The 57,671-nt window shown below is 36.4% G+C and carries 48 protein-coding genes, 6 tRNA genes and 1 riboswitch (2 of these 55 cut by a window edge); of the genes, 48 read left to right on the top strand and 6 right to left on the bottom strand.

The window, feature by feature from the left end; translation table 11 throughout:
- The 15 genes from QE109_RS12495 to purD form a co-directional block, all read left to right on the top strand.
- A protein-coding gene (locus tag QE109_RS12495; protein ID WP_281094868.1) for a phosphoribosylformylglycinamidine synthase crosses the window boundary here: on the top strand, window positions 1-2,174 show its 3' portion. It extends 1,570 nt beyond the left edge of the window; the window shows 2,174 of its 3,744 coding nt (coding positions 1,571-3,744); the start codon falls outside the window, past its left edge; the stop codon is at window positions 2,172-2,174.
- Window positions 2,175-2,271: 97 nt separating this feature from the next.
- Window positions 2,272-3,072, top strand: a complete 801-nt coding sequence (locus QE109_RS12490; protein WP_281094867.1) for a cell wall hydrolase — start codon at window positions 2,272-2,274, stop codon at window positions 3,070-3,072.
- A gap of 152 nt (window positions 3,073-3,224) precedes the next feature.
- Window positions 3,225-4,508, top strand: coding sequence for a putative DNA modification/repair radical SAM protein (locus QE109_RS12485; RefSeq protein WP_281094866.1), 1,284 nt, complete (start codon window positions 3,225-3,227; stop codon window positions 4,506-4,508).
- Window positions 4,492-5,238, top strand: a complete 747-nt coding sequence (locus tag QE109_RS12480) for a TIGR03915 family putative DNA repair protein (protein ID WP_281094865.1) — start codon at window positions 4,492-4,494, stop codon at window positions 5,236-5,238. Before QE109_RS12485 ends, QE109_RS12480 begins: the two co-directional genes overlap by 17 nt.
- 137 nt (window positions 5,239-5,375) lie before the next feature.
- A complete protein-coding gene (gene galE, locus QE109_RS12475; protein WP_281094864.1) occupies window positions 5,376-6,365 on the top strand; it encodes a UDP-glucose 4-epimerase GalE in 990 nt (329 codons plus the stop codon).
- Between the two features lie 11 nt (window positions 6,366-6,376).
- The gene (locus QE109_RS12470) at window positions 6,377-7,552 is read left to right on the top strand and encodes a galactokinase (RefSeq protein WP_281094863.1); all 1,176 of its coding nucleotides are present in this window, start codon (window positions 6,377-6,379) and stop codon (window positions 7,550-7,552) included.
- Window positions 7,542-9,110 (top strand): UDP-glucose--hexose-1-phosphate uridylyltransferase, encoded by a 1,569-nt coding sequence (locus tag QE109_RS12465; RefSeq protein ID WP_281094862.1) that lies wholly within the window; start codon window positions 7,542-7,544, stop codon window positions 9,108-9,110. Before QE109_RS12470 ends, QE109_RS12465 begins: the two co-directional genes overlap by 11 nt.
- Window positions 9,100-10,095, top strand: coding sequence for an aldose epimerase family protein (locus QE109_RS12460; protein ID WP_281094861.1), 996 nt, complete (start codon window positions 9,100-9,102; stop codon window positions 10,093-10,095). Before QE109_RS12465 ends, QE109_RS12460 begins: the two co-directional genes overlap by 11 nt.
- Before the next feature lie 212 nt (window positions 10,096-10,307).
- A complete protein-coding gene (gene purE / locus QE109_RS12455) occupies window positions 10,308-10,793 on the top strand; it encodes a 5-(carboxyamino)imidazole ribonucleotide mutase (protein WP_281094860.1) in 486 nt (161 codons plus the stop codon).
- Window positions 10,794-10,803: 10 nt separating this feature from the next.
- On the top strand, window positions 10,804-11,508 hold the full coding sequence (gene purC, locus QE109_RS12450) for a phosphoribosylaminoimidazolesuccinocarboxamide synthase (RefSeq protein ID WP_281094859.1): 705 nt from the start codon (window positions 10,804-10,806) through the stop codon (window positions 11,506-11,508).
- A 16-nt stretch (window positions 11,509-11,524) separates the two neighbouring features.
- Entirely contained in the window at window positions 11,525-12,934 is a 1,410-nt protein-coding gene (gene purF, locus QE109_RS12445) for an amidophosphoribosyltransferase (RefSeq protein WP_281094858.1), read from the top strand.
- A gap of 59 nt (window positions 12,935-12,993) precedes the next feature.
- Window positions 12,994-14,034 carry a phosphoribosylformylglycinamidine cyclo-ligase gene (gene purM, locus QE109_RS12440; RefSeq protein WP_281094857.1) on the top strand — a complete coding sequence of 347 codons (1,041 nt, stop codon included), beginning with the start codon at window positions 12,994-12,996 and terminating at the stop codon, window positions 14,032-14,034.
- A complete protein-coding gene (gene purN / locus QE109_RS12435; RefSeq protein WP_281094856.1) occupies window positions 14,022-14,657 on the top strand; it encodes a phosphoribosylglycinamide formyltransferase in 636 nt (211 codons plus the stop codon). The genes purM and purN overlap by 13 nt, the downstream gene beginning before the upstream one ends.
- Before the next feature lie 19 nt (window positions 14,658-14,676).
- Window positions 14,677-16,221 (top strand): bifunctional phosphoribosylaminoimidazolecarboxamide formyltransferase/IMP cyclohydrolase, encoded by a 1,545-nt coding sequence (purH, locus tag QE109_RS12430; RefSeq protein WP_281094855.1) that lies wholly within the window; start codon window positions 14,677-14,679, stop codon window positions 16,219-16,221.
- Between the two features lie 22 nt (window positions 16,222-16,243).
- A complete protein-coding gene (purD, locus tag QE109_RS12425) occupies window positions 16,244-17,500 on the top strand; it encodes a phosphoribosylamine--glycine ligase (RefSeq protein ID WP_281094854.1) in 1,257 nt (418 codons plus the stop codon).
- A 175-nt stretch (window positions 17,501-17,675) separates the two neighbouring features.
- On the opposite strand, the gene QE109_RS12420 is transcribed toward purD, so the two are convergent.
- Window positions 17,676-18,023 carry a cupin domain-containing protein gene (locus tag QE109_RS12420; protein ID WP_281094853.1) on the bottom strand — a complete coding sequence of 116 codons (348 nt, stop codon included), beginning with the start codon at window positions 18,021-18,023 and terminating at the stop codon, window positions 17,676-17,678.
- Between the two features lie 152 nt (window positions 18,024-18,175).
- Here QE109_RS12420 and QE109_RS12415 point away from each other — a divergent pair, with 152 nt between their 5' ends.
- The 3 genes from QE109_RS12415 (at window position 18,176) to QE109_RS12405 (ending at window position 21,983) form a co-directional block, all read left to right on the top strand.
- Window positions 18,176-19,561: an MATE family efflux transporter gene (locus QE109_RS12415; protein ID WP_281094852.1), complete on the top strand. Its 1,386-nt coding sequence runs from the start codon at window positions 18,176-18,178 to the stop codon at window positions 19,559-19,561.
- Window positions 19,562-19,602: 41 nt separating this feature from the next.
- Window positions 19,603-19,717, top strand: a riboswitch (FMN riboswitch).
- A gap of 134 nt (window positions 19,718-19,851) precedes the next feature.
- The gene (locus tag QE109_RS12410; protein ID WP_281094851.1) at window positions 19,852-20,448 is read left to right on the top strand and encodes an ECF transporter S component; all 597 of its coding nucleotides are present in this window, start codon (window positions 19,852-19,854) and stop codon (window positions 20,446-20,448) included.
- Between the two features lie 173 nt (window positions 20,449-20,621).
- Entirely contained in the window at window positions 20,622-21,983 is a 1,362-nt protein-coding gene (locus QE109_RS12405) for an MATE family efflux transporter (protein WP_281094850.1), read from the top strand.
- An 83-nt stretch (window positions 21,984-22,066) separates the two neighbouring features.
- Here QE109_RS12405 and QE109_RS12400 read toward each other — a convergent pair whose 3' ends face one another.
- Complete coding sequence (locus QE109_RS12400; RefSeq protein WP_281094849.1) at window positions 22,067-23,881, bottom strand: heme NO-binding domain-containing protein; 1,815 nt, start codon at window positions 23,879-23,881, stop codon at window positions 22,067-22,069.
- Window positions 23,882-24,038: 157 nt separating this feature from the next.
- On the opposite strand from QE109_RS12400, the gene QE109_RS12395 reads away from it, so the two are divergent.
- Entirely contained in the window at window positions 24,039-25,616 is a 1,578-nt protein-coding gene (locus QE109_RS12395) for an ATP-binding protein (protein WP_281094848.1), read from the top strand.
- A 53-nt stretch (window positions 25,617-25,669) separates the two neighbouring features.
- On the opposite strand, the gene QE109_RS12390 is transcribed toward QE109_RS12395, so the two are convergent.
- The gene (locus QE109_RS12390; protein WP_281094847.1) at window positions 25,670-26,806 is read right to left on the bottom strand and encodes a BREX system ATP-binding domain-containing protein; all 1,137 of its coding nucleotides are present in this window, start codon (window positions 26,804-26,806) and stop codon (window positions 25,670-25,672) included.
- A 106-nt stretch (window positions 26,807-26,912) separates the two neighbouring features.
- Between QE109_RS12390 and QE109_RS12385 the strand changes: the two genes are divergently transcribed.
- The 18 genes from QE109_RS12385 to QE109_RS12300 all read left to right on the top strand — a co-directional run bounded on the left by QE109_RS12385 (window position 26,913) and on the right by QE109_RS12300 (window position 42,210).
- A complete protein-coding gene (locus QE109_RS12385; protein WP_281094846.1) occupies window positions 26,913-28,151 on the top strand; it encodes a BaiN/RdsA family NAD(P)/FAD-dependent oxidoreductase in 1,239 nt (412 codons plus the stop codon).
- Between the two features lie 10 nt (window positions 28,152-28,161).
- Window positions 28,162-29,091, top strand: a complete 930-nt coding sequence (locus QE109_RS12380) for a DMT family transporter (RefSeq protein ID WP_281094845.1) — start codon at window positions 28,162-28,164, stop codon at window positions 29,089-29,091.
- 28 nt (window positions 29,092-29,119) lie between these two features.
- Complete coding sequence (locus QE109_RS12375; RefSeq protein WP_281094844.1) at window positions 29,120-31,288, top strand: hypothetical protein; 2,169 nt, start codon at window positions 29,120-29,122, stop codon at window positions 31,286-31,288.
- Entirely contained in the window at window positions 31,285-31,560 is a 276-nt protein-coding gene (locus tag QE109_RS12370) for a hypothetical protein (protein WP_281094843.1), read from the top strand. The genes QE109_RS12375 and QE109_RS12370 overlap by 4 nt, the downstream gene beginning before the upstream one ends.
- Window positions 31,561-31,660: 100 nt before the next feature.
- The gene (locus QE109_RS12365; RefSeq protein ID WP_281094842.1) at window positions 31,661-32,110 is read left to right on the top strand and encodes a YaaR family protein; all 450 of its coding nucleotides are present in this window, start codon (window positions 31,661-31,663) and stop codon (window positions 32,108-32,110) included.
- Window positions 32,111-32,140: 30 nt separating this feature from the next.
- Entirely contained in the window at window positions 32,141-34,357 is a 2,217-nt protein-coding gene (locus QE109_RS12360; RefSeq protein ID WP_281094841.1) for an ATP-dependent helicase, read from the top strand.
- A 4-nt stretch (window positions 34,358-34,361) separates the two neighbouring features.
- Entirely contained in the window at window positions 34,362-36,362 is a 2,001-nt protein-coding gene (gene ligA, locus QE109_RS12355) for an NAD-dependent DNA ligase LigA (protein ID WP_281094840.1), read from the top strand.
- Window positions 36,363-36,387: 25 nt separating this feature from the next.
- On the top strand, window positions 36,388-37,392 hold the full coding sequence (locus QE109_RS12350; protein WP_281094839.1) for an AIR synthase family protein: 1,005 nt from the start codon (window positions 36,388-36,390) through the stop codon (window positions 37,390-37,392).
- A 101-nt stretch (window positions 37,393-37,493) separates the two neighbouring features.
- Complete coding sequence (locus QE109_RS12345) at window positions 37,494-39,608, top strand: N-acetylmuramoyl-L-alanine amidase (RefSeq protein ID WP_281094837.1); 2,115 nt, start codon at window positions 37,494-37,496, stop codon at window positions 39,606-39,608.
- An 83-nt stretch (window positions 39,609-39,691) separates the two neighbouring features.
- A complete protein-coding gene (rph, locus tag QE109_RS12340) occupies window positions 39,692-40,405 on the top strand; it encodes a ribonuclease PH (protein WP_281094836.1) in 714 nt (237 codons plus the stop codon).
- 12 nt (window positions 40,406-40,417) lie between these two features.
- On the top strand, window positions 40,418-41,032 hold the full coding sequence (locus QE109_RS12335) for an XTP/dITP diphosphatase (protein WP_342637143.1): 615 nt from the start codon (window positions 40,418-40,420) through the stop codon (window positions 41,030-41,032).
- On the top strand, window positions 41,010-41,507 hold the full coding sequence (locus QE109_RS12330) for a metallophosphoesterase family protein (protein ID WP_281094834.1): 498 nt from the start codon (window positions 41,010-41,012) through the stop codon (window positions 41,505-41,507). Before QE109_RS12335 ends, QE109_RS12330 begins: the two co-directional genes overlap by 23 nt.
- A 114-nt stretch (window positions 41,508-41,621) precedes the next feature.
- Window positions 41,622-41,698 (top strand) — tRNA-Pro (locus QE109_RS12325).
- Between the two features lie 4 nt (window positions 41,699-41,702).
- Window positions 41,703-41,779, top strand: a tRNA-Arg gene (locus QE109_RS12320).
- Between the two features lie 33 nt (window positions 41,780-41,812).
- A tRNA-His gene (locus QE109_RS12315) sits at window positions 41,813-41,888 on the top strand.
- Window positions 41,889-41,895: 7 nt separating this feature from the next.
- Window positions 41,896-41,970: transfer RNA gene (locus QE109_RS12310), tRNA-Gln, on the top strand.
- 4 nt (window positions 41,971-41,974) lie between these two features.
- Window positions 41,975-42,050 (top strand) — tRNA-Lys (locus QE109_RS12305).
- An 83-nt stretch (window positions 42,051-42,133) separates the two neighbouring features.
- Window positions 42,134-42,210 (top strand) — tRNA-Arg (locus tag QE109_RS12300).
- A gap of 98 nt (window positions 42,211-42,308) precedes the next feature.
- Here QE109_RS12300 and QE109_RS12295 read toward each other — a convergent pair.
- Entirely contained in the window at window positions 42,309-43,427 is a 1,119-nt protein-coding gene (locus QE109_RS12295) for a M20/M25/M40 family metallo-hydrolase (protein WP_281094833.1), read from the bottom strand.
- Window positions 43,428-43,483: 56 nt separating this feature from the next.
- Window positions 43,484-44,224: a SagB/ThcOx family dehydrogenase gene (locus tag QE109_RS12290; protein WP_281094831.1), complete on the bottom strand. Its 741-nt coding sequence runs from the start codon at window positions 44,222-44,224 to the stop codon at window positions 43,484-43,486.
- A gap of 146 nt (window positions 44,225-44,370) precedes the next feature.
- Here QE109_RS12290 and QE109_RS12285 point away from each other — a divergent pair, with 146 nt between their 5' ends.
- The 7 genes from QE109_RS12285 (at window position 44,371) to QE109_RS12255 (ending at window position 52,338) form a co-directional block, all read left to right on the top strand.
- Window positions 44,371-46,281 carry an HD domain-containing phosphohydrolase gene (locus tag QE109_RS12285; protein WP_281094830.1) on the top strand — a complete coding sequence of 637 codons (1,911 nt, stop codon included), beginning with the start codon at window positions 44,371-44,373 and terminating at the stop codon, window positions 46,279-46,281.
- A gap of 227 nt (window positions 46,282-46,508) precedes the next feature.
- Window positions 46,509-48,728: a methyl-accepting chemotaxis protein gene (locus QE109_RS12280; RefSeq protein ID WP_281094829.1), complete on the top strand. Its 2,220-nt coding sequence runs from the start codon at window positions 46,509-46,511 to the stop codon at window positions 48,726-48,728.
- 167 nt (window positions 48,729-48,895) lie between these two features.
- Window positions 48,896-49,864 (top strand): nucleoid-associated protein, encoded by a 969-nt coding sequence (locus tag QE109_RS12275; RefSeq protein WP_281094828.1) that lies wholly within the window; start codon window positions 48,896-48,898, stop codon window positions 49,862-49,864.
- Entirely contained in the window at window positions 49,861-50,574 is a 714-nt protein-coding gene (locus tag QE109_RS12270) for a pseudouridine synthase (RefSeq protein WP_281094827.1), read from the top strand. Before QE109_RS12275 ends, QE109_RS12270 begins: the two co-directional genes overlap by 4 nt.
- A gap of 97 nt (window positions 50,575-50,671) precedes the next feature.
- Entirely contained in the window at window positions 50,672-51,043 is a 372-nt protein-coding gene (locus QE109_RS12265; protein ID WP_281094826.1) for a hypothetical protein, read from the top strand.
- A 12-nt stretch (window positions 51,044-51,055) separates the two neighbouring features.
- Complete coding sequence (locus tag QE109_RS12260; RefSeq protein ID WP_281094825.1) at window positions 51,056-51,805, top strand: hypothetical protein; 750 nt, start codon at window positions 51,056-51,058, stop codon at window positions 51,803-51,805.
- 14 nt (window positions 51,806-51,819) lie between these two features.
- Window positions 51,820-52,338 (top strand): regulatory protein RecX, encoded by a 519-nt coding sequence (locus QE109_RS12255; RefSeq protein ID WP_281094824.1) that lies wholly within the window; start codon window positions 51,820-51,822, stop codon window positions 52,336-52,338.
- Here QE109_RS12255 and QE109_RS12250 read toward each other — a convergent pair.
- On the bottom strand, window positions 52,249-54,159 hold the full coding sequence (locus tag QE109_RS12250) for an ATP-dependent helicase (RefSeq protein WP_281094823.1): 1,911 nt from the start codon (window positions 54,157-54,159) through the stop codon (window positions 52,249-52,251). The genes QE109_RS12255 and QE109_RS12250 overlap by 90 nt on opposite strands.
- Window positions 54,160-54,400: 241 nt before the next feature.
- Here QE109_RS12250 and tig point away from each other — a divergent pair, with 241 nt between their 5' ends.
- The 4 genes in view from tig to lon are tightly spaced (at most 57 nt apart) and all read left to right on the top strand, a layout consistent with a single transcriptional unit that may run on beyond the window.
- On the top strand, window positions 54,401-55,687 hold the full coding sequence (gene tig / locus QE109_RS12245) for a trigger factor (RefSeq protein ID WP_281094822.1): 1,287 nt from the start codon (window positions 54,401-54,403) through the stop codon (window positions 55,685-55,687).
- Between the two features lie 22 nt (window positions 55,688-55,709).
- Entirely contained in the window at window positions 55,710-56,294 is a 585-nt protein-coding gene (clpP, locus tag QE109_RS12240; RefSeq protein WP_281094821.1) for an ATP-dependent Clp endopeptidase proteolytic subunit ClpP, read from the top strand.
- 26 nt (window positions 56,295-56,320) lie between these two features.
- Window positions 56,321-57,607 carry an ATP-dependent Clp protease ATP-binding subunit ClpX gene (gene clpX, locus QE109_RS12235; RefSeq protein WP_281094820.1) on the top strand — a complete coding sequence of 429 codons (1,287 nt, stop codon included), beginning with the start codon at window positions 56,321-56,323 and terminating at the stop codon, window positions 57,605-57,607.
- A 57-nt stretch (window positions 57,608-57,664) separates the two neighbouring features.
- Window positions 57,665-57,671, top strand: the 5' portion of a protein-coding gene (gene lon / locus QE109_RS12230; RefSeq protein WP_281094819.1) for an endopeptidase La. The gene runs 2,321 nt beyond the window's last position; 7 of the gene's 2,328 nt are visible here — the first part of the coding sequence; its start codon is at window positions 57,665-57,667; its stop codon lies off the right edge, out of view.

Genomic DNA, 57,671 nt, shown 5'->3' with positions numbered 1-57,671 from the left:
CGATAGATTTAGATAAAATTCCGAAAAAATACGAGGGACTTGACGGGACTGAGCTTGCAATTTCAGAATCTCAAGAACGTATGGCTATCGTAATTAATCCTAGTGATTTAGAGTTCGTTACACAGGCATGTGGTGTGGAAAACTTAGAAGCAACTGTAGTGGCTAAAGTATCTGATGATGGTAGATTGGTAATGACATGGCATGGGAAAAACATCCTCGACCTCTCCAGAGCTTTCTTAGATACTAATGGCGTAAGGGCAAAAAACAAAGTTGTGATTCAAGCACCATCTGATAAGGCATCTTTTTTTAAAGTTGAAGAGATCAAAGCATATGATGACTACCTTTTGAGGCAATTATCAAGTCTCAATGTTTGTTCGCAAAAGGGATTGGTGGAACGTTTTGACAATACCATAGGTGCTGGAACGGTGGTTATGCCTTTTGGAGGGCAATATCTTCATACACCGTCACAGGCGATGGTAGCTAAATTACCTGTTATAGGTGGCGAAACCAACACTGTATCATTGATGAGCTATGGCTACCATCCTATGGTTGGTAATTGGTCGCCATTCCACGGTGGTGTATATGCGATTGTTGAATCTTTAGCAAAATTAGTGGCAAGTGGTGGTGATTATAAAAAGGCAAGACTATCACTGCAAGAGTATTTTGAAAAGTTAGGTAGCCATCCTGAAAAGTGGGGAAAACCACTCGCTGCACTTTTGGGTGCGAGTCTTGCACAATCAGCATTTGGTACGGCTGCAATAGGCGGTAAAGATTCAATGTCTGGTACTTTTAAAGACTTAGACGTACCACCAACCCTTATCTCATTTGCAGTGACTTATGGGAAACATCAAGAAATTATTACGCCAGAACTTAAGAAAACAGATTCATATATAGTGCTCTTTGATGCAAAGAGAGATGAGCATGAAATGCCCGATTTTGAAACGCTAAAAACGGCATATGATTCAATTTTAGAGGGGATCAAACGGGGAGAGATTATTTCTGCATATGCAGTTGGAGAAGGTGGTGTTGCCACTGCACTTTCTAAGATGGCCTTTGGTAACAAAATTGGATTTAGCATAGACTCTGATTTAGGTGCAAAGATGTTTGAAGCTAATTTAGGAAGCTTAGTATTAGAAGTTACAGGTTCAAGTGATCAGATAAATTCTCTAAGCGCATCGCAATTTAACTGGATTGGCCGTACAACTACTCAGTTTGAGTTCATCCTTCATGGCTCTAAAGTGGACGGAGATAAAGCACTTGTGAGCTTTATTTCACCAATGGAAAGTGTGTTTCCAACAGTTCACGGAGGTAAAGGAAAAGTAGAAAAAGTAAGTTGTCATGAAAGAATAACGCATAAACCTAAGATTACCACTTTAAAACCGAGGGTATTTATCCCAGTCTTCCCAGGTACAAATTGTGAATATGATACTGCAAGAGCGTTTGAAAAGGCAGGAGCAGAAGTAGACACACTTGTGTTTAGAAATCTCACACCAAAAGATGTAAACGAATCCGTAAAAGCGTTCGCTGAGTCTATCAAAAAAGCACAAATTATTGCACTACCTGGAGGTTTTAGTGCGGGAGATGAACCAGAGGGGTCTGGTAAATTTATAGCTTCAGTCCTTCGTAATCCTGAAATTGCTGAAGCGGTTATGACGCTTCTCAAACAGAGAGATGGTTTGATGCTTGGGATCTGCAATGGCTTTCAAGCGCTTGTAAAACTTGGTTTATTACCTTATGGTGAAATTCGATCACTTCAAGAAGACGCACCAACCCTTACCTTTAACAAAATTGGTAGACATGTTGCGCGAATGGCAAACGTAAGAGTTTCATCAGTTCATTCACCTTGGATGGCAGATGCAAATGTAGGAGAGGTCTATCAAACGGCATTTTCTCATGGAGAAGGTAGATTTTTTGCAAGTGATGAATTGGTACGACAACTCATTAAAAAAGGTCAAATAGCGACACAATATGTAGATGATGAGGGTAATCCAACTTATGATGGACATTTTAACCTCAATGGATCGGTAGAGGCGATAGAAGGAATCTTCTCAGAAGATGGAAGAATATTTGGAAAAATGGGTCATGTTGAGAGAATGGGTAACGGACTTTATAAGAATATCTATGGAGAAAAGGAATTTGATATCTTTAAATCAGGCGTAAAGTACTTTAAGTAAACGTTGAAATTCCAACGACAAAAGACATATTGGTAAAATATGTCTTTTGTTTTTGCTTTTTTTGTGTTAAAATCGAAAAATAGTCAAGGGAGGTATTATGAGAATAAAGGTATTGATTTTGATGCTTTTTTCATGCTTAATGATTTCTGGACTCGGATTTGCCAGTGATGCACTGGTAACCATAAACGACCAATTAATTGTTGATGAAGGTTTGGTTGTCGTGGAAAATGGTATTCCTTATGGTCTTGTTTCCGATTTCGCACAGAGAATGAACATCGAGGTTGAGTGGCTGCAAAATGCAAAATTAGCAGTATTAACTATTGATGGCGATTACCTAAGTTTTAAGATGGACTCGAATTTACTCATCATAAATAACAAAAGTTATGAAATGAAACACAATAGCTTTGCTGATAATGGCAGAATCTATATTCCCTTTGAGGTACTTGCTGAAAAGCTTGGTATCACATATCAGTGGGATGCTACATTATTACACATGACGATTCAAAATAGTGAACTAGAAGTATTGCCATCTGAAGTGAAAGAGCTAAACTATACTGACGATGATCTTTTGTGGTTATCTAGGATTATAGAAGCAGAAACCAGAGGCGGTTCACTAGATAAGAAAACTGCAGTAGCAAATGTTGTACTTAACAGGGTGAACAGCACACAATTTCCAAACAGTATCTACGAAGTAATCTTTCAAAGAAATCAGTTTCCACCAGCATATAAAAGTGGATTTATGACTAAGGTTCCATCTGATTTAAGTGTTGCAGCTGCTAAAAGAGCACTAATGGGTGTTGAAGTAGCAAAGGATTGTCTTTATTTTAATTACATTCCATTTGCAACAAAAACAGATAGTTTTTACAAGTTAATTGAAGGCGATTACTTCTATTACTAACAGAGTTTGCATCAAAATATTTAAAGCATGAAGCGATGCTGAAATTGGTATATAAACCAAATTCAGCATCTTTTTTTTTGTCATAATGTTTACACATCTATCAAAAAGGCATATAATAAAAACAGAACATACGTTCTAGCAAAGGAGTACTTATGGATGCTTTAGAAAAACTTCAAATCTTGGCAGATGCGGCCAAATATGACGTGTCATGCTCATCGAGTGGTAGTGATAGAAAAGCTGTTAAAGGCGCGCTGGGAAATGCTGCATTGCCTGGAATTTGCCATAGTTTCTCAGAAGATGGTAGATGCATCTCGCTACTTAAAATACTTTTTACAAATAAATGTATCTATGATTGTGCGTATTGTATCAATCGCAGCTCAAATTCAGCCATGTCTCGTGCAGAATTTACCCCGGATGAAGTTGTGGACTTAACCATTAGCTTTTATAGAAGAAACTATATAGAAGGGCTTTTCCTGAGTTCTGGCGTGGTTAGAAATCCTAATCATACGATGGAACTTCTTATTGCCGTTGTAAAGCGCTTGAGAGAGGTGGAACATTTCAATGGATACATTCACCTCAAGGGAATTCCTGGTGCGGATCAGCACCTTATAGAAACTGCTGGCCTTTATGTTGATCGTATGAGTATCAACATTGAACTTCCAACAACAAAAAGTTTAAGGCTACTTGCACCTGAAAAGAGTAGGTCGGATATGATTGCACCAATGGGGATGATTAAAGATAAAATAGAACAGAGTAAAGCTATGGCTAGCAGGTACAAAAGTGTCCCCTCTTTTGTACCTGCTGGTCAAAGCACGCAATTGATTGTAGGGGCCACAGATGAAGTAGATTTGAAAATCATTAAAATCTCTGAAGCACTATACAACAGAATGAAGCTTAAACGGGTTTATTACTCAGCATACGTACCGGTTGGAAAATCGGCAATAGTTCCTATGAATCAAGTACATTCACTACGGCGAGAACACCGGATTTACCAAGCTGATTGGTTACTCAGATTTTATGGGTTCACAGCAGATGAAATTCTTACAAGAGAAGATCCCAATCTGGATATGGAAGTTGATCCAAAATGCCAATGGGCGATTCGGAACCCACAACTTTTTCCTATGGAGATCAATAAAGTGACATTTATGGAGTTGCTTAGAATTCCAGGAATCGGAAATGTAACTGCAAGGAGAATTATTGCTGCGAGAAGGTTTGGTAACATAACTTTTGAAGGACTTGCTAAAATCGGAGTGGTCATGAAGCGTGCCAAATATTTTGTCACATGTAATGGAAAATACTATGGTGCAATTGATTTGGAGCCATGGAAGTTAAAGCAGATCCTTATTGATGCGCCTGGAAAAAAAGCAAATCAACTGACGATGGTTGAGCTCTTTCCACAAACATTTGGAGGTGATTTAGGTGGTCTATCTGTATGACGGTAGTTTTGAAGGTGCTTTATCAGCAATTTTTCAGATGTTTTACGATAAAGGTCCAGTAAAGGAAAATCAACTTAAGATAAGGGAGCTTTATCAATATCAGATATTTGATGAAGTTGTTGAAACATATACAGTTCCTGATCAGGCATCGAAAGTAGTTGCATCGGTCATAGAAACCTTTGGAGAAGAAGCTTTTAGAAGAATTGGTTACGCCTATCTATCTGAAGATCCTGATTTTGGTACAAAACTATACAGGTGCCTAAAGCGCGCTTATAAACTGGGTGGGCTTGGCATGGAGAACTACTCTGATGAAGCAATCATGGATCTATATAAATGTTACAACGCTGTAGCAAGAGAATCTCATATTATGCTAGGCTTAATTCGGTTTGCTGAACTAGATAAAGGGATTTTTTACGCTAGATTTGAGCCAACGTATGATCTTATTGGTTTAATGGTACCTCATTTTCAAGAAAGACTGAGTGATCAACTTTGGGTAATTCACGATACTAAGAGAAGAAAAGCTGCTTTCTACAATAAAGAAACGGTTCATTTTAGTGATCTTGACCCTATAGAAGACTTATATTATTCAAGCAAAGAAGAAAAGTATCAGAAAATGTGGAAGGCTTATTTTGATCATATCGCCATAGACGAGCGCAAGAATCCCAAACTACATCGGCAGATGATGCCAAAAAAATACTGGAACTTTTTAACTGAGAAAATGACTAAGTAAAATTTTACTAAAATAATTGATTTTATTAACTAATATGATATGATAAAGATAATTAAATTTTATGCATGTTAATTACTAGTGTTTGGAAGTTAAGCACGTGGTAAAATTAATATTATTTCAATTATAAGGAGAGTCATATGATATTGGTACTAGGTGGTGCGGGGTATATCGGTAGCCATGCAGTTAAGATGTTGATCGATGCCGGTGAATCGGTTGTAGTAGTCGACAATCTTGAAACTGGGCATATTGAAGCTGTAAACAAAGCTGCAAAATTTTATCAAATAGACATTAGAGATGAGCAAGCTTTTGATAAAGTATTTAAAGAGAACAAGATTGAAGCTGTCCTTCATTTCTGTGCAAATTCTCTCGTTGGTGAGTCAGTTGGACTTCCAATTAAGTATTTTGAAAATAATGTAGGTGGAACGATCAATGTTCTTAAGCTTATGGAGAAATACGATGTAAAAAAAATCGTGTTTTCATCAACGGCTGCTGTGTATGGAGAACCAAAAGTGGTACCTATCACTGAAGAAAACGAAACACTTCCAACTAATCCATATGGTGAATCAAAATTGATGATGGAAAAGATGTTCAAGTGGGCGGATAGAGCACATGATATTCGTTTTGTTTCGTTGCGTTATTTCAACGTAGCAGGCGCTGATCCGTCTGGAAGTATTGGTGAAGCACATGGTGTGGAAACACATCTTATTCCTTTGATTTTACAAGTTCCGCTTGGTCAAAGAGATTTCATAACTGTTTTTGGTGATGATTATCCAACAAAAGATGGTACATGCATACGAGACTATATCCACGTTGTAGACTTAATTGATGCACATTTAAAAGCACTAGCTTATCTAAGGGCTGATGGCTTAAGTCAAATTTTCAATTTAGGAAGCGGAGATGGATTTTCGGTTAGAGAGATTATCGAAGTAGCACGTCAAATAACAGGTCATCCGATCCCCGAAAAAGCAGCAGCTCGAAGAGCGGGTGATCCATCGACGTTGATTGCATCCTCTGAGAAAGCAACCGCTATCTTAGGGTGGAAGCCAAAACACACGCAAGTTGAGACGATAATAAGAGATGCTTGGGCGTTTCATAAGAGCCATCCAAATGGCTATAAGCCAGTTTAGGAGGGGTAAAAATGAAGATTCAAGCTTTAAAAGACAAATTTGAAGAGATATATGGTGAACCAAGTGAAAGTGTATTTTTTTCACCTGGAAGAGTTAATCTGATAGGAGAACATATTGACTATAATGGTGGTATGGTTTTACCTGTAGCGATAAATTTAGGGACATATGCAGTTTTAAGAAAAAGAGATGACCAAAAAGTAAATGTTATTTCACTCAATTTTGAATCACTTGGCGTAATGTCATTTGAACTGGACAAAATAAAGTATGATGCTGACTTAGATTGGGTAAACTATCCAATGGGGGTCTTGTATATATTGCAGCAAGAGGGATTTAAAACACCTTTTGGTTTTGATATGTTGTTTTTCGGTGATCTACCAAATGGTGCTGGACTTTCATCTTCAGCTTCAATTGAAGTACTTATGGCAACTATTGCAAATGAGTACTATGGATTAGGTTTAGAGGGTGTTGCAATTGCAAAACTTTGCCAAAAATCAGAAAATCAATTTAACGGTGTCAATTGTGGTATTATGGATCAATTTTCCATTGCTATGGGAAAAAAAGATCATGCAGTTCTTTTGAATTGTGATACGCTTGAATATGAGAATGTGCCTGCAACACTGGGTGATTATCGCATTGTAATTGTAAATACAAACAAAAAACGTGGTCTAGTAGACTCTGAATATAACCTTAGACGCACGGAGTGTGATACCGCATTTACAAAACTTCAATCTGCTTTTGATCTAAGAAAAATCACTTCTCTTTGTGATTTGACACCTACCGAGTTCTTATCTGTTTCTGAAGTGTTGACATCGGATTCTGTTTATAAAAGAGCTTATCACGCAATTGTTGAAAACCATAGAACCATCAAAAGTAAAGAAGCTTTAAATGCTGGGAATCTAGTGGTTTTTGGTGAGTGGATGTATAGCTCGCATGAATCCTTAAGCAATTATTTTGAAGTAAGTTGCAAAGAACTAGATCTTGTCGTGAAGCTCAGTCGTGGTCTCAGAGGCGTCTTAGGCGCACGTATGACTGGTGCGGGATTTGGTGGTTGTGCAATCGCGCTGGTTCATAAGGACCATTGTGCGTCATATCAAAAAACAATTGCTGATAAATATAAAGCCGAAACAGGTTTAGAAGCTGCATTTTATATAGCTCAAATTTCAGGAGGGACTGCACGTGTCGAATAAAAAATTCGAGTATGTTGAACAACTAATTGGATATGGAATTGAAAATGGTATGTTAAGTGAACTAGATGTTGAGATGGTGCGCAATGCACTGTGGAAGAGACTTCATATCGAAGAAAGTATCGACCTAGTGATTAGGCATCGCAAACAAACAGAAGATATCTACAGTCTGTTAAATCAGTTGACTATAGAAATGAAAGAAAGCGGTGAACCTTTAGATTACTCGTATCAAGAGGAGATGTTTCAATCTGAAATTATGGGACTTTTGATGCCAAGGAATTCAGAGGTTAATCACATATTTTGGTCACTTCATAGGGCGAAAACACACTTTGCTACAGAATATTTTTACAATCTTTCCAACGCTTCAACATATATCCGCATGGACAGAGTGGCTAAGAATGTGTCATGGAGGTGTCCTTCAGATTTTGGCGAGTTAGATATTACCATTAATCTATCCAAACCTGAGAAAGATCCTAAAGAAATAGCACTTGCCAAAACATTGGGATCTTCAGTTTATCCAAAGTGTCTTTTGTGTGTGGATAATGTTGGTTATCCAGGAAATATCAGTCATCCTGCTAGAAGTAACCATAGAATTATCGAGATGACGCTCGACAATGAACCATGGTATATGCAGTATTCACCATATGTATACTATACAGAGCATGCGATCGTACTATGTCGTGACCATAGAGATATGAAAATTACTCGAAATACTTTTATTAGGCTTTGCGATTTTGTCGACTTAGTACCTCATTATTTTATAGGCTCAAATGCAGACTTGCATACAGTTGGTGGATCGATACTGACCCATGATCATTATCAAGCTGGTAACTACGAGATGCCTATGATGCGTGCCAATATTGTTGATGTGATCAAACCTTCAACTGATGACGACTTGCGCATGGAAGTACTTGAATGGCCCTTATCCGTTGTAAGATTAGTAAGTGATGACCGTGAAAAAATCATTAACTGGTCAGCTTATCTACTAAAATCATGGATCAACTATTCTGATGAACAGTATGATTTGATAGCGCATACCAATGAACGTCATAACACAATTACACCAATTTTAAGAAAAGTAGGGAATACCTATGAGATGTATCTCGCGCTTCGTAATAATCGAAAAAATGAGATGCACCCAGATGGCATATTCCATCCACATACTGAACATCACCACATAAAAAAAGAGAATATTGGATTGATTGAGGTGATGGGGCTTGCAGTGTTGCCTGCGCGTTTAGATGCAGAAATTAAAGCCTGTATTGAAGAAATAATGAAACAAAAACAAGAGGTAGGTTTTGATGCTCATAAATTAGAGGCACAGCCGCAATTGCTTAAACATGTACCATGGTTAGTTGATCTGACGCCAGAAATCGAGGTGCTTTTGTTCCAAAAAGAAGCAACTGACGCCACTGTAAAAGTTGAACTCGAAGCGTTTTTTAAGAGGGAAGTTGGCAGGAAATTCGAATTTGCACTTAAAGATGCAGGTATTTTTAAAACAAGTTATGAAGGAATAAGTCAATTTCTCAGATTTAGTGAGGAGGGATATCATGCGTGTTGAAATAAACAAGCATGAAGAATTAAGTGTGTTGCTTGAGAAGAGAGTTGATTGCATCTCTTTATTTAACAATCAAGGGATGTCCATGAAGTTGTTAACCCATGGATGCTTGATGCTTGAGCTTAATGTACCTGATCAAAGTGGATTTTCAGAAAATGTCTTGATGACTTATGACGAATTGACAAAATTTGTAGATAATCCTATTTACTTAAATACTACGATAGGATTAAACGCCGGTAGATTGAAAGGTGGAGAAGTCACTATTGATGGTAAAGTCTATAAAAGTGATGTCAATGAAGGTGTTTGTAATCTACATGGCGGAAAAGATGGGCTTCACCAAAAAACATGGCAATATGCAGGTGAAGTGCTAGGCTCTGACTGGTGTAGCGTAAGTTTGAAATATTTTCATGAACACTTAAGTGATGGATTCCCCGGGAATATAGAGATTGAGGCTGTTTTCAAACTAACGGATGACAATCAACTTACCGTTCAATATTTTGCTAGATCAGATAGAGATTGTCATATTAATTTAACCAGCCATTACTATTTTAACTTGTCAGGCAATGAGAAAAACAAAATAGACGAACATTTACTGTTTGTAAATACGCAATATTACAAGGAACTCGATCAAAATGGATTACCGCTGGAACCTAAAATTCAGACTAAAAACTCAGCATTAGATTTTGCACAGTTTGCACCCATAGAAAATTCATACCGAAATAAAATTAAAGGTATTGATCATCCATTTTCCCTTGAAGATCCAGTCGATCATACAAAGCCTGGGATAATCTATCGTGATCCTGTGTCGAAGCGAAGTCTTTCGATTCAAAGTAATCAGCCGAGTGTTGTTATTTATACAAACAACATAGCTTACAAGAACCACTTAGGGATTTGTTTTGAAATGCAGCAGTTTTCAAATCAGCTTAATTTAGTTGAGGCTGGAATTGAGTATGTTCATGAAACGATTTATCAGTTCAATGCAAAATAGATTGGATCATATGGTTTTGTTTATCAAAATTTATAGTAAGAATTAAAAAGCGCTTTAAGCGCTTTTTTTTATTTGCACATTTCTGAATATTAAATTTATTTGATACAAAAATATTCGTATTTAACTTGACTGATGGTAGTATTTTTTATATCATTTATTTATACGAATGAATAAACGAAACTCACGAATAATATTCGGATTTAGGAGGAAGTATGAAAGTAGCTATTCTTATGGGCAGCGATTCGGATTTTCCAATTGTTGAACGTTGTATCAATGTACTGAAGAAGTTTGATGTCACTGTTGTTGCTAGAGTGTTATCAGCACATAGAACTCCGCATTTAGCAGTTGAGTTTGCCATGAGTGCTGAAGAAGAAGGCTTTGAAGTGATCATCGGTGCAGCAGGTAAAGCAGCACATTTAGCGGGTGTAATCGCAGGTGTTACTATATTACCAGTTATCGGAATACCTATAAAATCTTCTACGCTTGATGGCTTAGATTCACTATTGTCAATGGTTCAAATGCCAAGTGGTATACCAGTTGCAACTGTAGCAGTAGATGGCGCTGAAAATGCAGGGTTACTAGCTGTTCAAATCCTTTCTGTAAAATACCCGGAATTAAAAGAAAAAATGAGACAATATAAAAAAGACATGGCAATGGCTGTTGTTCAAAAAGATATATCAATTCAATCTAGATACTAGGGAGGCAAATATGAATAAGTTAGAGCAACTTTATGAAGGAAAAGCGAAGAAAGTTTTTAAAACAGAAGAACCAGATTATTATTTAGTTGAATATAAGGATGATGCTACAGCTTTTAATGGCGAGAAAAAGGGAAGCATCTTAGATAAAGGCGTTGTCAATAACAAGATGAGCGCCTTATTATTTCAGATGCTTGAAGAAAAAGGAATCCCAACACATTTCGAAAAACTAATAAGTGATAGAGAACAATATGTTAAAGCAGTGAAAATTTTACCTTTAGAAGTGATTGTTAGAAACATTGCAGCAGGTTCACTTGCCAAAAGACTTGGACTTGAAGAAGGCGTTGTGATGAAAGAAACGGTCCTTGAATTTTGTTATAAAGATGATGCACTAGGTGATCCCATGATTAATGATTATCATATATATGCTATGGAATTTGCTACAAAAGAGCAAGTTGAAGCGATCAAAGTAATGTCATTAAAAATCAATGAGTTACTATTGGCTTTTTTCTTAGAGCATGGGCTTAAACTGGTTGACTTTAAATTAGAATTTGGTCTTTTCAAAGGTCAAGTGATTTTGGCGGATGAAATTTCACCAGACACTTGTAGACTTTGGGACGCCGAGACAAACAAAAAGATGGATAAAGACCGTTTTAGAAGAGATTTAGGTGACGTAGAGCAAACTTATCAAGAAGTGTTAAGTAGAATCCAGGGATAACCTGTTGGAGGAATAAATGGACGAATTTTTGTCGTTAGATAAATTACATGAAGAGTGTGGCGTAATTGGTATACATGCACCGGGAATAGAAGGCATTTCACATATGCTTTGTTTTGGCCTTATTGCACTTCAACATAGAGGCCAAGAAAGTGCTGGAATCGCTGTATTAAAGGGCGATAAAATGCAGTACTACAAAGAAATGGGTTTGGTTCAAGAGGTTTTTAACGATGATATTCTCAATCGATTACCTGCAGATATCGGTATAGGACATGTAAGATATAGTACAACTGGTGAGAGTTATGTGTCTAATGCTCAACCGCTTGTTGTTAGATACAAGGGCGGAAGTATCGCACTTGCACACAATGGCAACTTGGTCAATGCAGTTGAAATTAGAAATAGATTAGAAGACGAAGGTTCTATTTTCCAGACCTCAATTGATTCAGAAGTAATCGCAAACTTAATTGCTAAAAACTATAATCTTGGGATGAAAGAAGCAGTCATAGAATCTGTTAAGGAAATTAAAGGTTCATATGCGCTGGTAGTGATGATTGATCATATGCTCATAGGTGTACGTGATCCAAATGGTTTAAGACCGCTTTCAATTGCAAAGATGGATGGTGGTTATGTACTTGCGTCAGAGTCTTGTGCCCATGATGTTGTTGGCGCAGAATTTGTGCGTGACGTAGAACCAGGGGAAATAGTGATTATTGATGAAAATGGTATTGAATCAATCAAATTTTCTCAGGGCTGTAGAAAAGCGATTTGTTCTTTTGAATATGTTTATTTTGCAAGACCAGATAGTATAATTGACGGTAAAGATGTCTATGAAGCGCGTGTTGAATCAGGACGTATTCTAGCTAGAGAAAACCCAGTAGATGCAGATATGGTCATAGCTGTTCCAGATTCGGGTATTGCAGCTGCAATCGGATATGCTGAAGAGTCTGGAATTCCTTATAATGTTGGGATGATTAAAAACAAATATATGGGACGTACTTTTATTCAGCCCGATCAAAAATCAAGAGAGTTAGCCGTCCGCTTAAAACTCAATGTCATGAAGAATACAGTAAGAGGTAAAAGATTGATTTTGATTGATGATTCAATTGTGAGAGGCACTACAAGTAAACGAATCGTCAATATGTTAAAAGCGGCGGGTGCAACTGAGGTTCATATTAGAGTAAGTTCGCCTCCGGTAACGCATTCGTGTTATTTTGGAATAGATACGCCTAATAGACAACATCTCGTAGGTGCGACGCATACTGTTGAAGAAATCAAAGAGATGGTTGGCGCTGATAGTTTGGCTTATCTTAGCAATGATGGACTTGTGAAATCAATTAACTTTGAAAAGTGCGGACTATGTACAGCATGCTTTGATGGTGATTATCCAATGGAAGTGCCAGAAGAAGCAGATAAATTTATGTTTGAGTAGTTAGCGCATACAATGGATGATTATAGATAAAACGAATAAAAGGATGATTGGAGATAAACATGTCAGTAGATAAGTTGACTTATGCCGAAGCGGGTGTTGATGTAAAAGAAGGAGCACGTGCAGTTGAGCTGATGAAAAAGCATGTCAAAGAAACATTTAATTCAGATGTTATCGGTGATTTAGGAAGTTTTGGCGGTCTTTTGAGATTGAGTGGTAAATTTGAGAGTCCCGTATTGGTTGCTGGAACAGATGGTGTAGGTACTAAATTAAAAGTTGCTTTTATGATGGATCAGCACGATACTGTTGGTCAAGATCTGGTTGCTATGTGTGTAAACGATATCCTTTGCCAAGGTGCAACTCCCTTGTTTTTCTTAGATTATCTTGCAACGGGAAGACTTAAGGCAGAAAGTGCTGCACTTCTTGTAAAAGGGATAACAGATGGATGTAAACTATCAAATATGCCACTTTTGGGCGGAGAAACGGCTGAAATGCCTGGATTTTACCAAGACGGTGAATATGATATGGCAGGTTTTGCTGTAGGTGTAGTGGATGAGAAAAACATTATTTCAGGCCAAAATATTGAAAGTGGAGATGTACTAATCGGTCTCGCTTCAAGTGGCATACATTCAAATGGTTATTCTTTGGTTAGAAAATTATTCTTTGATCGACTTGATATGACGGTTGAAACTTTTATCCCAGAAATAGGGACAACATTAGGTGAGGCTTTATTAACACCGACACGTATCTATGTCAAATCAATACTTTCGCTTCTTGAATCAGTTAAAGTTAAAGGCATGGTACACATGACTGGTGGTGGATTCTTTGAAAATATACCAAGAGTGATGCCAGAAGGACTCTGTGCTAATGTAACACTTGGTTCTTGGAAAATGCCTAAAATATTTGAGTATATATCTTCTCTTGGAATTGTTGAAAGTGATGATTTATACGGTACTTTTAATATGGGAATTGGTTATATTGCTGTTGTTTCAAAAGAAGATGTAGAAAAAACAATAGAAATTTTAAAAGCATGTGGTGAAGAAGTGAGTATTATCGGTGAAGTAGCAAAAGGTAACACGGGTGTAGCTTTATGCAACGCTTAAGAGTTGCGGTTTTAGTCTCTGGTGGTGGCTCTAATCTACAAGCGATTATAGATGCGACATCGACCCGTGGTTTAAAGGTTGATATTGCCTGTGTAATTTCAAACCGAAAAGAAGCCTTTGGGCTTGAAAGAGCCCGAAAATTCAGTATTGAAGATTATTATATTGGACTTGGCAATTACCCTGAAAAAGAGGCGCGGGATAATGCGCTTTTTGATACTTTGGTACGTGAAGAAATTGATCTTATCGTTCTTGCAGGGTACTTAGCAATATTGCCCCCAAAATTAATTAAGGCCTTTAAAGGTAAAATTATCAACATCCATCCTTCACTTTTGCCGAAACATGGTGGACATGGCTTTTATGGGATCAAAGTACATGAGTCTGTGATTAAGTCTGGAGATCCTATTAGTGGGGCGACGACGCATTTTGTAGAAGAAGGTATAGATACAGGTCGCATTATTTACCAGATGACTGTAGATGTAGAAAGGGAAGATACAGCCGAATTATTAGCAAGAAAAGTATTAAAAGTCGAACATCTTCTTATGGTAGAAACTTTAGAAGCGATTGTATCGGGGAAAGTGAAGATTGGCCTTGATGCAGATGAAAATATCCCTAAAATAATATAATTATTCATTTGGAGGCGTTATGAAAAAAAGAGCACTCTTAAGTGTTTCCGATAAAACAGGAATAGTAGAATTTGCTAGAGAACTTCATGCCTTAGGAGTCGAACTTATCTCTACAGGTGGAACGGAAATGGCGATAAAAGCTGCTGGTATTCCAGTAAAAAACATTAGTGAAATCACACATTTTCCTGAGTGTTTGGATGGAAGAGTGAAAACACTACATCCAGTTGTTCACGGTGGTATATTGGCTGTACGGGAAAATAAAAGCCATATGCAACAACTTGAAAACCTTAACATCCAAACCATTGATTTTGTGGTAATTAACCTATATCCCTTTAAAGAAACTGTTCTTAAACCTGGTGTTTCTTTTGAGGAGGCAATAGAAAATATAGATATTGGCGGACCGACGATGTTAAGATCGGCAGCTAAGAACCACCGTGATGTTACTGTGGTGATTGACCCTGATGACTATACAAAAGTGATTGATGAACTGAATAAATCAAATGAAGTCACTTATGAAACGAAATACGACTTAGCACTTAAAGTTTTTCAGCACACCGCACATTATGATGCTATGATCGCTGAATACCTTCTAAGACATGGAGATAAGTCGCCTTTTACTAAGACACTAACGGTTACTTACGAAAAAGTACAAGATTTACGATATGGCGAAAACCCTCATCAATCAGCTGCTTTTTATAAAGAAATTTTTAACACAAGTGGTACTTTGGCAGAAGCTGAACAACTTCACGGCAAGGCGCTTTCCTATAACAACATCAACGATGTAAGCGGTGCCATTGCACTTTTAAAAGAATACAGAGAAAAAGCGACTGCAATTGCGGTTAAACATTCAAGTCCATGTGGCGTTGGAACAGGTTATGATCTTCATCATGCTTATACCAAAGCTTATGATTGTGATCCAGTTTCAATCTTTGGTGGAATCGTCGCTGTAAATCGCAAAATCGATATTGCTACAGCAGAAAAAATGAATGAAACATTCCTTGAGATCGTTATTGCACCAGAATATGATGACGATGCTTTAGCGTGTTTAAAAAAGAAAAAAAATCTAAGAATTCTTAAATTGGCATCTATTTCAGAAGAAGTGAAACCTTATCAGATGGACATGAAAAAAACGCTGGGTGGTTTACTCATTCAAGATATTGATGCGGTACTAATAGACGGTGAACCTAAGTCTGTTACTGAGCGCATCCCTACTAAGAAAGAAATGGAAGAACTTTTATTTGCGTGGAAAGTGGTAAAACATGCAAAATCTAACGGAATTGTTATCAGTAGAGAAGGTCAAACGCTGGGTATAGGTCAAGGACAAGTTAGCCGTGTTTGGGCAACTGAAAATGCAATTAGACAATCGAATTTCCCAGTAAAAGGTGCTGTGCTAGCATCGGATGCTTTTTTTCCGTTTGCTGATGCTATCAAAGCAGCTGCTGAAGCGGGGATTACTGCGATTATCCAACCGGGTGGTTCAGTTCGTGATCAAGAAGTGATTGATGAAGCGAATAAATATGGCATGGCTATGGTTTTCACTGGTATGAGACACTTTAAGCACTAGTTCATATTTATTGGAGGTAATTTTGAAGGTTTTAGTGATCGGAAGTGGCGGACGAGAACACGCTATTGTACACAAATTAAGTAAAGATAAGCGAGAACTTAAATTATATGCAGCGCCTGGAAATGCAGGTATACAGTCCCTAGCAACTTGTGTACCCATAGAGGTAGATGATTTAAAGGGACTACTTGAGTTCGCTTTAAATGAGAAGATTGATCTTACAATAGTAGGTCCTGAGTTACCACTGGTTCTTGGTATTGTTGATCTTTTTATTGCAAGTGGATTAAGGATTTTTGGACCGAATAAAAAAGCAGCTCAATTTGAGGGAAGTAAGGATTTTGCGAAAGCTTTTTTAATGAAGCATCATATACCAACTGCGAAATCCGAGACACATGTGGATTTAGAGGAAGCTTTAAAGGCGATAAAACGTTTTGATTTTCCACTAGTTGTTAAAGCTGACGGACTAGCTGCCGGAAAAGGAGTCGTCATTGCACAAACTGAAGCTGAAGCAATCCTAGCGATTACAGACATGATGGCAAATCAAGTTTTTGGTGATGCGGGTTCTAAAGTAGTACTTGAAGCCTTTCTCAAAGGGATAGAAGCGTCCATTTTGTGTTTTGTTGATGGTCAGAGTATTATACCCATGCAACCAGCGCAAGATTATAAAAAAGCCAAAGATGGTGATGAAGGCCTCAATACCGGTGGTATGGGTACTTATTCACCGAGTAAAGTGATAGATGATGTGATGATGGCAAAAATTCAAAGTGATATTTTAGATCCATTTATCGTAGGCATCAAGGAAGACGAGATAAATTTTAAAGGCATTCTGTTTGTCGGTGTCATGATCGATGGCGAAGAAATAAACGTTTTGGAATACAATGTCAGGATGGGTGATCCGGAAACAGAAGTCACTTTAGTGAGACTAGAAAATGAGCTATTAGATGTTATAGATGCCGTTGAAAATGAAACGCTTAAAGACATCGATCTAAAATGGTCAACATACCATGCTGTTTGTATTATTATGGCTTCGGGAGGCTATCCCGAAACTTATAAAAAGGGTGTTAAAATTTTTGGGCTTGAAAATGCTGAACTGAATAATTCGGTTGTTTTTCACTGTGGAACGAAGCATACGGAAGGTGATGTCGTTACAAATGGCGGAAGAGTCTTAGGTGTAACTGCTCTTGGAACTACACTTGAGAAGGCAAGATCAAAAGCGTATAGCAGTCTTTCTCAAATTTCATTTGAGAACGCATATTTTAGAAATGATATTGCAAAGTTTTAGATTAAGATTTAAATTTAACATTATAGTTATAACGATGTAAATGGCAACGAAAAAGAGAAGCGCTACAAAATAAACTTTTTATTTTGTGGCGCTTTTTTATTAAGTCATAACAACATTGTTGCAGAATCGGAGGGTCGGTGTCCAACGATTCTAATTAAGGTTAAATTAATGGTACTTATTTGTGCCCTTCTTCAGGAACAATGCATATAAATTTAAACAAAGTGGTGCCTGTGTTTGAATATTGATGAAGTGTGTTAGGTGGTACGAAGGCATAACTTCCTGCTTTAAGTTCATGCAGGGTTTCGTCTATTAATACAGTACCGTTTCCTTCGATGACATAATTTATGTGTGGCCAGTTGTGTTGATGTTTAGGGGAGTACCCTTCAGGATCTAGTTCTACTACACGCATTACATACCCTTCCCACCCTTCTTTTGGTGATACGAGTACTTTCATAGATGCATTTTTAGCCTCAGGACTAGTGATTGTATTTGCAGTTAAGTCCATAAAATTTCCTACGATCATATTTTCCTCCTTGCGCATGTCATTTCTTGCTAATTATATTATACCATTAACTATGAACTTGAAAACATTTCAGTTTATTTTGTGGCACGAAATATTTGAGCTGCGAAAGAATTGGTGGTATAATATAGTGATTAATATAGGTAGGGGGATATATGGATTTTATACAAAAGAGAGAGCTAATATTAAACGGTAACATGAGAAAGGTAATATTGACGCTGTCGCTCCCAATTATGCTTAACAATTTTATTCGTACAATTTATAATCTAACTGATACTTTTTTTGTAAGTAAAATCCCTGGTAACGCGGTTGCAGGTGTTCAGTTTATATGGCCTTTAATTTTTCTCATCACATCATTTGGTATAGGGATGACGGTTGCTACTTCTTCAATTATAGCGCAATACATAGGTGCACAGATGCAGGAAAAAGCAAGAAAGACTGCTGGACAGTCAATTTCTTTTCTTTTTGTTTTATCTTTAGTTTTGGGCTTAATTGGTTATCTGGGGGCTCCAACAATCATCAGGGCCATGGGGGGAACTGGGGAACTTTACGATAATGCATATGCTTATCTAAGTATTATGTTCCTAGGAATGCCAACTACGTTTTTACTCAATGCATATAATGCGATAAAACAAGGACAAGGCGACACAATGTCCCCTTTAATTATAGGAGCACTTTCAATTGGGACAAATATAATACTGGACCCAATCCTTATGTTTGGACTGGATATGGGGATTCAAGGTGCTGCAATAGCAACGGTTATATCAACTGGCGTATTTGCAGTTTATGGCATAATCACAACATTTGATGAAAAGCAAAGTTTGAAACTTGAACTATCCGACTTAAAATTTAATAAAGAAATTTTGATGAAAATTGTCAATATTGGCTTACCATCTTCAACTGGGCAAGCAATGACAGCTTTTGGTTTTACGATACTCAATGTTTTTCTTGTCTCTTTCGGAGAAGTTACCCTGACTGCATTTGCAATTGGAAACAGAATCAGTTCATTGATTATGATGCCTGCTATGGGTATCGGTAATGCGCTTGCGACGATAGTAGGTCAAAATCTGGGTGCGGATAATGTAAGCAGAGCGAAACTTGCGGTAAGAAATAGTACGATTATGTCTACTATATTTTTAGTTGTAGGTGGGCTTATTATGTTGCCATTTGTACAGCAAATCGTAAAAGCATTTAGTACAGATCCTGAAGTTATCAAAAATGGTACTGAATATTTAACGATGATAATTTATGGAATTCCTTTGATGGGATTTTTCCAAATATTAGTTGGAACGTTCCAAGGTTCAGGTCATACGATATCTGCAATGATTCTTATGATGGGCCGCTTATGGGTTCTAAGAATTCCCATGGTATATATGCTTAGTCGATTAGAGGGATTTGGGCCAAGTTCGATTTGGTTGGCTATGATTGCATCAAACTTAATCACTTGCTTGATCGGACTGGGAATCTATTCGACCGGGAGATGGCAAAGTAAAATTATTAAGCAAAAGAAATCTGTTTTAGAAGATTTATCTGCAGCTTAATGTTGACACTTGTTTAAATCGCATGTTATAATTTTATCATAAAGAATCTTCAGGGCGGGGTGTAAGTCCCCACCGGCGGTAAAGCCCGCGAGCCGAAAGGTTGATCTGGTTAATTTCCAGAGCCGACAGTTAAAGTCTGGATGGAAGAAGAGGTTTATGAGTATACGTTTGTGCTTTAATACGTACATTAACCCCTGAAGTTATATTGCTTTAGGGGTATTTTAATACCCTAAGGCCACACAATTTTTATGCACTAGATAAAGTCTAGTGACTACAAGGAGGTTTTAGGTATGGTAACTTCAACAAAAAAATTATCTGTATCAAAAATGACAAAGATTGCAATGCTTAGTGTGCTTGCATTTGTCATCATGCAACTTGAACTAATGATTCCAATTTTCCCATCATTTCTTAAGTTGGATATGAGTGATTTGCCAGCGTTAATCGGAGCTTTTGCAATGGGGCCAATGGCGGGTGTCGCAATTGAAGCAGTGAAAAATATACTGCATTTATTACAAACTTCTACTGGTGGCGTTGGAGAACTTGCTAACTTTGCTATTGGTTCTGCGATAGTGATACCATCTGCAATTATTTATGCTAAAAATAAATCAAAAAAATCAGCTATTATAGGTTTGTTAGTGGGGACATTGTTTATGGCGATTGTTGGAGCACTTGCAAACTATTTCGTATTAATTCCTTTTTATACTGCGTTTATGCCGATTGATACTATTGTTGAACTGGGTACTATTGTTAACCCTTCAATCAACAGTGTTGCAACTTTAGTACTATTTGGAATTGTACCTTTCAATCTCTTTAAAGGATTGGTTTTATCTGCATTGACTTTGGTACTCTACAAACGCATCTCACCAGTTTTACACAAAGGTTTATAATTTAAGGTTTGCCCTTATTAAGGAGTTTTCACAGATGAACGTTCGCGTTGTTTTGTGAAGGCTCCTTTTTTATCTTCTCACAATTATATTTGATTTTCAGAATAGATTTCACTTGTTTGTAGACAAAGTTCTGTTAAAATATTAAGGGATACGAAATAAATTTGAGGTGTGATATGGAAACTGTTGTGCCAAATAAAATAGAGATTAGAAAAACAATTCTAAAGTTTCTTTTGCCAATTTTAGTTTCGAGTATGCTTGAAATGATGGTGGGAATTGTTTCTATGAAGTTGATTGGAAACTTGGGATCTGATGCCATAGGTGCAATGGGGCTCAGTACAAGAGTGAGGGGGATTATATGGGCTGCCTATAAAGGGATAGCTATTGGTGTACAAGTTGTAATCGCACAAGCGCTTGGAGCAAGTGATCATAAACGAATTAAACAAGCTTTGATGCAAACGATAGGATCGATCTCAATTCTTTCACTATTCTTTTTAATGACCATTTTATTGTTGCCAAAGTTCTGGTTGGGGACGATATTTGGTGCTGAAGGTGCACTCTTAAGTACCGGGATAGAAGTGCTGAGAATAGTGGGTTGTGGCATGCCGTTTTTAGGAATCATACTGATAGTATCAGGAGCGCTTCAAGGAAAAGGTGATGCGACTACACCGATGCTCATCAGCGGGGTGATGAATGTGCTTAATATAGTCTTTGGCGTTGTCCTAGTGAATGGATATTTCGGGTTTCCAGTACTTGGTCTTAAAGGTGCAGCTATTGCGCTTGCACTTTCGCAAGCGATGGCTGCACTGGTAGCTATTGTCGTAATTATGAAAAGTAAGTCACTACTTAAAGGTGAGTCAATTAAAGGTTTTATTAGATTTACAAAGGATATTATGAAATCGGTATATTCGACTGGAATTCCAAGTGCCTTTGAATCTTTATTTTGGCAATTGAGTTCAATTGTCTTGATACGTGCGATACTTTCATATGGAGATGCTTCGTATGCAGCTTATCAACTAGGGCTTCAAGCGGAGAGTATTGCATATATGCCAGCAGCGGGTTTTCAAGTGGCTGCAACAGCTTTAATTGGTAGGCATCTGGGTGCAAAAAATCCTGATATAGCGAAGCGTTATCTTTTTGAAATTTTGAAAGGAGCTGTTTTAATCTCTGTTATTGGAGGTGGGCTACTAGTTCTTTTTCCAAAAGCTTTATTGGGATTTATGACAAGTGATCAAGAATTAATCAAAATAGGGAGTTTTTATCTAATCGTTTGTGGCTTGGCTCAAGTACCTCAAAATATGGCGGGGGTACTAGGTGGTGCGTTAAGAGGTGCTGGCTATACCAAGATGCCAATGTATGCTGCTTTTGTTGGACTTTATATGGTTCGTGTACCGATAGCATGCGTTGCTGCTTACCTACTTGACTGGTCAGTGAACATTGTTTTTCTTGCTATAGGAGTTGATATGACAGTTAGGTTGCTTTTAAATGGTTTCCTATATTACAAAACAAATATATATGAAAATCCAAGAATTGTTTAACGCTAAAAGGGAGTATCTCAAAATGTATTTATGCATTTGAGATACTCCCTTTTATATTAAATTGAAACTATAGTTCATTGTTATTAGATTTTATAGCGTTTTAGCTCTTCTTTTAAGAAAAGTACGACTTTCTCAAGTTCAGAGATGTTGCTAGATAATGCTACGATTTCAGATGAGAAGTTAGTGACGTTTGCACTCATTTCTTGAGATGTAGCTGAGTTTTCTTCTGCAATAGCAGCTAAAGTATGCATGTTTTCAAATACTTTGTTGATTTTTGCTGTTTCCTCAGAAAGTTGTTGAGAGATTTCTGAAATAGAACCAGAAACAGTTTTAATTCTACTTGAAGCAACTTTACTCTCAATCGTAACATTTTCCATAGTTTGAGTACCGTTTTCAAGCTCTTTAAACTGATCATTGACTTGTTGTACCATGTGATTTACACCTTGAGTAAAGAGTTTTAAGCTACTATTGATGGTGTTAACCGCCTTTTTAGAGTCTTCAGCTAATTTTCTAATCTCTTCAGCTACAACACTAAAGCCTCTACCCATTTCGCCAGCTCTAGCAGCTTCAATAGAAGCGTTAAGTGCAAGAAGGTTAGTTTGTTCTGCGATGCTTTCAACAGTACTTACAATTGTGATGATATCAGAAACCTTGTTACTCAACTCTGTTCCTTGTGTATTAACTTCTGCAAATTTATCTTTTACACCATTAAGTTTGATAGACACCATCTCAAGATCGTCGAACGAGATTTCGATTTGTTGAACTGCAGCTTCTAAGCTTTCTTTACCTTCTAGTTCACGTCTACTAATGGTGTTTAATATATCGATATTATCAGACAAGATGCTAACGGAGCCTTCTGTTTCTGTAGCTTGATGTATTGCCCCCTCAGCTACTTCTTGTACTGATCTTGAAATCAAATCAGATACTTCGCTCATGTTACTTGCCACTGCAGAGAACTTTCCAGTAAACGAGTAAAGGTCATCAAGTCCACCTTTGATATAGGTAATTTCTTCTCTTAAACTTTCTTTAGCGCTGGTTAAGCTTCTATAAGTTTCTTCTATTTCATCACCTGTACGAATTGTAAGGTCCTCAGATAATTGAAGTTTTTTTACTTTTTCAAGTTCTAATGTCAATTCTTTTAAAGGCTTGTTTACAGCACTTCCGTTAAGTAGCCCGCCTAAGAAAACAGCCACAGGTGTTGCAATCAATAATGGTATATTATCTAATCCACTTAGGAGGAGAACCACTAGTGCTGATAAGACTGTAGGGAACAAAATCACTTTTAGTGTTGCAGATTTGATAAAACCAAAAGTTAAGAACTTTGAGAATTTATATGTTTTCACTTGTTTTGGTGTTTTCTCAAAAGTGAGATGGATTTTAGCAACGTGAGTGCCATCTGACTCTATCATATGGTCAATAATTTTTGCGTCGATTCGCTCGTTAAAGTGTTTACCAACCCCTTCGATTAACCCCATCAGATAGGATTGAAGTCCTCTTTTAGACTTGTAAGTCATGATCATGTTTTTTTCGTCGATTTCATCGGGAATAAGGCGTGGTGGCTTCGCACCTGGGATCATTTTGGTAAGCTGTGCATGGATTTTGTCCATAAGTAGTAAAAAGCCCATAGCTGAAGACTTATCAAAATATGATGGGAACCATTTGTAAAAAGAGGCGATATTATTTTGTCCAAGCTTTTTCCATAGCTCTTCCGATTTTATGCCTTCACTTTTAGCAAATGCATTCATTAAACTCATGATTTTTGCATCTTCTATTTCTTCTAGTGGCGTGATGAGTTTGTGTGGGTTCCATCCCTCTTTTGTTAAAACTGAGTTCTTAGTGTTCTCTCCATAGAGAGAAGCTATGGTGTTTAACCATATGTTGACTACTGTTCCTTTCATGTTGCACCTACTTTTCTGATTTTGTATTTATTATTAATCTAATTATTAGTTTGAATTACCTTTCATTATATATGATAATAAAATAAAAGTAATTGTTTTTTAAAACATTTCATAAAAAGTTCAAACATATGCTACAATATTCTAGGGAGGTAGCACTATGATAAATCTGATTTTAGTCCTATTTTCATTAGTAATAGTATCTATAATCGCTTTCGAAATCGGAAGCAAAATGACCATTAATAAGCATGTAGATTTAACAGTTTCAAAACTATCTCCAATTCAAGGTGAAGTCATTGCAGACTTAATCACTTCCTATGATTTCTCACAGTTTATTGATGGATTTAATGAAACACTGCTCGTTATTGGGAAAGATTTGATTGTTCAACCCATATTAACGCAAACAGGAAACGAACTTTTAACATATCCTGTTCAGGGTAAAAACTTTATTGAAGTACTTTCAGATTTAAGCGATCTATCCACAGAAGCAATAGGAGAATTATTATCAAAAGTTTTTTCAACTACAGATGCTGCTGAAAGACATCGAATTCTTACGATTTTACCATCTGAATATATGCTGAAAGATCGATATCTCAGAGTAAATTATAAATTCATCACAGGATTTGATCAACTTGCGGTATATATTTCTGATCAGAGCCAAACCAAAGTCTTGATGCAAGATAGCGAAGGAAAACTTGACGAGATGTCAATGGTAATTGAAGTGTTGAGACGACAAAAAGAGTACGTTGCGTTAAAAACTGAATATGCAAAGTTCATCAATGATGAGCTGGATAAATTTTTTACTTTTACAGAAGATTTAACTACTGTAAAAAGCATGATACTTCATAAACTCCATATGTTCAAACAAGTCGCACAGACTTTATATATGTTTAATTCAATTGCAGCGATTTTAAAGTTTGAAGAAGTTTTAGAACAAATGTCGCCTGAACAGACATTTGTGCAGTTTAGAAGTAGAATTGAATTTGTGGGTATTGGCAAACTATTGGAAACTGATGTGAGAATAATCGCACAATATATAAATGAGGATTTACTTGATATAAGGTATATCACTATTGATTGTGAAGCGTTAAAAGAAGTGGAAAAAATGATACTTCAATTAGAAGATTCAGAAGCTAAAGAAAATTTGCTCAGCCGTTTCAAGCGAATTCGATTTGTGAGTATACATGATATTATCCGTAGGTTCAATAAATATGCACAAGATCTATCAAAAAAGTTAAATAAAAAAATCAATCCATTAAAGTATATTGGACCTACTTTATTGTTTGATGAAGATGACTATAAAGATGTCATCAATGGCTTTATTGAGATGGTAACCAATGCCCTAGTACATGGTATTGAGTATCCTGCGGATCGATATAGAAATGGTAAACCGGAACATGGCACCATAACAATAGAACTAGAAGTTATCGATAACACCTACCAAATACTTGTTACTGATGACGGTAGAGGCGTCGATGTTAACTCGATTAAAGAATCTCTTTATGCCACGAAGCGTTTTGCTTTTGATGATATTGTTGCGATGTCCGAATCAGAAGTGATAGAGAATATATTTTTTGATGGTATTTCTTCTTTAAATGAAGAATTATCTGTTACTTCAAAAGGAACAGGCCTATATCTTTTAAAAGAAAAAATAAATGCGTTGGGTGGGGATGTCACTGTGTATTCCGAACTCAATCAATTCACTAAATTTAAGGTAATACTACCTAAAAATAAATAATAAAAATAAAAAGATGAAATGACTTTTAATAGTTGCTTCATCTTTTTATACATCTATGCTAATTTTATCTCATCTAGGTGCTCAATTACACCGGTTACATAATGTCTTGTAACCATTTTATCGGCTGTGATTTTCTGCATAACGGTTTTAAAGATTTCATGGTAGTCAATATTTGCAGGTAATATAACATTTTGCTGATAAATTTTGATAATCTTTTGAGTGAGCGATAGTAGTGCTTCAGAATCTAAGGGTTTAAGGGCTAGTATGTTTCCTTTGTTTTCTAGTGGATTTTCCGGATTGATGTTTAAACGTTGAGCAAGTGCTGTGTTGGAAAGTAAACCTTTTTCTATGTTTGTTATAATCTCTTGTGTACCAGAAAAAACAAACATGATATTGTTCATCTCACCTGAAGTGGATAGATCAATAAGGTGCTTTAGGTTGTTATAAGCAGATTGCCTGATGTCACTTCGGTCGTTGATCACTAAATCAATTTCATCGATAAAAACGATAAGCCCTTTATAATCTAAAAGCGTGACGAGTTTAATAAAAGCCTTGAGAAAATCCAGTGTATTGGTCTTGTCAACTGCGCCAACTAAATCATATTTTTGTTTGAGTTCATATGGAATATTCCTCTCGCCAGTTAACCACGAGCACGATACATTCATCATCTCTTGGTTGCGCTGAATTCTACCACGCATAAAGCTTAAGAAAGCTCTTGCGAAATTCATATTAAATTTAGAAAGTTCTTGGCAAACTGTATTTACTTCATAGCGTTTTCGATCAGAAAAAGGTGCATTTTGTAAATTTTCAACCCAGATGTCAAAGATGTCATCAAAAGAAACCTTTGAATTGGGTTTGGTTTTAAGGTATAAATTATGCATAATCGCATAATAAAGATCGTCAATTTTATTCAGTCTAAACCCATTGTTGATTTGAAACGAAGAAATTATGAAATCTTCGTTAAGTGCCACTTCTTTAAATGCATTTACAAGAAAAGATTTTCCAACACCAAAATCACCTGTGATGATTTTAACTAAACCTGTTCCCTTGCTAAGTAGCTGCATCCCAAGTCTGAAATCCGTCATTTCAGCTTCGCGACCAGCCATTAAGTCGTTAGCATGGTAAACTGGAGAAGTGCCACTTCGTAACGTATTTATCAGCTTTAGCGCTTCTTCATTTGTTAATCGCAATACGACACCTCCAAACTGTGTTAAAGCTATTATAACCTTTTTGAATAGATGAATAAATTATAATTTGAAACATACACCGAAAATAATTACAATGGTAGGAAAGAGAATGGTTAAAAGTGGTGATAAAATGATGTATGATGTGATAATAATTGGTGCTGGTGCTGCTGGACTATACTGCGGCGCACACCTTAAAAATCTAAAAGTGTTAATACTTGAAAAAAATCAAAAGCCGGGTTTGAAAATTCTAGCTTCAGGTGGTGGACAATGTAACCTTACACATGGCGGCTATATAAATGCTTTTTACGCTAAGTATGGAGCGCATAAGAGTTTTGTCAAAAATGCACTAAAAAGCCATGATAATAAAGAAGTGGTTCGTTTTTTTCAGAGTAATGGTTGCAAAGTGTTAGAAAGAGAAGACGGCAAGGTTTTTCCAGCGAGTTTAAAAGCGAGTGATGTTGTAAAGGCACTCATTAAATCTTGTAGTGATTTGCAAATGAATTATGGGGAAGCGGTTAAGGAAGTTGAGCACGATGGTCAGTATTTTTCGGTGATAACTGATCATGCGAGCTATAAAGCACCTTTTCTTGTTATTTCAACCGGCGGGAAGTCCTATCCCACTTTAGGTACAACTGGAGATGGTTATATCTTAGCAAAGGATTTGGGGCATGCAATTGTTTCACCAAAACCAGGATTAACGGGAGTTGTAACTAAAGACAAAGCATTGTCTAGTTTACAAGGAGTTTCAGTGGATGATGTAGAGTTAACGTTATTTAAGGATGGGAAAGCCAACACTTTTTGTGGGCCTTTACTTTTTACTCATTTTGGATTGAGTGGTCCGGTGGTGCTTAACAATAGTAGATATATGAACAAGGGGGATCAGCTTTCTATTAACTTTGTGAATCGTTCTTCCAATAGTATAGAAAATGAGTTGCTAGAAATGGTACATGGTTTTGGAGATAAACCAGTTGCCTATTGGCTCAACCAATTAGGATTGGTTGACACTTTAAAGCGTACACTTTTTGAACAAGATGAAATACTAAAACAGAAAAAACTAGCTTCTATAACCAAAGAAGAACGTAAGCTTTTAATGGGTCGTGTTACGAGTTATAAGTTAGAAATTGAAAGTCTTATTGGGTATCAAAACGCAATGGTGACAGTCGGTGGTATTGATTTAACAGAGGTTGACCCTAAGCGTTTGGCGTCAAAAGTAGTTGAGGGGCTTTATTTTTGCGGAGAAGTCCTAGATGTAGATGGCGATACTGGGGGCTATAATTTGCAGTGGGCTTTTTCTTCGGGATATGCTGTAGCAAATGGAATTATAGAATTAAATAAAATACAACGTTAGTGGAGGCATTATGAGCCGTAAATCAAAAGGTTTTTTAAGTGTTATGATCCCAGTTATTGCGTGGGGGATATCGTTTGTAAGTACTGAGTATTTGTTGGATTATTTAGGTGCTATGACAATTGGTGCAATTCGTTTTATATTTGCAACGATTATTTTATATGGTGTGATGAAATTTACTAAGACACCACTTAAAATTGACAAGAAAGATCGCCTACTCTTTGTATTGGCCGGAGGCATCGGCATCTCAATTTACTTCTTTTTTGAGAATACGGGAATCAAATATATCTCTGCCTCACCTTCTGCACTAATTATCGCAGCAATTCCCATGTTTACTTTGCTCTTTGAAATGATAATTTTTAAACGCGTCGTTAAATGGGTTGATATGTTGGCTATTTTGGCTTCGATTATAGGTGTTGTGCTGATTGTAGATATAAAATTCAGTGAATTTTTTAAGGCAGAAGAGTCTTTTGGTTATTTGATGATGCTTGGTGCAGTTCTTTCATGGGTGATTTATTCTATGGCTTCAAGACCGCTTTTTAATAAGTATTCATACTTGACTATTGTTTTCTATCAGTTCTTGTACAGCCTTCCATTTTTTATGGTTGTGGTGCCTTTTGAGCACAATAACTGGAACCTTCTCGGTACTGAAGGGATTGTCCATTTAGTCTTTTTAAGTGTTTTTGCTTCAACCCTTGGGTTTTACTATTATGCCAAGGCGATGGACCTGCTTGGTGTTACCGAATCGTCAGTTTTCATCAACTTTCTGCCAATTGTAACGATTATTTTTAGTTATTTCTATATGGGTCAGACGGCAAGTACAAAACAGCTTATAGGTGGGGTTTTTGTTATGCTTTCAGTGACAGTGACCACGCTTTATGATAAGAAGTTGGAAAATGAAGGTGAAAAAACCGTAGATCCAGCTAATTATAGAGGGAATTGATGCCGATATCCCTATAGAGGTGAAGTGCATGAAAATTAATTCCTTTATACAAAATATAGCGACAGGTCTCAAAACCAATCAGGCGAATCAATCAAATGAGAAAAGTGTTAGTGAGACATTAGTTCAAGATTACAAACAAGGCTTACCAAAGCAGGTGAAGTCTATTTATGATAAATATAATATTACACCTTCAAGTGAAGATGTAAAAGAAATCAATCATTTTTTAAAAAATGCAAGCGGCACAAATGAAGAAAAACTAATGTCAATTGATATTGCACTTTATAAGGGAATAGCACCAAGTGAAGAAAATTTGGCAACAATTCAACAATCGCTTACACATGATTCGGAAGTTGTAGCTTCATTAACTGAGATGCCAAGTGCGGAAGAACCTTTGACAAAAGAGCAAGCTTTAACTTTGGTAGAACATTTGAAGCTTCCTAAAAGTATCAAGACGGCACTTAAAGAGATGATTAAGGCTGATATGCCGCTTGAGCGTGCGGTATTAAAGGTGGCACAACTCTTGAAAGTTGATCAAGGAAAGCGTACTTTTACTTTGAGTGATTTAAAACAAGCGATTGAGAAAAATCCTCAAATTAAAGTTTTGCTAACTCAAGGGGCTGATCTAGAAACAATTGCTCAATTGATTGAAAAATCAAATCAATCTTCATCAAGTAGTACTGCTTTTGGTGGCAATGAAACCGAAAATAATTCGATCAAGAATTCAATGGGTGATTCAGTGCCTATTTCGACGGCTGAAACTGAGATAATGGCAAGTTCTGATGGAAGTTTAAAACAAAGTGAAGGCGTTCGCAAGGCAAGTCAATCTGGAAGAACTTTAAGCGACTCCGAATTGAGAGCAATAGATACGCAATCCTCAATACTTCATGTTGAAAAAAATGAAGGCACTAAAGGTGTTGATATGCAAGTTCATGAAATTGAAGATGAAGTTAAAGTTAAAGATGATGTAGATGTAGAAGTTGATGCAGCTCTTTTAGAGGTCATCGAGGAAGCGATGACTGCTCTAATAACTGAGATGTCTGAAGTGTTTTCAAGTTTAGAGAGCGATTTGTCTTTGAAAACTTACCTTGTTGAATCTACCACTGAAGCCACGATCAAAGCGAAAGCAACTTTTGAAAATTTTAAAGCAGAAGTAACGCAGTTACTGACGCCAGATCAGACAACTGTTAAAACTACACCTTCAGATTTGTCTACACAAATTTCAACAGCTATTGAAAAATTAAACAATCTCATTCTTAAGAGTGAAGTAACACTATATACGGATATGTTTACTGAGAAGAAGTTACTACTGATGTCTTCAGAACTTGATAAAGCGAGTCAAATGCTCAAACAAGGGGAGTTTGCAAAAGCCCAAGCGACTGTTAATGATGCGGTAAAACTTTTAAAACAAATTGATTTTACACCTAGTATTCGTAGATTGCAAGTGTTTGCTAATCAGCGATTGGAACAACTTGAAAATATAATCAAACCGGAACTAAGAACTGAGCAAAAGTTGGAATCGTTGATAAAGTCGCAAATTCAAAGCTCAGGAGAGCAGCAAGGAAACAAACTTTCTCGTGATGTGCTTGAAACCCTAAGGTTTTTGGGGCTTAACCATGAAATGGAAGTTGCTGAGAATCTAGAAAAAGCTGACTTTGAGGCGTTGAAAGAGCGTTCCAATGGCAATGTAAAAGAAATCTTATTAAAAATGATGAAAGAAGATACTCAAGAGAAAACAGTTGAAGCAGCAGAACAAAATCTCATGAATTTAACAGGTCAACAAATGATGAACGACCAATCAAGTCAAGATCAGCCATTTTACTTTTTCAACTTTCCGGTAATGGATGGAGAAGATTTAGGTAATATGAAAGTCTATATGAAAGGTGCATCTAAAAATAGTCAGATGGATTGGCAAAATTCAGAACTCTATTTTGGAATCTCGTTAAAAGAAGCTGGACCTGTTGGTATTCGCGTTAAGATTCAGCAAGCTAAAGTAGACATACAGGTTTCAAGTGAGCGTGCTGATCAGATAGAAGCGCCTCTTAAAGCAGCGTTACAAACGCTTTCTGAAATAGGGTTCACTGTAGGTGAGCTTACTTTTAAAAGCGGTTCTGATGAAGCACCTGTGAATTTAAAACCTACTTTTGAAAGAGGACCCGCTAAACAATCAGATGGAAAGGGGTTTGATTATAAAGTATGATTAAATATGGTGATTATGAAGGTAACGAAGATTTTCAACGTATTGCAGAGTCTTTGATAGAAGTTGCAAATGATAATGCAGTGACGATTGAACAAAAACCAGAACGCGCTAAGCATATGCTTAAAACAGATCTGAGAGATGCGATACCACCGCAATTATACGCATTAATTGCGCAGATTGGTTCTGCACTTGAAAGTGTTTCAACTACACATGAAAGTGACACTGAAACAGGGGAAATTTCCCATACAAGTATAGTCAAAAATAAGGTATAATTAGATTTGGGCAAGTGCTCAAATCTTTTTTTCGTTGAGTCACAATTTTTTTGTGACAAATCTGTGGCCCCGTGCCCGATAATTTTAACTAGAGGTCAAAATGAAAGTAGAAAAATCCTCAAAAACATCTAAAAGTAGTTCAGTGAATAAAACGGCACTGGTGAAGACTGAAGAAAAACCTAAAATCAGTTTTACTGAGATATTGGCAGTTAAGGACTATGATCAGCAAAAACAAGAACTTCAAAAGGCTCTTGATGAAATTGATAAAAAAGGACAAGATTTAGTTGAGAATAGAACAGTTGAAAATTTGTATGCTTATAAGGATTTGATTAAAGGTTTTATCGAAGAAACTGTACTTAAAGGACTTGAAATTAAAGAGCGCCGTGGTTTTTCTAGATCAGGACGTACTAAAGTCATGCGAACAGTTGCAGAAGTAGATGCAAAACTACTTGAACTCACAAATTTGATCCTCAAAAGAGAACATAAAGAAATCAATGTATTAAAAAAAGTTGGAGAAATACAAGGCTTGTTAGTCAACATTATGATCTAACAAATGAGATAATAACCAGGGAGGCAATTCATGAATTTAGACGGTTTAAATGTAGCACAAAAGGAAGCGGTTCTGTCCGTAGAAGGGCCAATTTTAGTGGTTGCCGGTGCTGGGTCTGGTAAAACAAGAGTGTTAACACACCGTATAGCTCACTTAATTGAATCCTATGATATATTTCCTTCGAGCATTATGGCGATTACGTTTACAAATAAAGCGGCGAATGAAATGAAATCTAGAATTGAGGCGTTGGTTGGTCCTGTCACATCGCAGATGTGGGTTGGGACATTTCACTCCCTATGTGTAAGGATTTTAAGAAGAGATGGCCACCACATTGGATACTCAAGAGATTTTGTAATATACGATACAGCGGATCAGAAAGCTTTAATAAAAACGTGTTTTAAAGCACTTAATCTTGACGAGAAACAAACGCCTATTAAAACTTTTCAGTACAAGATTTCAGGTTGTAAAAATGATATGGTTACGCCGGAAGCATATGAAATTAATTTTCATAAAGACCCACGAGAAAGAGATTTTATAAAGCTTTATAAGATGTATCAAGATAAACTAAAAAGTAATCAAGCGCTAGATTTTGATGATTTATTAATCAAAACGATTGAACTGTTTAAAAAATATCCAGAAGTTCTTGAGACATATCAAAAGAAATTCAAGTATATCCATGTAGATGAGTACCAAGATACTAACAAAGCGCAATATATGTTTGTTCGGATGTTAAGTGCAAAGCATCGGAACCTTTTTGTCGTTGGTGATGGCGACCAGTCTATCTATAAATGGCGTGGTGCAGACATTAGAAATATTTTAGATTTTGAAAAAGATTATCCGGGTGCGAAAATCGTTAAACTGGAACAAAATTATAGATCAACTCAGAATATCCTTGATTTAGCCAACGGTGTAATTAAAAAAAATCCTGGTAGAAGAGATAAGAACCTTTGGACGGATGCAGAAGCTGGTGAAAAGATCAGATATTTTCAGGCATACGATGAAAAAGATGAAGCGCGTTTTATCGTAAATCAGATTAAAAGAGAAATTAGAGAAGGCAACTTTAATCAAACTGACTTTGCAATTTTATACAGAACAAATGCACAATCGCGTGTACTTGAGGAAGCACTCAACATTGAGGCAATTCCATACAAAGTAGTAGGCGGGCTTAAATTCTACGAACGTAAAGAAATTAAGGACCTTATGGCCTATTTTAAATTAATGGTCAACGGCTACGATGATGTAAGTTTTCTAAGAGTAATCAACGAACCAAAACGTAGCATTGGTGATAAAACGATCGAAAGATTAAATGCACATGCGCTTGAAAGAGGCACGAGCTTACTCGAAGCATGTGCTACAGTCCACGAAATTGACGGTATAGGTGGTAAGACTGCTGAAGCTATAGCAGAATTTTATAAAATTATCACAGGTTTAAAGGCAAAACTTGATACTGAGTATGCAGGTAATATTTTTGATGAACTCGTTAGTGGTATAAAGATTATTGAGAGCTATGAAAAAGAAAGATCTGAAGAAGCGGACGGGAGAATTGACAATATCTACGAGCTTAAAACAGTTATAGAAGAATTTGAAAAAAGACAAGACCATCCAGGGCTAAGGGATTTTCTAGCTGAAACAACATTAAAGAGCGACCAAGATAATATCGCTGAAGTAGAAGATGGTGTCCTTTTAATGACACTACATGCTTCAAAAGGTCTTGAGTTTCCATCTGTTTTCCTTGTAGGACTTGAGCAAAATCTTTTTCCATCTTTTAGGGCACAAGATGATATGGAAGAACTTGAAGAAGAGAGAAGACTTTGTTATGTAGGCATCACAAGAGCCGAAAAACTACTGTATGTCACACACGCTAAAAACCGTAATCATTTTGGACGATTTGAACCTAGAATGCCAAGTGTGTTCTTAAATGAAATGGATCAAAAATTAATTGAAGTTATGGGTGAACGTTCTCTAGCAGCGGCTTTAAAAGATGCTAAACCTAAAGAAATTTCTGTTTTTGACATTAAAACGCCTAAGAAAAACCCGTATTTTGCAAATGTTACACAAAAAGAAGCACCAGTGGTTGAAAAAACTGAACAAACCTTTGCGCCAGGTGATAAAGTGACGCATCGCGTATTTGGTGCAGGGATGGTTGTTACGGTTGATAAAGTGAACAATACACTTACAATTGTTTTTGACGCGCATGGCATTAAAAAGCTAGATCCAGCTATTGCGCCGATAAAAGTTATAGGGTGATGATATGAACATAAAAGAAGCCATGGCGAGAGTGGATGGATTACGAAAAGAAATTAATAAACACAGTCGTGCGTATCATGAGTTCGATAAACCGATGATAGCAGATTTTGAATATGATGCGCTGATGAATGAACTAAAAGAACTTGAACTAGAATTTCCTGAGTTAGACGATCCTAACTCACCCACAAAGCGGGTTGGTGGTGAAGTGCTTAGTATCTTTAAAAAAGTGACACATACGATTCCTCTTCTTAGCTTAGACAATGCTTATAATGCAGAAGATTTAAAAGCATTTGATACAAGGATAAGAAAAGAACTTGGTGAGGCGCCAGAATACACAGTCGAATATAAAATTGATGGTTTAACTGTAGCACTTCAATATCAACTTGGAAAGTTAACAAGAGGTGCTACAAGGGGAGATGGTATCACTGGCGAAGAAGTGACACATAACGTACGTACGATCAAAGCGTTGCCACTTGTCATTGATGAGCCGCTTGATATAGAGGTTAGAGGAGAAGTTTTTATCTCTAAAGATAATTTTTTAAAGCTTAATGAACAACAAGCGCTACTTGGAAAAGAATCATTTGCAAATCCTAGAAATGTAGCAGCTGGTTCGCTAAGACAACTAGATTCTAAAGTCGCTTCTTCTAGAAATTTAGATGTTTTTATATTTGATTTGATCTCGGGTGTCGATAGCCTTAATGTAACATGTCAGTCAGAGGCTTTTTCGAAATTAAATGAACTTGGGTTTAAGACGGCGTCTATAGAAAAATTTAGTAAAGTAGATGAAATCATCGCCTTTACTGAAAAGATGGTAAGTGTACGTCATAGTTTGCCATATGACATCGATGGATTAGTCATCAAAGTAAACAACTTTGCTCAGCGAGAGGCGCTTGGCTATACAGCAAAAAGTCCGCGGTGGGCAATTGCATATAAATTCCCCGCTGAGCTTGCGAAAACTGTGATTAGAGAAATACAAGTTCAAGTAGGAAGAACTGGTGTGATTACGCCTTTAGCAGTTTTTGATCCGGTTGTTGTGGCGGGTTCAACAATTAGCAAAGCAACACTACACAATCAGGATTATATAAACGAGAAGGATATTCGCATTGGTGATACAGTATTGGTTCAAAAAGCAGGAGATGTAATTCCAGCAGTAGTAAGAGTTGTACTTGAATCCCGTCCAGAAAATACAGAGAATTTTGTACTTCCTCTTAAATGTCCAATCTGTGAGACACCTACAATTAGAGTGGATGGTGAAGCTGCACTCAGGTGTGTTAATCCTGTATGTCCTGCTAAAATACAAAGACTTCTGATGCACTTTGTTTCTAGAACGGCCATGAACATCGACGGTTTTGGCGAGGCGCTGGTTGAAGCTTTTGTTGAAAAAGGATTAATTGAGACAATTCCAGATATATATAGCTTGCATGAACATACAGATGAACTTATGTCGTTAGAAGGTTTTGGAGAAAAATCAGTTAAAAAGTTATTGGATGCAATCGAAGAAAGTAAATCAAATGATTATTATCGTTTGATAGTAGGGTTAGGCATACCACTAATTGGTGAAAAGGCTGCAAAGACTCTGGCAAAACATTTTCCCAACATGACACTTCTAAGGGCTGCAAACGTAGAAATGCTTACAGCCATAGATGAAATTGGTGAAAAAATGGCAAAAAGCTTGGTTAACTACTTCCAAAATTCTGAATCAGAGGTTTTGATAGATCGCTTAATGGCATCTGGTGTTAACATGACCTCGAGCTTGGTCCTTGCGGATAATGGTATCTTTAGTGGAAAAACTTTAGTTGTAACAGGAACACTTGTGAAATATACACGTGACGAAATCAAAGCATTAATAGAATCAAATGGCGGTAAAGCAGCAGGGAGTGTTTCGGCAAAAACTAGTTATGTGGTTGTTGGCGAAAATGCTGGCTCAAAAGCAGATAAAGCAAAGCAGTTAGGAATTGTAATTCTTACTGAAGACGATTTTGAGGCTTTGCTCAATCAATCATAGTATCATATCTAAGGAGTAAAAGCTGATGGAAGTTGGAAAACTAAAAAATGAAGCACTAAATGATCTGGTAATTTCTGAAATTCATATGATTCGTGATGATATACTGATTCGGCCAAGTATTGGTGAAGATTGTTCAGCTATTTCTTTTGGTGATATGGCGTGTGTGTTGACGACAGATCCTATAACGGGAAGTGGTTCTCAAATTGGAAGACTTGCAGTACATGTATGTCTCAATGATATTGCTTCAAGTGGAGCTGAAACTGCGGGTTTGTTGTTGACGTTGTTATGCCCTGTAGGAACTGAAGAATCCGAAATAAAAGATATTTTACATGAAGCCAATGAAACGGCTAATTTGATGGGGGTGGAAATCGTGGGTGGACATACTGAAATTACTGCTGCTGTCAATCGAACGATAGTATCGGCAACTGCTATAGGCAAGACTTCTATTCAAAATTTAATTAAGACTTCTGGTGCGAAAGCAGGTGATTATCTTTACCTCACGAAGCAAGCTGGAACGGAGGGAACTGCTATCATTGCCACTGATAAAGCAAGCGAACTCGCGGATGTTTTAAATAAGCACGAGTTGCTAACCGCTCAGGAGATGATCAGCAAAATCAGTGTTGTTGCTGAAGGTAGAATTGGTTCACGTGTTGGGGTTCATGCGATGCATGACGCAACAGAGGGAGGCGTTTTAGGCGCTATTTACGAGATGTGTGAGGCAAGCGGAAAAGGTTGCAAGATTCATATAGACAAAATCGAAGTCCATCCAATTACTGAAAAAATATGTGAGTATTATCACATTAATCCACTTAAGCTTATATCAAGTGGTACGATGGTGATGAGTATTGATAAAGAAAATGCAAGTGCACTTGAAAGAGCACTTTTAGATGCTGACATAGATTATTCGCGTGTCGGAGTTGTTACAGATGAGATGACGAAGAAGTTGATTATGGGCGATTCAAGCGTAGAAGAAATCTTTGATGAGATAGAATCTCCAGAAGCAGATGAACTTTATAAAGTTATTAAATAAGCGGTTTTATAAATTAGTTGAATATTTTGTAGCGCAATACCAACTGTGATTTCTGAGATCACATACTGAGAAAAGACACAAATCAATGAAAGGAATTTTCTATGAATATAAAGTTTGTTAGAATTAAAAAACTTAAAACATTGTTAATTTTCATGCTATGTTTGGGATTGATTATGCCGGGACAATTAGCATTTGCCAACAAATATACAGAGTATGAAAGCGTTGAGTTAAGAGAGAGCGGTTCAAATGTTTTTAAAAAGTATGAACCTGTCAATCTGATGATCAGCGGGATTGATGTCTTTTCAGACGCCCCGGGGATAACGGTTAATGGTAGAACGATTGTACCAGTCTCTGCAATTTTAGTGGAACTTGGTGTAAAATATAAATGGAATGGCACTACTAAAGAAATCTCCTTTTCATATGGTGGAAAAGACGTTGTTATGCAAATCAATAACGCTTATGCAACCATTAATGGAAAGAAAACACTTTTGCCAGACAGTGTAGCACCTAGAATTATGACCTATAAAAGTATCACTGGTGACTATGTGGATCGTACTTATGTGCCACTTAAGTTTATCAGTGATGTACTTGGTTTAAGTGCTTCTTGGATAAATGATACAAGAACAGTAGCGATTAACAAAAAGGCTCAGACACTTACTGGAACTTATGTCGATGTCTACAAACCTTATCCTGAAATTAGGTTTAAAGTGACTGGTGAAGTAGATGTAACTTCATTTGTAGTTGATGGTGCTGATGTAGGTGGTCAAGATAAAACGATTATCGATTTTCAAAATACGAAGCTGACACCGCCAAGTGGTGCTACTGTAAAAAACGGTGTTTGGACGTATAATATCGTAGATGATATCTTTGGTATTGATAAGATAGAAATTGCTCAAACAAATGATAATCCATATAATACAAGAGTTACAATCTATCAAAATGAACGCCGTGGAAATGATATCTTTTATGATGCAGCTAAAAAAGAGATGGTTGTTCAGTTGATTAATACTGTAAGTGAAGTTTCGGTTGATAATATTTACAGTACTGATACCGTTGTTATAGGCACTAGAGAGACTCCGTATTATAACGTTGATGTATCAGGAAAACAATTGACGGTTGATGTGATCAATAGTTACCTTAGAATTAATGATGGTGCGTATCAAGTACTGCCTGTAGATCAAGGTAAAATTGAAACAATTGCATACCAACAATTAGACACGAGTAAAGATGATATGTATGGTCCTGATATGGAAGTCACAAGGGTTACGATTCAACTTAATGAAAAGATGACTTATGATGATTTCTATGTTGAGGAGAGTGGCGATAAATTACTGGTATATATAACAAATCAGCCGATTAACAACTTTAATTATGTGAAACAAAGTAGTGAAAAGGGAATGATGTCTATCGATCTTTTTAGCAAGACAGATTATACATCCACTTTCGATGCTCAAACGCGTAAGATTTCACTAGATATCCCTAAAGATAAAACTGATCTTGGAACATTCGAACAAGCGATCAATGACCATGTTGTAGATCAGTTTGTCATCAGTGAGACTGCTTCAAATTATCATATAGAAATTACACTTGCTGAGAATACAACTTATACAAAGTCTAGTTCTTCATCAGCTATAGTCTTAAACTTCACCAATACAGTGATTCAAAACTCAGATAACAAAAAGACACTAATTGTTATCGATGCAGGACATGGTGGAAAAGACCCTGGTGCAGTGGGTTCGAAATCGCAAGAGAAAGAACTCACACTAAGAGCTTCTAAACTGCTGCAAAGTGAATTAGAGCGACTTGGATTTAGAGTATATATGACACGCTCAACAGATGAATATGTTGGACTTTATGATCGTCCTGCTATTGCCAATGATTTAGGGGCAACGCTTTTCGTAAGTATACACATCAATGCTTTTACAAATAGCAGTGCGTCGGGAGTTGAAGTGCTTTATGGTAACGAATCTATGAGCAGTGATAAAGGACTTGCACAAAATATTCAAACGCAATTGATAAAATCTTTAGGAGCAGTTGATCGTGGTATAGGTTATCTGCCAAGACTTGTCGTATTGAAAGAAACAACAATGCCTTCGGTTTTATGTGAACTTGGATTTATCACGAATGCGGCTGAACAGGATAAACTTATATCTGAAGATTATTTGAAAAAAGCTGCTAGTGCAATGGCGACAGGAATAGTGAATTTTCTTAAATAATGGCAAATACACAAACTAATAAGCATAAAGGCTTGCAGTTCATGTAGGCCTTTTGCTACTTTTTAATAATGAGAGGACTTATAATGAATAGAATTGATGGTAGAAACAACGAGACACTTAGACCTGTAAAAATCACAAGAAACTTTATCTTACATCCTGCTGGATCGGTTCTTATAGAAATGGGACAAACAAAAGTAATATGCACAGCGACAATTGAAGAAAAAGTACCTTCTTTTCTAAAAGGGGCAGGTTCTGGATGGGTGACTGCAGAATATGGAATGATTCCTGGTTCAACAGGACAACGTAAATCGAGAAACACCAAAGGAATTGATGGAAGAAGTCAAGAGATTCAAAGACTAATAGGCAGGTCGCTTAGAGCAATCGTCGATCTAAAAAAATTGGGTGAACGTACAATTTGGATTGATTGTGATGTAATTCAAGCTGATGGCGGAACTAGAACTGCTTCAATTACAGGTGCTTATGTCGCTTTAACAGATGCAGTGAATAAATTGATAAACGAAGGTCGCTTAGCTGAATCTCCAATTACCACGTCAGTAGCTGCTATAAGCGTAGGGATAGTTGATGGAGAGGTATTGCTTGACCTTTGCTATGAAGAGGATTCTAAGGCGCATGTGGACATGAATTTGGTGATGACTGGCGAAGGTGAGTATATAGAAATTCAAGGTACCGGTGAAGAAAAACCTTTTACAAGACAACATATGAATGATTTGATGGCTATGGCTGAAAAAGGAATCATGGAACTTGTCGCGCATCAAAATGATGCACTTTCGAAATAGTGGGTATATATGATGAAGAAAATTATATTAGCATCTGGAAATCAACATAAATTGAAAGAAATTCAAAGTATTTTGAAAGATTTTGAGTTTGAGTTAGTCACTATGGCTGATGCGGGGTTTGGAGATGAAGAGATAATCGAAGATGGCGATACTTTTGAAGCAAACTCGCTTATAAAAGCAAAAGCTGTATATGAAAAGCTAGGTTTAGCGTCGCTTGCAGATGATTCGGGCTTATCTGTTGACTTTCTTGGCGGTGCACCAGGGGTCTATTCAGCAAGATATTCAGGTGAACCAAAGTCTGATCAACGAAATAATGAGAAACTTTTAGCGGCGCTAAAAGATGTTCCATTAGATCAAAGAACTGCACGTTTTGTTACAGTGATTACTCTCATGTTTGAAAATGGTGATACATTAGTTGCAAGAGGAGAAGTAGAAGGGCGCATAGGTTTTGAACCATCTGGTTCAAATGGATTTGGCTATGATCCGTTGTTTGAAGTTCCAGCTCTTGGAAAGACGTTCGCAGAACTAACTGAAGACCAAAAGAACGCTATGAGTCACCGTGGAAACGCATTAATTGTTTTAAAACAAATGATAAGGGAATATTATGAAAGTACTAGTAATAAGTGATACACATGGTTATATTGCCCCCGTAATACGTTATATGAAAAAATACCCTATGTTATTTGACAGGGTTTGGCACCTAGGGGATCATTTTAAAGATGCCCTAGGTATTGCTAGTGCTACTGGTTGTGACATGATAGGTGTCAAAGGGAATTGTGATTCGCATGCTAATGCTAACGAAGATGAGATTCTTGAAGTTTCAGGAAAACGTGTCTTGCTTACGCATGGGCACCTTTATGGTGTAAAACATTCGCTGTTGAGATTACATTTAAAAGGTTTGGAAGATCATCTTGATTTGATCTGCTTTGGACATACGCATATGGCGACCCAAACTGAAGAAGATGGTGTTATACTTTTCAACCCTGGCAGTGCATCTTTGCCTCGGTTAGGCGGATATCCCACAATAGGGCTATTAACAATCTCCGAAAATGGCATAAAAACCACGATTATTCCATTGCTTGAGTCGCAATCTTCAGAGTAGTCTGAATATGGCGTTTTGTATGAAGAAACTGTAAAGTCTGAGTAAAATATTTTATTAAAAAAGTGGTTGACGCATAATATCAATTCATGTATAATAAAATTCGTCAGTTAACGACGGGGTGTAGCGCAGTTTGGTAGCGCATCTGGTTTGGGACCAGAGGGCCGCGGGTTCAAATCCTGCCACCCCGACCAACGTGCGTTCGTAGCTCAACTGGATAGAGCACCGCCCTTCTAAGGCGGGGGTTTGGGGTTCGAGTCCCTACGGACGCGCCACTTTTTAAAACTGGCGTAGTATAAATTAATATGGCGGCTGTCGTCAAGCGGTTAAGACAAAGGACTGTGACTCCTTCATACGTGGGTTCGATTCCCATCAGCCGCCCCATTTTTATTGGGGATTCGCCAAGCGGTAAGGCAACGGACTTTGACTCCGTCATTCACAGGTTCAAATCCTGTATCCCCAGCCAATATGGTCCAATAGCTCAGTTGGTAGAGCACCTGACTTTTAATCAGGGTGTCCCGCGTTCGAGCCGCGGTTGGATCACCATAAAAAAGTCACTTTGATGCGAATCGGGGTGGCTTTTTGTTTTACCTTAAAGTATAATGATGGTGATATAGATAATTTCATATGCATCCTTAGCTCAATTGGATAGAGTAGCGGACTTCGAATCCGTTGGTTGGAGGTTCGAACCCTCTAGGGTGCACCAAACATAAAAAAGGAGATGCTGCAAGTCTAATAAATTAGACTAGCAGCATCTCCTTTTTTATGCATTATTTTAAATGTTATTGATCCGTCAAAAGTAAATTATATCTCTACACTTAATTTCACTAATTCAAGAACGAGTTTAGATGAAGCAACTAAGTCTTTGATGTGAAGGTGTTCTTCTAAAGTATGTGGTTTTTTCTCCCCAATGCCGAGGTTAATAGCCATTATACCACGTGCATTAAAGATGTTGGTGTCACTACCGCCACCAGAAGGGGCTGTAAAAGCTTTTAAACCGATGGTTTCGCATGCGGTTATAGCTTTGGTCACAATATCAGAATCTGCCTCTACATCAAAAGCTGAGTACATACGTGTCACTTTAGAATCTACAGTTGCGCCGAACTTTTCAGCAGCATCTTCAAAACATTTAACCATGTGCTCAGATTGAACTTTTAGCTTGTCATTGTTTAAGCTTCTCGCTTCTGCAACAACCATTGTCTCAGGAGGAACAATATTGGTAACTGAACCACCTTCTATTTTGCCGATATTTGCTGTCGTTTCTGCATCTATTCTAAGCAGTTTCATCTGACTGATGGCATGACTAGCGACCATTATTGCACTGATACCATCTTCCGGTGCTACACCAGCATGAGCAGGGCGACCATGAACCAAGAATTCGAGTTTATCTTGTGCAGGACCTTTAATGATAATTTGACCAGGATCTCCACCGCTATCAAGAACAAAGACTTGCTTTGCTTTAAGAAGAGACATATCTAGGTTTTTTGCACCGTGGAGTCCACCTTCTTCAAATATACTAAAGACGACTTCGATATCGGCATGTGGAAGATCGCCTTCGATAATGGTTTTAAGCGCTTCCATAATTGCTGCAATTCCTGCTTTATCATCGCCGCCTAAAACTGTCGTTCCATCACTGTAGATGACACCATCTCTTATCTCGGGCTTCACATCTATACTTGGACTAACGGTATCCATGTGACTACTGAATAGGATCGTTTCACCGGGAGTATTGCCTTTTAATCTGGCGATGACATTACCTGTATCACTTCCTACTTTTTCCCCTGCATCATCGATGCTTACCTCAAGTCCCAGCGCCTCTAATTCTTTGCAAAGATGTGCTGCGAAACGTCCTTCTTTTTTAGTTGGGCTTGATATCTTCACATAACTTATAAATTGATCTACCAATCTTTGTTCGTTTATCATAAATCCTCCTTGATTTTAGTGTCATTATATTATCTGATTGTCACTATTGTAAAACGCTAACTATTTTTTCCAACAGGAATAATGTAACTGATATATGCATTTTCACCATCGAGTTCAAACAAGTTATCAGATATATCTTGATCATAAGAAGCTATGGGACATGCACCAGCAGCAACTGCTTCTGCTGCAAGACAAACATTTTGACCAAGATGACCTAGATCAAGTAGCATAACTTTGTGTGACTTATCACTGTATCGCCATTCGGCACGGTAAGGGATGACTGCGAAATAAAAGATTACATTAGCACCGGATACAAATTTTTGACCATTAACGGATGCAATTATTTCTTTCTCATCAATATTTACGCTTAATTTTTCAAGCTGGTGTGATAGTGGCAAATAATGATAAGAACCTGAAGAAAGTCCTTCTACATTTTGAACAACAATATAGGTTTCAAATGGATGTCTTGCACCACCAGAAGGCGCAGGTCTAAAACTTGCGATATTATCACCAAGCACCTTTTGAACTTTACATGAGGTTTCTAGTATAAAAGATAATTCAGCTAAAGACATAGCACTTTTATCGTATTTACGTAGACTTCTTCTCTGAAGCATAGCCTCACTGAGGTTCATATTGACATCAACCAATGGTGGTAGGGATATAATTTCATTACCTGATTTTGGAGATACTTGCAAACTAGGTGCAGGTAATCCCTTATCTTGATCAGATTTTGCGTGTTTTTCAGAGCTGTTAAAGCCCGATTTCATAAAATTGCGATTAGATTCAATGACGGTCATGGGTTCCTCCTTAAAATGTGGAAAAATATCATTTCGGGTACCGATATTTACAGTATACTAAATTTTTTTCCAATTTGCCTATTATTTAATAATAAATTTTGATAAAATACCCTCACAGTAATATATTTTGTGCGAAAGAGGATTTTATGATCAGCTTAAAAAAAACCACCAAAATTATCATGATTGGAATAGTGATATTTATAGCAATTGCTTTTTCGATTAATTTTTTCTTGGTGCCAGTAACAAAAGACTATATTGAAAAAAGTGACATGCATCTAAAAGCACTTAATAGTGAGATTCTTTCTATGGATCTTCCCATAAGAGTTTTGAGCAATATATTGACACAAGTGAGCAATGACGTCTCTAATAAATCCAATATAAAATTACTAGAGGCTTTTGATAGTAACCAAAAGACATTGTATCTTTTGGCACAAGATATTGAGAAAGATTTTATTAGTTATCAAGGAGATATGATCTCTTTAAACAAATTGAGTTTGACAAGGCATGAAGCAATAGTTGGTATGATCCAAGATACAGCGATTGATTTGAAATTGAGTGCTTCTAGGATTGATGAACTGGTTCGCGGGAGTGATATTGATAGTGCTCCAATAGAAGTTCTTAAGACTTATACTCAAAAGCTAACAGATGGGATAGAGCGTCTAAATGCATACAATGAAGAGATCAACGATAGAATCTTAAATGATTTTACCCTTGTTTTAAACGCGATTTTCATAACCTTAATTTTATTTTTAATTTTATTTAGTGTAGGCGTTTATAAATTTGTGACTTATGACCAACAATTTATACTCAAAAGCTTTCTACAGTTGGAGCGGCATCAATATGATTTTGACGCACTACCAAAAACAAAAGCTATTTTTAGTGAAGAAAATGAAATTATAGAATTAGTAAGACAAATAATAGATGAAGAAAAATTTACTAAAGAAGTCAAAGAGCTTATTTCTGAGTATTATCATATGGATGATTTGATTGAAAGCCTTTTTGATAAAGTGACTAAACGTATGGGTGTTGATCGGGTAGGGATCGCCTTCGTAGATTATAGCAGAAAGAAGTTTATTGCTGAGTTTGGTGTTGCTAATTATGAAAATGTGAGACTTGGGCCAGGATTTGAAGTTAATTTTGAAAAAACAACGTTGACGCAAGTTTTATATACTAAAGAAGCATTTGTTACTGACGATTTAGAGAGAGAACTTAAGAAAAGACCATATAGCGCATCTTTAAGATTGTTACGTGAAGAAGGTGTTCAGTCTAACTTGGTTGTGCCGCTCATTATGGGGGAGGCAGTCTTTGGTGTTGTGTTTTTTAGTTCAAGTGAAAAAAATCATTTTGATAAAATGAATTTGAAACTTGCAGAAAAAGTAATTTATGAAATCAGCGGGTTACTGAATCGTTCTTATTTTACGAAAGTTGTACTTTCGAGAATTACCAATAGTTTTTCAGAGTTGGTAGATCAAAAAGACAACGAAACAGGCGATCATATCATGAGGATGGTAAGGTATTCTGTAGCAATAGCTGAGGGACTTAGAAAAAAATCTGTGCCCGGCTATCCTGTAAATCGCAAGTTTGTGCTGGAAATTGAAAGAAATGCATCGGCACATGATATCGGAAAGGTTGGCGTGCCAGATCATATTTTGAAAAAACCTGGCAAACTGACACCAGAAGAATGGGAAATTATGAAAGGGCATGCAAAAGTAGGTGCAGATATCTTCAAATCGCTGAGAGAAGGTTTACAAGTTTTTGATGCTGATTTTTATAAATTTGCTGAGGAAATCGCGCGCCATCATCATGAGAGATGGGACGGTACTGGTTATCCTGATGGTCTAGCGGGAAATGAAATTCCATTACCAGCAAGAATTGTTGCAATAGCAGATGTTTTTGATGCATTAACTTCAAAAAGAACATACAAAGAACCATTTAGTTTTGAACGTTCTGTTGAGATGATTAAAGAATCATCAGGAAGCCATCTTGATCCAGAAATTGTAAAAGTATTTGTTGAAAATTTAGAGTCTATATGGTCTATTTATCAAGACGTTGAATAAAGAAATATTAAAAGTACTGGACAAGTACTTTTTTTTGTTTTTATTTGTTAACAAATTTTAAGATGTATCGAAAAATTTATATGTTTGAAAGTATTGGAAAATCATAATTTTAAAAACACGTGAAATTTTTTTTTTTTTGGATTTCTATGGCAAAAACATGAACAAATCGTTATAATATATAAGATAATGTTTCATTTCGCAATTATAAAGTATTGAGGAGGGGTTTCATGATCAAATCGAACGACGATAATTCTCAACTGGGGAAAAAAGATAAACCTCAAAAACCAAAGAAGCCTAAGGTGAAAAAAGAAAAGAAAGAAAAAATTAAGAAAGTTAAAACAAGTAAATCTACAGCAAAAGGATCTAAAATTAAAAGATCTAAAGATACAACAGAAAAGAAAAACAAGTTAAATTTCAACTTTAAAAACTGGAAGATCAGAAGTAAGGTTCTTGCAGGTTTTATAGTGATTATCCTTGCTTTGATTTATGTAACCGTTTCTTCTTACAATTTTATAGGGTTGATCGCTTACACCTATATTCCTGTAATAGAAGCACAAAATCAACTGGGAACAACTGTTCAATCCATGAATTCAACTCAAAGGGACTTCATGCTCTTGGATAGAACGAACGAAGAATTTTATAAAGCAGCATCAGATTTAGCTGATGGACAACTTAGTCAAACAGAGCGGACAATAGCGTTTGCTGGATTCTATCAAAGGGCGATTGAAGATATCAACAAACTAGCAGATGCTAAACTGATCAAGGATAATCAAGATTTATATGATCAAACGAAACTTCTCAGACAAGAACTTGAAGCATATAAAGCAAATTTTGATGGTATGCACGCGAGCATTCAAAAACGTGGTTTTGACCGATATGGGGTTGTCGGTGAAATAGAAACCATGAAAAAGCAACTTAAAACAAAGTTAGCCGCGATGCCTCAAGATAGCAATCTCGATAAGGCGATGGCAAATCTTGATAATGCTCATGTGAATTACCTGTATACTCAAGAAAGTAGATTTTTAGAGCAAATAAAAGATCAATTAAATTACCCAAATACGCAAGTTCAATTTGGGGATTTTACACAATCTTATAAAGATCAATATAAGTCTATCTCTGAAGGTTATATTGCTGCGTTTTCTGAACTCGTTGCATTAGATGATACAATTGGTAGAAATCCTGAAGAAGGATACTTTGCCGCGATTACAGAGTCAAGTACACGTGTTTCAGAGATAGCATCACTTTTAAACACTTCTATAAAAGATAAAATGACAGATGCAATTAAAATGCTTATAGGAGAGCTGATATTATTAGTAATTGTTATTACAGGTCTTGCAATTGCATTTGCCGTGGTTCTTGCAACGATTATTTCTAAGCCTGTAAATAATGTCAATCATATGTTAAAGGACATTTCTGAAGGTGAAGGTGACTTAACTAAGTCGTTAAATATTCATACTAAGGAAGAAATGGGCACTATGGCAAGACTCTTTAACCAGTTTGTCTCTAAGATTAGAGCGGTTGTTGTAGAGGTCAAAGGCAGTGCATCTAAATTGTCTGGTTATACAGATGAAATTCACGATGCAATAGATCAAGCCAATGAAAGTATAGAGCATATCAACATCGAAGTTCAATCTATGATTGATGGCTTACAAAATAATGCGAGTGTTGTACAGCAAACAACTGCAAGTATCCAAGAACTTTCTAGTAGTGCTCAAATGATTTCTAAAGAAGCTGACCTTGTGGTTGTGGATTCAGAACAAGTGCTTTCAGCATCTAAACAAGGTGTGGGCAAACTTGAAACAGTTGTTAGTAGCATAGAGCAAGTGAAGACATCGTCTGAATCTATGGCTACGGTGATTAATACCTTGAAGCTTTCATCTGATGAAATTGTAGAAATCGTCAATATAATCAATGCGATTGCAGAACAAACTTCACTACTAGCACTTAACGCATCAATTGAGGCGGCTAGAGCTGGAGAACATGGTAGAGGATTCTCTGTTGTTGCAGAAGAAGTGAGAAAGTTAGCCGATCAAAGTAAAGGTTCAGCTTTTAAAATCAATGATATTATTCATCAAATTTCTACTGATATTCAAGGTGCAAGTGCAACTATGAATAAAGAGAAAGCACTTGTGGAGCGCAGCGTTAGCGAAGCTCATGACACAAGTGAGAGCTTCAAGATTATCTTAAACTTGATTGAGGGAATCACTAGCAAAATCAGCAATATAAGTCAAGGTGCATCTCAGCAGTCTCAGATATCAGAAGAAATGGCAAAAGCAATTGATGAACTATCAAATATCATGCAGGATAATGTTTCTTCATCTGAACGCATAGGTTCTAGCATTGAGAACCAAGTTGCAACTTTTGAAGAAATTGCAGCAAGCATCTCAGAGCTTAAAAACATGGCACAAGTACTTGAAACTGAAACAAATCGATTTAAAGTTGAATAAACTAGAGTTGATATAATCATGCAAAGTAAAAAAGAGATGATTGGTTTTGTTTCGCCAACATCTCTTTTAATTTTTTGAGAAACACTTGAATTATTAAAAATCCTAATATATTCTTATTAAGATGAACGATTTAGATGTTTTTTGCGTCTAAAAGAATAGGAGCGAATATGCAAATTAAAGAAGCTTACTTACATGTGCTTGATGTCATCAGCGATGTAAAATTACTTTCGGAAAGACCAACAGAGATTGATTTTGAAATAGAAGATTATGTAGAAAAGCACGTAGGTGTATTTTTTGACAACCTCGATATATCTACGATGGATTACACACCAAATTCTAAAGTGACACTCGAAGGCCATGTTTTTAAAGAGGTTTCACTACAAGTAGCTGATCTTTTTTATGATGCAATGACTTATAGCGAGGACATTAAACCATGTGATTTGATGTGTATTCATTTTGAAAGAGAAGACCGTGACTATTATGGTTTTCTAAAATTAAATTTTAGAACGAGTTTCGCCCATGCTGTTGAACTTCAGGAAAACTTGATTGTAAATAAAATTATAAGGCAAGTGACAACTTTACCATACAAATCACAAAAGGTTGAAGAAGGATTTTTAATTGATCTCACTGAAAACAAAGTGTTGGTAAAAGACAAACAAGTGACGATAGATGGCTATAAGTCTAGGTATATAACTGAAAAAGTACTTTGTTTAAATGGTGTGATGACCACAAAACGCAAAATAGACCTAATTACAAAAACAGCAGAGAAAGTAATCGAAAAATACGATGACCAACCACTTGTAAAAACAGCTAAACTTAGAAAAATGGTAACTGAACATCTAGATGAGAGTGGTAGTTTAGATATGCAGAATATCGTTAGTGAGTGCTTTGATACAGAAGTTTCAAAGGATGCGTATCTCAAGGAACTGGATGAAAAAGGTGTTAATCCAGATAGTCTTAAGATGAATGAAGGTCAAACAAAAAAACTAAAGAGAACACAGCGCATAAAAACTGCAAGTGGTGTAGAGATTATACTTCCATTTGAATATGTATCTAGAAGTGAGAACTTAAATATTGTGAACAATTCGGATGGATCAGTTTCAATTGAACTTAAAAACCTAGGAGAACTACTATGAGGCTAAATAAATTTTTAAGTGATGCAGGTGTCTGTTCTCGGAGAGAAGCAGATCGGCAGATAGAAGCTGGAAACGTGAGTATAAATGGAATTGTAGCATCTCTTGGTACTCAAGTTGAAGCAAATGACGAAGTGTTATTTAACGGAAAAAGTATAAAGAACACACAAGAAAAAGTAGTTCTTGCAGTATATAAACCAATAGGCGTTGAATGTACAAGTAGTACAGAGGTTAAAAATAATATTGTAAATTTGGTTAATTATCCAACCAGGGTGTTCCCGGTAGGGCGTTTAGACAAGAATTCAGAAGGTTTAATCCTTATGACAAATGATGGTGAACTTTCAAATGGCATATTAAAAGCAAGGTATTATCATGAAAAGGAATACATTGTTATTGTAAATAAACCTGTCTCAAAAGCTTTTTTATACAATATGAGCAAAGGTGTCAACATCCTCGATACCGTAACTAGACCATGCGAAGTAGAAAAATTAGATGAACGAACTTTTAAGATTATTTTGACGCAAGGTTTAAATAGGCAAATCAGAAGAATGTGTGAAGCGCTTGATTATGAAGTGGTTAATTTAAAACGTATTAGGGTATTAAATATAATGCTAAAAGGTCTTAAAAAAGGTGAGTGGCGTACACTTGAAGCAGATGAGTTGTTGGCTTTAAGGGATATTGTAAGTAAAAATGATGAACATGCTTTCGATTAAGAAATAAAGCTGCAATGACGATATTCTTAATAAGCGATAGTTGAAGGCATAAATTGTAGTGTTTTGTTTAAGGATTGGGTTAGATTAGGAGATAAACATGCTAAATAATATTTTGATATCGGGTATTGCAACCTTTATTATATTTGTTTTAATCGAGGGCTATAGGAGCTTTAAGCAATTTTTGATTTTTAAGCGCGTCCGTGAAACCATTTTGGTCGCTACTTTTGGGTATTTGAAAAAAACACCTAAAGGATTTGTTGATTTATTGAGATTAAAAGCGTTATTACTTGATCATCTAAAGGAAATTAAACTCTCAACATGGGTCAAAGATATCAACATAACATGGCAATCGGTTGATGTGATCCAATTTGTTTTTGAACTCAAGTTTGAAAAACTACAGCCTAAGTACAAATTTATCATCGGATTAAAAGATGTGGAAGAAATTGTCGAAAAAACTAAAACACTCTAAGGATGTGAAATAATGAGAAAAGCATTTATCGTTGTATTATTTGTCATAGCAGCATTTCTTTTTTATAGCATTGCTACCCATGAAAGTACACCTGCACAGATGGAAACCTATCGATTTGACTTTAATGAGATGGATAAGGATTTTTGGTTAGTAAGTGAGTGGGAAACTTTTAAACGTGCTTATGATTTGGTTAAAATAGAAGATGGAATTTTAAAACTCTCATCTGATACAACAGGTGTCATGCCATATCTTTTAAGTAAACCATTAGAACTTCAAAGCAAAGATGTCTTAACCATTAAAAGAAGAGTAAAAATAAGTCATGGCAATGATACTTTTGCAGGAGGGCTAGCCCTATATCAAACGACAGACCTAGATCTTGTTCCTGATAGAACGGATGGATCGTGGTTTACAGCAATAGGTGATGGCATAATGCTGCTAGAATATTCATATGATTTACAGTATGAATCAGAGAGACCTGGAAGAGATGTTATTAGGTTTTTGGCTGCAGACTGGGAGTATAACAACAATTATCAATTGATTACACCGATATATGATGAGTGGATAGATGAGACCCTAATTTTTGATATGCGCTCAAATCAAATGATTTATAAGTTAAATGATAAAGAATATAAACTTTACAGTTACAAACTCGATAAAAGTGCAGTGCGGATTATGATGCATCCTTATGGAACTGGTACTGGAAATTCAATAGATATAGATTATGTAGAAGTGACCATAGAAGATAAAAGTAGTAGACGCTAGTGTAGGGAGGCATATTGAAAACGGAGTTTGAAAAAGGGATGGAATATGCCCTTTATTTACTTTCGCTACAAATGCGAACTGTAAAAGGTTTAGAAGATAAATTAATAGGCAAAGCGTATAGTACTGAAACGATAGAACGTGTCCTTAACCAGCTTAAGGAAGTGAAATATCTAGATGATGTTAATTATGCTTATTATTTCATACGCTCTAGAAGGCTTAGATATGGTGATTATCGCATCAAGCTGGAACTTGGTAGAAAAGGTGTGAGTCGAAACGATATCGAAGATGCATATGATCTGATGGATGAAGAAGAAGAGCGTTTAGAATCCCCAGAGGAGATAGTCTCAAATATACTTGAAAAAAAAATAGCGAGCACCAATATTGATTGGGATCGCATTAAATCAGAATACAAATATAAATATAAGATTTATCAAAAACTTGCATCATTTTTGGCTAGTCGCGGATTTTCCCATGACGTTATTAAAAGTGTGCTCGGTAAGCGATTGGCTGATGAGTTCATCGATGAAGAGTGAATTGCCATTATAACTACCATTGATAAATTCTGAGTGAAGTAGCTCAAACTTCTTTTTGGCACGTGTTAAACCCACATAAAACAGACGGCGTTCTTCTTCGAGAGCGTCGTTTTCTTTTGCTTTAAAACCTGGAAAAATTTGAGGATTTACATCGATCATATATACTTCATCAAATTCTAAACCTTTTGAGCCGTGGATAGTAGATAAAACGATAGCTTCGTTAGAATTTGCAAAATTAGTTTGCAAAAACGCCTTTAGAGAAGAAATTCTAGTGATAAAATCGAACCCCGACTTAAGTGGTTTAGCAATGGCTTTATAAGCATCTAATCTGGTTCTTGCATAGTTCATGGTTAAACCCAATCTTGAAGTGTTATTTTTAAGGTAGTCGAGATAACCGAGTTCCGTTTCGATATAATGTATGGCATCATATGGACGCAAGCGCTTTAACTGTTCAAATTGATCATACAGACGTTCTTGAGTTTTGGTTTGATAGTCTTGCAAAAAGGGTATCTCAATTAAAACTGAAAAAATACTTCTTCCCCTGTGGTTTGATTTTACATAATTAAGCATTTCTCTTGAAATATAACCGTTCATTTTGAAAGCTATGCGCTGAAAGCTTTCAAGATCCTGAGGAATCATTGCAAGTGTAAAAAAGGCGATAAGGTCTTCAAGTAGCCAGTGAGCAAACTCTCTCAATGGTGCATCTTTGATTTGAAATGATTGTTGATTTCTTTCAAGCATATCAACAATGCTAATTGCTGATACTTTGTTACGATAAAGTATCGCTTTGGTTTGAACTGAATCTAGAGAGTTAGCTTGATCGATTAATTGTTCAGCTAAATAATTATTTCTTTTGTCTAAATCATCAAAAACTTTTATTTGTGGTTTTATAATTGCATCGTGAAAGGGTTTCATTTCTTTTTGGAATCGCTGTTTGTTACCTTCTATAAGTTTGGATGCTGTGAAAACGATATTGGCATCAGACCGAAAGTTATCGCTTAAATAGTAGAGCGATGCATCTGGGTTTCTACTAGGAAATTCCAAAAGATAAGTTGGGTATGCCCCGCGAAATCCATAGATGGACTGATCATCATCAGCAACTAAAAATAAGTTTTGTTCTTCACCGAGTAACAGTTCGATAAATTCGAACTGTAGTTTTGATGTATCTTGCGCTTCATCAACTTGTATAAAACGGTATTTTGATTTTAAGTTCATGCGTAGTGCGGGTGATTTTTTGAGAATCTGAATTGCACTAATGAGCATATCATCAAAATCATAGAGGTGATGTCTGCGTTTATAGCGGTGATAGTCCTCGGCTAAATCGAAGATGTCTTCCCAGTCAAATTCATGGCCTCCTGTTTGATCACGTTTTAACATGAGATTATAGATAAGTCCAATTTGGTTAGAAAGTGTTTCAAAATCATCTTCGTTAAGTGTTTCATGGTGTCTTTTCTTAAAGATATCATTTAAAATCTGATATTTTTGACCACCATCATCAAGTAAAACCATTTGTTTATCTATTGATTTTAGATAACTTTTATAGAGGCTATAAGCTAATTTGTGAATCGTCATAAATTTAAAATGATGTTCAGTGTGACCGAACTTTTCTTGGTATCTTCTTGCCATATCATCAGCAGATGCTTTAGAAAAAGTCAAAGTTAGTATAGAATCGGGTTTTATACCATGAATTTCTACTAAATGAATCAATCTATGGATGAGAAGTGTAGTTTTGCCACTTCCAGGGATAGCAAGTGTAAGTGCAGGGCCGGTAAAGTGCATTGAAGCCTTATTTTGTGCATCAGTTAGCGCGTTATGTGTCATTTTTGCTCCTAAATGGTGTTAATTCTTACTTTGTATGTGAATGATTTATGAATAATATATAACAAGAGGGTAAATTTTGCAATAAACCCTTGTTTGACGTGCTATATAAGGTATAATTAGAGTGATTTTCGCTATTAAACTTTACTTTTTTGACTAAATACGGTACTATATATAGGTTAAACAGGTTAATTTATTGCTCCTAAGGGAGACAAATTAAGTATAAAGATCGGGAGGCATTCAAATGAAATATGAGATTTTGAAAAAAGAAAATAGTGAAGTAACGATTAAGGTGACTGTTGCTGCTGAAGAATTTGATAAAGCAGTTCTTGCCGTTTATAACAAAGACAAAGGCAAATTCAACATCCCTGGATTCAGAAAAGGGAAGGCACCAAAAACAATTATTGAAAAACAATATGGCGAAGGTGTATTTTACGAAGATGCTGTTAACAGCTTATTACAATTACACTACGAAAAAGCACTGGATGAACTTTCTATTGAGCCAGTTGCAAGACCTGACATTGATATCGAAGAAGTTGCAGCAAAATCAAATTTAGTATTTACTGCAGTAGTAACTGTTGCTCCTGAATTTGAACTTGAGGGTTACAAAGGCATTGAAGTAGAAAAAATCAATGCTGAAGTAACTGATGAAATGATCGATGCTGAAATTGAAAAAACTAGAAATATGAATGCAAGATTGGTATCTGTTACAGATCGTCCGGTTCAAAACGACGATACTGTAATTATTGATTATAAAGGTTTTGTTGGTGAGCACCAATTTGATGGTGGAACTGCTGATGATCAAGAGCTTGTAATCGGTTCTGGAAAATTCATCCCAGGTTTTGAAGAGCAATTAGTTGGCGCTAAAATTGGCGACCATGTAGATGTAAAAGTAACTTTCCCAGAAGTATATCATTCTGATGAGTTAGCAGGAAAAGATGCAGTTTTCCATGTAACAGTAAAAGACATTAAATTCAAGGAACTTCCTGAATTAGATGATGAATTTGCAAAAGACGTATCAGAATTCGATACATTAGATGCATATAAAGCAAGCTTAAAAGCTGAACTTGAAGTATCATCAGCTGAGAGTGCAAAAGCAGCACAACGTGATAAAGTTATCGATAAAGTAACCGAGCTTATTACAGTTGAAATTCCTGAAAAAATGATTGAAACTGAAGTTGACGGTATGTTAAAAGAATTCAATCAACAACTTCAACAACAAGGATTAAGCCTAGATCAATATGTTCAATTTACTGGTGGTACTTTTGATGCGTTAAAAGAACAAATGAAACCAGATGCACTTGCAAGAGTTAAAACAAGCCTTGTTATTGAAAAAGTGATGAACCAAGAATCAATCGAAGTGACTGATGAAGATGTTGAAGTAGAACTTACAAAAATCGCTGAGATGCAAAAACGTGATTTAGAAGAAATTAGAAATTTATTTAAACAAGACAATTTTGAATACTTGAAATCAAACTTAAAATCTAGAAAAACAGTTGATTTCCTAGTAGACAATGCTAAGTTAATCTAGTTGATTTTACGGAGGTGCAAAAATGGCAAGTTATATCCCTTATGTCATTGAACAAACAAGCAAAGGCGAAAGATCTTACGATATATACTCAAGACTTTTGAAGGACAGAATTATCTTTATAAGTGGAGAGATTGATGATCTTACTGCAAACGTAGTAGTAGCCCAATTGTTATTTTTAGAAGCTGAAAATCCTGATAAGGACATCAATATCTATATTAATAGTCCAGGTGGCTCGATCACTGCTGGGATGGCCATTTTTGATACTATGGAATACATTAAACCTGAAGTGTCTACGATTTGTGTAGGTATGGCAGCAAGTATGGGTGCTTTCTTACTCGCTGCTGGTGCAAAAGGCAAACGATATGCACTTCCAAATGCAGAAGTTATGATTCACCAACCATTAGGTGGTGCTAGAGGTCAAGCTTCTGATATCAAAATTCAAGCTGATCGTATTTTAAAATTAAGAAAAGACTTGAATGGCATTTTAAGTGAAAAAACGGGTAAGCCATATGAACAAATTGAGAAAGATACGGATCGTGATTTCTTTATGACAGCAGAAGAAGCAGTTGAATATGGTTTGATTGACAAGGTTTTTGTCAAAAGATAATATTTACGTGAGAAACGAGGTAATAAATGGATAAACCAACATTAAAATGTTCCTTTTGTGGAAAGAGCCAAGAGCAAGTTAAAAGACTAATCGCAGGACCAAATGTATATATTTGTGACGAATGCATTGAACTTTGTAACGAAATTTTGGAAGAAGAACTTTCCATTTATAAAAAGGAAGACAGTGACGAATGGTCGTTGGAATCCTTACCTAAGCCGTCTGAGATTAAAGAAATTCTCGATGCTTATGTGATTGGTCAAGAAAAGGCAAAGAAAACACTTGCTGTAGCAATGTACAATCATTATAAGCGTATCCAAAATTCGGTTGATGAGGACGATGTAGAGCTTCAAAAGAGCAATATATTGTTGATTGGACCAACTGGCTCTGGTAAGACATTACTCGCCCAAACACTAGCTAAAATACTCGATGTTCCTTTTGCAATTGCAGATGCAACTGCACTTACTGAAGCAGGTTATGTAGGTGAAGATGTTGAGAACATTATTTTAAAATTAGTTCAAGCAGCAGATTATGATATAGAACGTGCTCAAAAGGGTATCATCTATATTGATGAGATTGATAAGATTACACGAAAATCTGAAAATCCTTCTATTACAAGGGATGTATCAGGTGAAGGTGTGCAGCAAGCACTCCTGAAAATTATCGAAGGAACTGTTGCTAATGTGCCACCACAAGGTGGAAGAAAGCATCCTCATCAAGAATTTCTTCAAGTGGATACAACCAATATCTTATTCATTTGCGGTGGTGCATTTGATGGCATGGAGTCAATTATCAATTCTAGAATTGGTGAAAAGGCTTTAGGATTTGGTGCAGCTGTTCAAAGTAAAAAGAATATTCAATTAGGGGAACTTTTCGATAAGATTGAACCAAAAGATCTTTTAAAATACGGATTGATCCCTGAGTTCGTAGGCCGTGTTCCTATTGTTGTGTCACTTCATGAGCTTGATCAAGAGGCGTTAGTCCGTATCTTGAAAGAGCCTAAGAATGCTATAATCAAACAGTATCAAAAAATGTTGAAGATCGATGATGTCGAACTTGAATTTGAAGATGATGCTTTGATAGAAGTTTCGAAGATGGCAATAGAGAGGAAGACTGGTGCTCGAGGTTTGAGATCTATTCTTGAGAGCATAATGATGGATATCATGTATGAGATTCCTTCCCGTGACGATATCAAGAAATGTATCGTTACTAAGGAAACGATTAGTAACCATCAATTGCCAACCCTTGTACTTGTTGACGCAAAGAAAGAAAGTGTCAAAAAAGAGTCTACAAAGGGTGAAGAAAGTGTATCCTAAAACGAGCGAAAGCTCGTTTTTTTATTAGGTAACTAAGAATTATTGCGAGGTGAAATCATGGAAG

Origin of the sequence: Fusibacter bizertensis (assembly GCF_029914245.1) — a bacterium.
Taxonomy (GTDB): domain Bacteria; phylum Bacillota; class Clostridia; order Peptostreptococcales; family Acidaminobacteraceae; genus Fusibacter_C; species Fusibacter_C bizertensis.
The sequence above is the reverse complement of the archived record's forward strand: the minus strand, read 5'-3'. Positions and strand labels throughout refer to the sequence as shown.

Excerpts from the sequence above, each read along its gene's own strand:
- QE109_RS12485 (WP_281094866.1), top strand. The coding sequence starts at position 3,225 with ATGGATGCTTTAGAAAAACTTCAAATCTTGGCAGATGCGGCCAAATAT.
- purF (WP_281094858.1), top strand. The coding sequence starts at position 11,525 with ATGGACGAATTTTTGTCGTTAGATAAATTACATGAAGAGTGTGGCGTA.
- QE109_RS12270 (WP_281094827.1), top strand. The coding sequence starts at position 49,861 with ATGAGGCTAAATAAATTTTTAAGTGATGCAGGTGTCTGTTCTCGGAGA.
- QE109_RS12275 (WP_281094828.1), top strand. The coding sequence starts at position 48,896 with ATGCAAATTAAAGAAGCTTACTTACATGTGCTTGATGTCATCAGCGAT.
- purC (WP_281094859.1), top strand. The coding sequence starts at position 10,804 with ATGAATAAGTTAGAGCAACTTTATGAAGGAAAAGCGAAGAAAGTTTTT.
- QE109_RS12330 (WP_281094834.1), top strand. The coding sequence starts at position 41,010 with ATGAAAGTACTAGTAATAAGTGATACACATGGTTATATTGCCCCCGTA.
- tig (WP_281094822.1), top strand. The coding sequence starts at position 54,401 with ATGAAATATGAGATTTTGAAAAAAGAAAATAGTGAAGTAACGATTAAG.
- QE109_RS12405 (WP_281094850.1), top strand. The coding sequence starts at position 20,622 with ATGGAAACTGTTGTGCCAAATAAAATAGAGATTAGAAAAACAATTCTA.
- QE109_RS12490 (WP_281094867.1), top strand. The coding sequence starts at position 2,272 with ATGAGAATAAAGGTATTGATTTTGATGCTTTTTTCATGCTTAATGATT.
- QE109_RS12420 (WP_281094853.1), bottom strand. The coding sequence starts at position 18,023 with ATGATCGTAGGAAATTTTATGGACTTAACTGCAAATACAATCACTAGT.
- QE109_RS12280 (WP_281094829.1), top strand. The coding sequence starts at position 46,509 with ATGATCAAATCGAACGACGATAATTCTCAACTGGGGAAAAAAGATAAA.
- QE109_RS12410 (WP_281094851.1), top strand. The coding sequence starts at position 19,852 with ATGGTAACTTCAACAAAAAAATTATCTGTATCAAAAATGACAAAGATT.
- rph (WP_281094836.1), top strand. The coding sequence starts at position 39,692 with ATGAATAGAATTGATGGTAGAAACAACGAGACACTTAGACCTGTAAAA.
- purM (WP_281094857.1), top strand. The coding sequence starts at position 12,994 with ATGTCAGTAGATAAGTTGACTTATGCCGAAGCGGGTGTTGATGTAAAA.
- QE109_RS12290 (WP_281094831.1), bottom strand. The coding sequence starts at position 44,224 with ATGACCGTCATTGAATCTAATCGCAATTTTATGAAATCGGGCTTTAAC.
- QE109_RS12360 (WP_281094841.1), top strand. The coding sequence starts at position 32,141 with ATGAATTTAGACGGTTTAAATGTAGCACAAAAGGAAGCGGTTCTGTCC.
- clpX (WP_281094820.1), top strand. The coding sequence starts at position 56,321 with ATGGATAAACCAACATTAAAATGTTCCTTTTGTGGAAAGAGCCAAGAG.
- QE109_RS12265 (WP_281094826.1), top strand. The coding sequence starts at position 50,672 with ATGCTAAATAATATTTTGATATCGGGTATTGCAACCTTTATTATATTT.
- QE109_RS12470 (WP_281094863.1), top strand. The coding sequence starts at position 6,377 with ATGAAGATTCAAGCTTTAAAAGACAAATTTGAAGAGATATATGGTGAA.
- purE (WP_281094860.1), top strand. The coding sequence starts at position 10,308 with ATGAAAGTAGCTATTCTTATGGGCAGCGATTCGGATTTTCCAATTGTT.
- ligA (WP_281094840.1), top strand. The coding sequence starts at position 34,362 with ATGAACATAAAAGAAGCCATGGCGAGAGTGGATGGATTACGAAAAGAA.
- QE109_RS12250 (WP_281094823.1), bottom strand. The coding sequence starts at position 54,159 with ATGACACATAACGCGCTAACTGATGCACAAAATAAGGCTTCAATGCAC.
- QE109_RS12260 (WP_281094825.1), top strand. The coding sequence starts at position 51,056 with ATGAGAAAAGCATTTATCGTTGTATTATTTGTCATAGCAGCATTTCTT.
- QE109_RS12375 (WP_281094844.1), top strand. The coding sequence starts at position 29,120 with ATGAAAATTAATTCCTTTATACAAAATATAGCGACAGGTCTCAAAACC.
- QE109_RS12295 (WP_281094833.1), bottom strand. The coding sequence starts at position 43,427 with ATGATAAACGAACAAAGATTGGTAGATCAATTTATAAGTTATGTGAAG.
- QE109_RS12415 (WP_281094852.1), top strand. The coding sequence starts at position 18,176 with ATGGATTTTATACAAAAGAGAGAGCTAATATTAAACGGTAACATGAGA.
- clpP (WP_281094821.1), top strand. The coding sequence starts at position 55,710 with ATGGCAAGTTATATCCCTTATGTCATTGAACAAACAAGCAAAGGCGAA.
- QE109_RS12285 (WP_281094830.1), top strand. The coding sequence starts at position 44,371 with ATGATCAGCTTAAAAAAAACCACCAAAATTATCATGATTGGAATAGTG.
- QE109_RS12460 (WP_281094861.1), top strand. The coding sequence starts at position 9,100 with ATGCGTGTTGAAATAAACAAGCATGAAGAATTAAGTGTGTTGCTTGAG.
- QE109_RS12385 (WP_281094846.1), top strand. The coding sequence starts at position 26,913 with ATGGTTAAAAGTGGTGATAAAATGATGTATGATGTGATAATAATTGGT.
- purH (WP_281094855.1), top strand. The coding sequence starts at position 14,677 with ATGAAAAAAAGAGCACTCTTAAGTGTTTCCGATAAAACAGGAATAGTA.
- QE109_RS12370 (WP_281094843.1), top strand. The coding sequence starts at position 31,285 with ATGATTAAATATGGTGATTATGAAGGTAACGAAGATTTTCAACGTATT.
- QE109_RS12400 (WP_281094849.1), bottom strand. The coding sequence starts at position 23,881 with ATGAAAGGAACAGTAGTCAACATATGGTTAAACACCATAGCTTCTCTC.
- QE109_RS12335 (WP_342637143.1), top strand. The coding sequence starts at position 40,418 with ATGAAGAAAATTATATTAGCATCTGGAAATCAACATAAATTGAAAGAA.
- QE109_RS12395 (WP_281094848.1), top strand. The coding sequence starts at position 24,039 with ATGATAAATCTGATTTTAGTCCTATTTTCATTAGTAATAGTATCTATA.
- galE (WP_281094864.1), top strand. The coding sequence starts at position 5,376 with ATGATATTGGTACTAGGTGGTGCGGGGTATATCGGTAGCCATGCAGTT.
- QE109_RS12350 (WP_281094839.1), top strand. The coding sequence starts at position 36,388 with ATGGAAGTTGGAAAACTAAAAAATGAAGCACTAAATGATCTGGTAATT.
- purN (WP_281094856.1), top strand. The coding sequence starts at position 14,022 with ATGCAACGCTTAAGAGTTGCGGTTTTAGTCTCTGGTGGTGGCTCTAAT.
- QE109_RS12365 (WP_281094842.1), top strand. The coding sequence starts at position 31,661 with ATGAAAGTAGAAAAATCCTCAAAAACATCTAAAAGTAGTTCAGTGAAT.
- QE109_RS12345 (WP_281094837.1), top strand. The coding sequence starts at position 37,494 with ATGAATATAAAGTTTGTTAGAATTAAAAAACTTAAAACATTGTTAATT.
- QE109_RS12380 (WP_281094845.1), top strand. The coding sequence starts at position 28,162 with ATGAGCCGTAAATCAAAAGGTTTTTTAAGTGTTATGATCCCAGTTATT.